The following is a 56,849-nucleotide window of genomic DNA, read 5'->3' as shown; positions in this document are numbered from 1 at the left end:
CCATGGCCGGCTTCGCTGTCGCCGCCCTGCTGCTGATCGGCCTGAAATGGTGGCGTCCGCTGTCGAAGATGCACAAGACCCCGGACCAGCGCCGCAAGCTCGACGACAAGAAGCACCCGCCGTTCTGGAACCGCCTGGTGCTGGTGATCTCGGCCATGGGCGTGAGCTTCGTGCACGGCTCCAACGATGGCCAGAAAGGCATCGGCTTGATCATGCTGGTACTGATCGGCATCGTCCCCGCCAAGTTCGTCCTCGACCTGAACAGCACCACCTACCAGATCGAGCGTACCCGTGACGCCACCCTGCACCTGAGCCAGTTCTACCAGCGCAATGCCGCCACCCTGGGCGAGTTCCTGGCGCTGGGCAAGGCGCAAGCGAGCGACCTGCCGGAGCAGTTCAGCTGCAATCCACAGCAGACCGAGCCAACCATCGCCGCGCTGCAATCGTCGCTGGCCGGCGTGACCGACTACCGCGCCCTGAGCGCCGAGAAGCGCGTCGAAGTACGTCGCTACCTGCTGTGCCTGGACGACACGGCGAAGAAGGTCGGCAAGCTGCCGGGCCTGCAGGCCCGTGAAAAGGCCGACCTGGAGAAACTGCGCAAGGACCTGACCGCCACCACCGAGTACGCACCGTTCTGGGTGATCGTCGCCGTCGCTCTGGCCCTGGGCCTGGGCACCATGGTCGGCTGGAAACGCGTGGTACTGACTGTCGGCGAGAAGATCGGCAAGCAGGGCATGACCTATGCCCAGGGCATGTCGGCCCAGATCACCGCGGCCTGCGCCATCGGCATGGCCAACGTGTTCAGCCTGCCGGTGTCCACCACCCACGTGCTGTCGTCGGGTGTCGCCGGTACCATGGTCGCCAACAAGAGCGGCCTGCAGGGCGGCACCGTCAAGACCATCCTGCTGGCCTGGGTGCTCACCCTGCCGGCAACGATGGGCCTGGCGGCTGGCCTGTTCTGGCTGGCCACCAAGGCGATTGGCTGAGTGCTGATGCAGTACTGAAAAAGGCGCCTTTGCAGGGCGCCTTTTTCATATCCGTCATTCGCGCCCTATCGCGGGGTAACGGGTTTAACGTTTCTTCCCGCCCAGCAACGATCCCATCAACCCACGCACCAACTGCCGCCCCAACTGATTGGCCGCCTGGCGCACCGCTGACTTGATGGCCTGCCCCGCCGCGCTCTGCAGAAACTCGCCGGCCTTGTCGGCGAAGCTGTCCTCGTCGGCCTTGGCCTGGGGCGCGGGCTCCACCGGCTCGCCCTTGCGCTGGGTCAGCATTTCATAGGCCGACTCACGGTCCACCGGCTTGTCATAGCGCCCTGCCAGCGGCGATGCCGCGATCAGTGCCTGCCGCTCTGCTGCGCTCAATGGCCCGATCCGCGACTGCGGTGGCGCGACCAGCACCCGCTGGACCATGGCCGGCGTACCCTTCTCCTCCAACGTCCCGACCAGCGCCTCACCAATGCCCAGCTCGGTCAACACCGCCAGGCTGTCGAACGCCGGATTGGGACGGAAACCATCGGCCACCGCGCGCAGCGACTTCTGCTCCTTGGCGGTAAATGCCCGCAGGCCATGCTGGATGCGCAGCCCCAACTGAGCCAGTACCGCATCCGGCAGGTCGCCCGGTGACTGGGTGACGAAATACACCCCCACGCCCTTGGAGCGGATCAACCGCACCACCTGCTCCAGGCGGTCCTGCAACGCCTTGGGGGTGCCGTTGAACAGCAGGTGCGCTTCGTCGAAGAACAGTACCAGCACCGGCTTGTCGGCATCGCCACGCTCCGGCAACTGCTCGAACAGCTCGGCCAGCAGCCACAACAGGAAGGTCGCGTAGACCTTGGGCGCGTCATGCACCAGGCGGCTGGCATCGAGCAGGTGAATACGCCCGCGACCATCGCCTTCGGGGCGCAGCAGGTCCTGCAGTTGCAGCGCCGGCTCGCCGAACAGCGCCTCGGCGCCCTGCTGTTCCAGGGTCGCCAGCCGGCGCAGCAAGGCCTGCGTGGAAGCGCCGGTCATCAAGGCGCTGTCCTCGCCCAGCAGCTGCGGGTTGTCCTTCAGGTGCGCGAGCAGGGCCTTGAGGTCTTTCAGGTCGAGCAGCAGCAGGCCTTCGCGATCGGCCACCTTGAACGCCGCATACAAGGCGGCCTGCTGGCTGTCGGTGAGCTCCAGCAGGTTGCCCAGCAACAACGGTCCCATTTCGCTCAAGGTAGTGCGCAATGGATGCCCCGATTGCCCCGCGATATCCCAAAGACTTACCGGATAAGCCTGGGGCGTGTGGTTCAGCCAGGGCATGCCGGCGATCCGCTCGGCCACCTTGCCCTGGGGCGCCCCCGCCGCGCCCAGGCCGCACAGGTCGCCCTTCACATCTGCGGCGAATACCGCGACCCCGGCATCGCTGAACAGTTCGGCCAGATGTTGCAGGGTGACCGTCTTGCCGGTGCCGGTGGCCCCGGCCACCAGGCCGTGCCGGTTGGCCAGGCGCATGGACTGGGACACCGGCTGACCATCGGGACCTGCTCCTACTACCATTCGTAAGAAATCCGACATCTTCTTTCATCCCCTGCTCAAGTTCTGACGCGTGACAGCCGATATTTCAAATTGATTCTTCCAGAAAGACAGTAACAACCCGAAAAGGACCCACGGGAATTGTTGCACTGTTTTCCAGCCGTGCTTTGTGCGAACGACCCGATAAAAAACCTTAGCGGACGCGATCACGTTATGAATAAAAGCCTTCGTTTCAGCCATAAGATTCTTCTGGCGGCATCACTGATCGTGATACTCGCCTTCAGCCTCTTCACCCTTTACAACGACTACCTCCAGCGTAACGCCATTCGCGAAGACCTGGAGAACTACCTGGCTGAGATGGGCGAGTCCACCTCCACCAATATCCGCAACCTGTTCGAAGGGCGCATCAAGCTGGTCGAGAACGTCGCCCAGAATATTGCCCAGTACCCACAGAACACCGGTACCCTGCTGGGCCAGAACGCCCTCACCTCGAGCTTCCAGACCATCTATCTGGGCCAGCCCGACGGCACCTTCACCGTGCGCCCGGACACCAAGATGCCCGACGGCTATGACCCGCGCGTGCGTCCTTGGTACAAGGACGGCCTGAACGCCAATGGCACGATCCTCACCGAACCCTATATCGACATGGCCACCAATGAGCTGGTCATTTCGATCATCAGCACCGCCTCGCGCTCGGTCGGCGTGGTCGGCGGCGACCTGGCCCTCGACGGCCTGGTGCAGATCATCAACTCGCTGAACTTCGGCGGCATGGGCTACGCGTTTCTGGTCAACGACCAGGGCAAGATCCTGGTACACCCGGACAAGAACCTGGTGATGAAGTCGCTGTCGGACCTGTTCCCGCAGAACACCCCCAGGCTGGCCAGCAACCTGACCGAAGTGACGCTCAACGGCGAAACCCGCCTGCTTACCTTCACCCCGGTCAAGGGCCTGCCGTCGGCCAACTGGTACATCGGCCTGTCGGTGGACAAGGACAAGGCCTTCTCGATGCTCAGCACCTTCCGCACTTCGGCGGTGATTGCCACCCTGGTGGCGGTGGTGATCATCATCGCCCTGCTCGGCCTGCTGATCCGCGTGCTGATGCAGCCACTGCACACCATGACTCGCGCCATGTCGAACATCGCCGAGGGTGAAGGCGACCTGACCCGCCGCCTGGAAATCCACAACCACGACGAGTTCGGCATCCTCGGTACCGCCTTCAACCGCTTCGTCGAGCGTATCCATGGTTCGATCCGCGAGGTGTCCTCGGCCACCGAGCAAGTCAACGAAGTGGCGCTGCGGGTCATCAGCGCCTCGAATTCGTCGATGAGCAACTCCGACGAGCAGTCCAACCGCACCAACAGCGTCGCCGCCGCCATCAACCAGCTCGGCGCCGCCGCCCAGGAAATCGCCGGCAACGCCGCCCAGGCCTCGCAGCATGCCAGCTCCGCGCGGCTGCTGGCCGAGGAAGGCCAGCAGGTGGTGCAACGCAACATCGATGCGATGAACCGCCTGTCGGACCTGATCGTCACCTCCAGCGAGCATATCGAGACGCTGAACAACAAGACCGTCAACATTGGCCAGATCCTCGAGGTGATCACCAGCATTTCCCAGCAGACCAACCTGCTCGCCCTCAACGCCGCCATCGAGGCTGCCCGCGCAGGCGAGGCAGGACGTGGTTTTGCCGTGGTCGCCGACGAGGTGCGCAACCTGGCGCACCGCACCCAGGAGTCGGCGCAACAGGTGCAGACCATGATCGAGGAGCTGCAGGTCGGCGCCCGCGAGTCGGTCGACACCATGGGCCAGAGCCAGCGTCATAGCCAGGACAGCATGGAGATCGCCAACCAGGCCGGCGAACGCCTGGGCAGCGTCACCCAGCGCATCGGCGAGATCGACGGCATGAACCAGTCGGTGGCTACCGCCACCGAAGAGCAGACCGCCGTGGTCGACTCGATCAACATGGATATCAACGAGATCAACATGCTCAACCAGGAAGGCGTCGAGAACCTGCAGGCCACCCTGCGCGCCTGCTCGGACCTAGAGCAACAGGCCGGCCGCCTCAAGCAACTGGTCGGCAGCTTCCGCATCTGACCTGCCGCCCGCTCCCGTCATGGGAGCGGGCTTGCCCCGCGACAGGGCGCCCCGCCAAATCCCGATCGAACAAACTATCCTTCAGACAGGTCAACCCTCAGGCGCGTCATCGCCGGTTCATTACCGCCGGATGACACACTCGAGGACGATCCCGGAGGGATGCTGATCGTGCACATCGCCGACATCACCATGTTCTACGCCCCGGCCAGCGGCGGCGTGCGAACCTATCTTGATGCCAAACACCGCCGCCTCGACGCCATGCCCGGCGTTCGCCACAGCCTGCTGATTCCCGGTGCCAATGCCAGCCATGTCGATGGTGTCTACCACGTACCGGCCCCGCCCCTGCCCTTCGGCAATGGCTACCGCTTCCCGGTGCGCCTGGCGCCCTGGTGCAAGGAGCTGCGCCGCCTGCAGCCCGACCTGATCGAGGTCGGTGACCCCTACCTCACCGCCTGGGCAGCCCTCGAGGCGCGGCGCAAGCTCGATGTGCCGGTGATCGGCTTCTATCATTCCGACCTGCCCTTGCTGGTGAGCAACCGCATGGGCAACTGGTTCACCCCCAATGTCGAGGCCTACGTCAGCAAGCTCTACGGGCATTTCGACCGAGTCCTGGCGCCCAGCCAGGTAATGGCCGACAAGTTGCGCCGGCTGGGCGTTGAGAATGTGCACGTGCAGCGCCTGGGTGTGGACTTGGCGCTGTTCAACCCCGACCGGCACGACCCCGGCCTGCGTGCAGAGATGGGCATCGCCGACGACCGTCGCCTGCTGGTGTTCGCTGGTCGCGGCTCACGGGAAAAGAACCTGCCGGTGCTGCTCGACTGCATGCAAGCGCTCGGCCAGCCCTACCACCTGCTGCTGGTGGGCTCGAACATGCCGGCCAACGTGCCGGGCAATGTCAGCGTGATCGACCACTTCTGCCCGCCCACGCAGATCGCACGACTGCTGGCCAGCGCCGACCTTCTGGTGCATGCCGGTGACCAGGAGACCTTCGGTCTGGTGATACTCGAGGCCATGGCCAGCGCGACGCCCGTGGTGGCCGTGCGTGCCGGCGCCTTTAGCGAGATCGTCGACGGGCACTGCGGCCGGCTGTGTCCACCCAACAATGGCCAAGCCATGGCCGAAGCTGTGCGCGAGGCGTTCGACAGCGGTGTGGACCAGCTGGGCCGTCAGGCGCGCCAGCATGTGGAGCGCCATTACAGTTGGGACACCGTGGTCAACGGTTTGCTCCAGCATTACCAGGCAGTGCTCGGCCACCCACTGACGGTGCGCGCCCATGGCTGAGGGCCAGACCGCCACGCGCAGCCTGATGCTGGTGCTGCACGATGTCGCGCCAGAAACCTGGCCGGACTACCAGCCCTTTGTCCAGGCCATCGACGCACTGGGCGGGGTGCCTATGACCTGGCTGGTGGTGCCGGATTTCCACCATCGCAATCCACTGACGCGTTCTCCTACCTTCTGCCGACTGCTCGAGCGGCGCCTGGCCCAAGGTGACGAGCTGGCCTTGCATGGCTACTACCACGCCGACGATGGCCCGCCGCCGCGCGGACCGGGCGAATACTTCATGCGCCGGATCTATACCCACGAAGGCGAGTTCCATGGGCTGAACCAGGCAGATGCCCTGCAGCGCCTGCAGGCGGGGCTGGCACTGTTCGAGAAACAGGGCTGGCCGGTGGCGGGTTTCGTCGCTCCCGCCTGGTTGATGAGCGAAGGCACGCGCCAGGCATTGCGGGCGTTGCCGCTGCGCTATACCAGTTCACCGCGCCATCTCTACCGACTGCCGGATTTCACCGCCTTCGATGCCCCGGGGCTGGTGTGGAGCGCACGCAGCGCTTGGCGCCGCGGTCTCTCGAGGGTGGTCAGCGACTGGCAGTGCCACCGCTGGCGCGAAGCCGACACCCTGCGCCTGGGCCTGCATCCGGTCGACATGCGCCACGCCAGCGCACGCAATTACTGGCTCGACACCCTGCACCGGTTGCTGGCCCAAGGCCGTGAGCCACTGACCAAGTCCGCCTGGCTGGGGCGCCAGGCCGCCCCATGAAGCGCCTGGGCTGGTTGGCCCTGGCACTGCTGCTGGCAATGCTGGTGCCCACCCTGCTCGGCGGCAGCGACCTGCTCCCGCGCCTGCGCGCGTTCGACGCCGGGCTGATGCTGTTGCTGCTGGCCATGATCCTGCTGTGCTGGATCCTCAACGCCGCCCGTCTGCGCCTGCTGCTGGGTGAGCAGAGCACACAGGTGGGACGCATGCACAGCCTGGGCGTGGTGATGGCCACCGAATTTGCCATCTGCACCACCCCCGGTGGGAGCGGTGGCCCGTTGACCCTGATGACACTGCTGGCCCGCGCGCGCATCGCGCCATCGCGCAGTGGCGCGGTGTTCGCCATGGACCAATTGAACGACCTGCTGTTCTTCTTCTGTGCGATGCTGGCGATTGCCGCCTATGCCCTGTTCCACCGCCTCGGTCATAGCCAGGCGCAGATGCTGCTGGGCAGCGCCCTGCTGCTGTGCGCCGCACTTGCGGGGATTTTCCTGCTGCTGCGCTATCGACGCGCGGTGATGCGCGGCAACGGTCGGTTGTTGCTTCGCCTGGGCATCGCGCCGGCACGCCGACGGCGCTGGGCGCGCAAGCTGCTGCGCTTTGTCCACGCACTGAGCGAAACCTGGGGCATGCCCAGGCGCACACTGGCGCTGGTGTTCACCCTCACCTGCGCGCACTGGTGCCTGCGCTATAGCGTGCTGTATCTGGCGTTGCGGGGATTGGGGGTGGACCTGGCGTGGATTGCCAGTTTCCTGGTGCAGATGCTCTCGCTCAGTGCCGGGCAGTTCAGCCTGTTGCCAGGCGGTGCCGGTGCGGCGGAGCTGACCTCGGCGACCTTGCTGTCACCGCTGGTGGGCAGTTCGACGGCAGCCGCGGCGATCCTGATCTGGCGCGCGGTTACCTATTACTTCTATCTGCTGGCGGGCGGGCCGGTGTTCCTGTTCCTGCTGGTGCGTCCACGGCAGGCGCAGCGTCACCAGACGGGTTGAGTCGTCTCCAGAGCTCGGCGGCACCGGGAAACTCGGTGCCGTCCTCGCCGCTCAACGCCTCGGGATCGAAGCGGGCCAGGCAGCCTTCGCCCAAGGTCGCTGGCGCCGAGGCGCCGGCCTTGTCACGCGGATCTGCCATGCCTGAGCCCTCGTCTCAGTTGAACACCACGGTCTTGTTGCCATGCACCAGCACGCGGTCTTCCAGGTGGTAGCGCAGGCCACGGGCCAGGACCATCTTTTCCACGTCACGGCCAAAGCGCACCATGTCCTCGATGCTGTCGGCGTGACTGACACGCACCACGTCCTGCTCGATGATCGGGCCGGCGTCCAACTCCTCGGTCACGTAGTGGCAGGTCGCGCCGATCAGCTTCACGCCGCGCAGCGCCGCCTGGTGGTACGGCTTGGCACCCACGAACGAGGGCAGGAAACTGTGGTGGATGTTGATGACCTTTTCGGCGTATTCCTGGCACAGCTGCGGCGGCAGGATCTGCATGTAGCGCGCCAGCACCACGGCATCGGCGCCGTATTCGGCGACCAGGCGCGAGACCTCGGCGAACGCCGGCTGCTTGTCCTTCGGATCGACCGGCACATGGTGGAACGGAATGCCGTGCCACTCGACCATGCTGCGCAGGTCATTGTGGTTGGAGATCACGCAGGGAATCTCGCAGTCCAGCTCGTCGGTGTGCCAGCGGTGCAGCAGGTCGGCCAGGCAGTGCGATTCGCGGCTGGCCATCAGCACCACGCGCTTCTTCTGCGCCGAATCGGTGATCCGCCAGGTCATGGAGAACTCTTCGGCGATTGGGGCGAACGCCTCACGGAAAGCCTCGATACCGAACGGCAGGGACTCGGCGCGGATCTCATGGCGCATGAAGAACCAACCGCTCTGCTCGTCGGAGTGGTGGCTGGCTTCATTGATCCAGCCATTGTAGAGGGCCAGGAAATTACTGACTTTTGCCACGATGCCGACACGGTCGGGGCAGGCAATCACCAGTCGATAGGTGCGCATGAGGGAGACTCCAGAACTTCGCAAAGGCGCATATTCTAGCGACCTGCCGGGAAAAACGCAGTAAGCATCTACGCCTCTGCGCCCTCAAGCTCAAGGACACCGTCGCACACGCCTATTCCCTTCATCCCAAGGGGAAATGGCCAGAGGCCCAGACAAATTGTAAATTTTTCTTAACCTAATGACTGCGCAGTCAGTGCCTACTATTAAATGAGTGATCAATATTAAATTGTTTACTTGAGAGTTTCGCCTGTCTATTATTGCCTCACTGTCTCTCTCTGAACATGCATTAAGGAACACACCATGTCCCTGATCAACGAATACCGCGCCACCGAAGAAGCCATCAAAGAACTTCAAGCCCGCCTGGCCAACCTGTCGCAAGACGGCAAGCTGCAAAAAGAGCTGGAGTTCGAAAAGAAACTGCGCGAGCTGATGGCCGAAAACGGCAAGTCGCTGCGTGACGTGATCGCCCTGCTCGATCCCGAAAGCAAACTGAGCAAAGCCCCGCGTGGCGCAGTCAAGACCACCGGCACCAAGCGTGCGCGCAAGGTCAAGCAATACAAGAACCCGCACAACGGCGAGGTTATTGAAACCAAGGGTGGCAATCACAAGACCCTGAAAGAGTGGAAAGCCAAGTGGGGCGGCGACGTCGTCGAAAGCTGGGCTACCCTGCTGGATTGATTCGCCTGATAGGCGCATTGGTTTCAACATTAAAAACGCCGGCACTTGCCGGCGTTTTTTGTTTATCTGCACATTTCAAAGCTGGTACTGCACTTTCAGTTGCCGGACATGAGCTTGCCAAGCCTCCAGCACCTGCCGTCCCGCTTCGCTGGCGTCGGCCCAACTGCCCTGGCATGCCAACTCGAAGTCCGCCAGGGTATTAGGCGCACCGTAAGTAGGATCAGTAAGCCGCTGCTGACAGAATCCATACCAACGGGCGTGCTCCTGTTCATCAAGGGTGTCGGAAAAGTTTCGCGCGCGATAGCGGAACAGCAGTTCCGGCAGCCGCGGATCATCGAACATCCAGTGCCCATGTGCCAATTGCGCCGGATCCACACGCCGCACTTGTTCACTCAGGCGCTTGTCGCGGTCACCGAGAAAACCGTCATACAACTGTTGCTCCGGATCTTCGCTGGGGGCAAAGCCTTCTTCCTGATAAATGATGTCCAGCTTGTCTCCCCAAATGGCCTGCTGATTGGCCAACTGCTCCGCCTTTACCTGCAATGCCGACAACTCGAGCCCCAGGCGTTGTTGGTCGTCCGGGCGCAGTACCGACAGAGGCGCCACTACCGGACAGCGGTTGATATGCACCAACTTCAGCGGCACCGGTAGTTCGCCCTGGGTCATCTCTTCGTGCCGCGTATACAGCCGCTGGCGCAAGGCCTCTGCACTTTCCTGGAGCAGCGGCGAAGCATCTTGTTGCAAGTCGCAGACAATCAGCGCGTTGCGGTTACGCGGATGCCAGGCCAATGGCAGCACCACGCCGATATAGTTGCGCTGGGCCGAGAAACGCCCGGAGACATGTACCAGGGGCTGTAACAGTCGAACCTGCTCCATGACCTTGTGTTTGCTGCGCAACTGGAACAACCAGTCATACAATCGCGGCTGTTTCTCACGAATCAAGCGAGCCAGGGCAATAGTCGCCCGCACGTCGGAAAGCGCCTCGTGGGCATGGCCATGGTCGATGCCATTGGCCTGGCTCAGCAGTTCCAGGCGCAGACTGGTGCGCCCATCCTGCTGTGGCCAGACAATCCCCTCGGGGCGCAGCGCATAGGCGGTACGGACCACGTCGATCAGGTCCCAGCGGCTGTTGCCGCCCTGCCATTCCCGGGCGTAGGGGTCGAAGAAGTTGCGATAGAGGCTGTAGCGCGTGACCTCATCATCAAAACGCAAGGTGTTGTAGCCCGCGCCGCAGGTACCGGGGCGAGCCAGCTGATCGTGCACCCGGGTCATGAACTCGGCTTCGCACAGGCCCTGGTCGGCCAGCTGCCGGGGAGTGATGCCGGTCACCAGGCAGGCCGCCGGGTGCGGCAGGATATCGTCTGAGGGACGGCAGTAGAGGCTGATCGGCGCCTCGATCTCGTTGAGGTCGAGGTCGGTACGCACGCCGGCCACCTGCAGCGGGCGGTCGCTGCGCGGATTGATGCCGGTGGTTTCGTAGTCGTGCCAGAAAATGCTGGAGCTCACGGGGTCTTCCTGTATCGAGGTCGACCAGAGTCTAACGGCACGTGGGAGGGCTGGGCCAGCCTCAGGCGGAGGCGTTCATGGGTCGGAAGCTGAAGAAGTCGCGCAGTGAGCGGACGAATTCATCGTATTCCTGCGGTGCCTGCAGCAGCATGAAACCGGCATCGAAATGCCCCGGCGTCTCATCTTCGCGGCACCACAGGCAACTGGCCGTCAGGTTGATGAACTGCAGGCCACCGCCGGCGAGGGGCACCCGCAGCTGCAACTCGAAGTCGGGCCCCACCAGCACCGGCAACTGGCTGATCAGCATCAGGCCATCTTCCGAAGCGTTGCCCAGATAACCGATCTGCTGGTCGGTGCAGCGGTTGAACACCTTGAGCACGCAAGGCAGTTGATGACGTTGTATGTGTCGCTCGATAAACATGATCGCAGTGAAGTCCTGTACCTGGAGCCAGGAAGACAAGGTACTGGCGATGATCGTTACAACTCTTTAACAGATTAGCCCAGTCCGACGGACGGACTACATGAAATCATCGACACCTTGGGATTAACGCCAAGGTGTAGTCTTCACCGGATTGGCCGCCGCCGCCTCGCTGCCACGCAGGTAGCCGAGCTTATCCAGCGTCTGCAGGCGGGCCTGGGCGCGGTAGGCGTACTCGTTGCGTGGGTACTGCTGGATCAGGTACTGATAGGTCTGCGCCGCATCGACGTAGAGTTTCTGCCGCTCCAGGCACTGGCCACGCAGCAGCGACACTTCCGGGTGGATGAACGGACGGGCGCGGCTGGTGCGGTCGACCTGTGACAGCTCCAGCATGACTTTCGCGCAATCGCCACGATCGTAGGCGCGATAGGCATTGTTCAAATGGTGGTCCATGGACCAACGGGTGCAGCCGACGACACTGGCCGCCATGGTCAAAACGATCAGGGTGCGCATGGGAATTCTCCTTTGATGGGCAGTGTATCGGCCTTTCACGACAAATCTTCACCGCCTTTTGCAAGCATACCCGCGCCGTTCAAACGCAACCCTGCTTCGTGTGCGGGTAGTGCAACGGAACAATGACTACAGCGCAATTGAGGAGTAGCCTTTCGCTGCGCTTCACTATAGGAGTCTGTGCATGACCATCCGCCGTACCAAAATCGTCGCCACCCTTGGCCCCGCCAGCAACTCGCCGGAAGTGATCGAACAGCTGATCCTCGCCGGCCTGGACGTGGCACGCCTGAACTTCTCCCACGGCACCCCGGACGAGCACAAGGCCCGCGCCCGCCTGATCCGTGACATCGCCGCCAAGAACGGCCGCCATGTCGCGCTGCTGGGCGACCTGCAGGGTCCGAAGATCCGCATCGCCAAGTTCGCCAACAAGCGCATCGAACTGAAAGTCGGTGACACGTTCACCTTCTCCACCGCCCACCCGCTGACCGAAGGCAACCAGGATATCGTCGGCATCGACTACCCCGACCTGGTCAAGGACTGCGGCGTCGGTGACGAACTGCTGCTCGACGACGGCCGTGTGGTCATGCGTGTCGAAACCGCCACCGCCGATGCCCTGCACTGCGTGGTCATCATCGGTGGCCCGCTGTCCGACCACAAAGGCATCAACCGCAAGGGTGGCGGCCTGACCGCGCCGGCCCTGACCGAAAAAGACAAGGCCGACATCAAGCTGGCCGCGGAAATGGACCTGGACTACCTGGCCGTGTCGTTCCCGCGTGACGCCAGCGACATGGAGTACGCGCGCAAGCTGCGTGACGAAGCCGGCGGCAGCGCCTGGCTGGTGGCCAAGATCGAACGCGCCGAAGCGGTCGCCGACGACGAGACCCTCGACCAGCTGATTCTCGCTTCCGACGCCGTCATGGTTGCCCGTGGCGACCTGGGCGTGGAAATCGGCGACGCCGAGCTGATCGCCATCCAGAAGAAGATCATCCAGCACGCCCGCCGCAACAACAAGGCGGTGATCGTGGCGACCCAGATGATGGAGTCGATGATCCAGAACCCGATGCCGACCCGCGCCGAAGTGTCCGACGTGGCCAACGCCGTGCTGGACAACACCGACGCGGTGATGCTGTCGGCCGAAAGCGCCGCCGGTGCCTACCCGATCGAAGCCGTGCAGGCCATGGCCCGTATCTGCTCGGGCGCCGAGAAGCACCCGACCAGCCAGAAGTCCAGCCACCGCCTGCACACCACGTTCGAGCGCTGCGACGAGTCCATCGCCCTGGCGGCGATGTACACCGCCAACCACTTCCCCGGCGTCAAGGCGATCATCGCCCTCACCGAAAGTGGCTATACCCCGCTGATCATGTCGCGCCTGCGTTCGCACGTGCCGATCTTCGCCCTGTCGCCGCACCGCGCCACCCAGGCCCGTGCCAACATGTTCCGCGGCGTCTACCCGATCGCCTTCGATCCGGCCTCGCTGCCGGCCGACAAGGTGAGCCAGGCGGCGGTCGACGAGCTGCTCAAGCGTGGACTGGTGGAGCAAGGTGACTGGGTGATCCTGACCAAGGGCGACAGCTACCACACCATCGGTGGCACCAACGGCATGAAGATTCTGCATGTCGGTGATCCGCTGGTCGGCTGATTCCTCGGCAGTCCCTATCGCGGGGCAAGCCCGCTCCCACGCCGGTGTCGGCATTGTGGGAGCGGGCTTGCCCCGCGATGCTTTTCAGCCCTCAAACATGCTCGGTAAATACGTCCGCAAAGATCTGATTACGCGGCACCCCGGCAATGAACAGCCGTCGGGCAAAGCGCTCCACGCTCCCGGGCGACCCGCACACCAGCGCCATGGTCTGACGCGACATCAGCTTCAATCCAGCCAGCGCTTCATCCAGCTGCGCCGCCAACACCCATTCGACCGTCACTCCGTCCAGCGCCTGTAACGACTGCGCCAGATAGTGTCCCTCAGCGGTGTGTGCCACGTGCAGCACCCGAATTTCCCCCTGATGCCCCTGTCGCAACGCCTCGCGCAGGATGCCCCACAACGGCGCCAGCCCGGTGCCCGCCGCCAGCAGCCAGAGCGGCCGCGCCTGCCATTCCGGGTCGTAGTGCAGCGCACCGCCTCGCAGTTCGCCAAGCCTCAGCACATCCCCCAGCAGAAGCTGCCTCGCCTGGTCGCAGAACGCCCCGGGACGGCGGCAATCCAGGTGAAATTCAAGAAAGTCGTCCTCGCCTGGCACGCTCGCCAGCGAGTAAGGCCGTGCAACGCCGCCGCGCCACAACACCAGGTGCTGCCCGGCCTGGTAGCGCAGCGCCCGCTCCGGTCGCAGCCTCAGGCGCAGCACATCAGCGAACCAGTCCAGGCCAATCACCGTGGCCGGCAGGCCATCGTTTCGGGGGTCGAACAACGCCACCCGCAAGTCGCCGGCGACCGAGCACTGGCAGGCCAGACGCCAGCCCTGCTCGCGCTTGTCCGCCGCCAGTGCCTCGGGTTTGGCGTCAATGAGGATACCGTCCAGACAGCGCACCAGGCAGGCGTGGCAGCTGCCAGCGCGGCAGCTGTAGGGCACGTTCAGGCCTGCCTCGTTGAGGGCATCCAGCAGGTTGCTGCCGCTAGGCACGGTCCACAGGTGCTCGCCCACGCAAAGTTCGGGCATGGTCAGGTTTCTCGTCTGATTCAAGATTGTCCTGGGAGCCGCTTTGCGCCCCAGTGCCACAGCATCGCATGCCATCAGCAAAAAGGATGCCCTTTCCCTGCCGACCTTGGTCCAGACCACGTGCAGGTGTTTCCGAAGGCGCGGCACGGTATACTGCCGCGCCTTTTTGTGCCGGCCCGACCAGCCGGCGCCTTGCCAGGCGTTCCTGACATACCGGTGTGCACTGTCGGAATGCCTTTTCGAATGTTCCCGTCTTTAAGAGGAGCGCGCTGCATGACCGTGATCAAGCAAGACGACCTGATTCAGAGCGTCGCCGACGCCCTGCAATTCATCTCGTACTACCACCCCGTCGACTTCATCCAGGCGATGCACGAAGCCTACCTGCGTGAAGAGTCGCCTGCTGCGCGTGACTCGATCGCCCAGATCCTGATCAACTCGCGCATGTGCGCCACCGGCCACCGCCCGATCTGCCAGGACACCGGTATCGTCACCGTGTTCATCCGCGTCGGCATGGACGTACGCTGGGACGGCGCCACCCTGAGCGTCGACGACATGATCAACGAAGGTGTGCGCCGCGCCTACAACCTGCCCGAGAACGTCCTGCGCGCCTCGATTCTGGCCGACCCGGCCGGTGCCCGCAAGAACACCAAGGACAACACCCCGGCCGTGATCCACTACTCCATCGTCCCCGGCGACAAGGTCGAGGTCGATGTCGCGGCCAAGGGCGGCGGCTCGGAGAACAAGTCCAAGATGGCCATGCTCAACCCGTCCGACTCGATCGTCGACTGGGTGCTCAAGACCGTCCCGACCATGGGCGCCGGCTGGTGCCCGCCTGGCATGCTCGGCATCGGCATCGGCGGCACCGCCGAGAAAGCCGCGGTCATGGCCAAGGAAGTGTTGATGGAGTCCATCGACATCCATGAGCTGAAGGCCCGTGGCCCGCAGAACCGTCTTGAGGAGATCCGCCTCGAGCTGTTCGACAAGGTCAACCAGCTGGGCATCGGCGCCCAGGGCCTGGGCGGCCTGACCACCGTGCTCGACGTCAAGATCATGGACTACCCGACCCACGCCGCCTCGCTGCCGGTGTGCATGATCCCCAACTGCGCCGCCACCCGTCACGCCCACTTCGTGCTGGATGGTTCCGGCCCTGCCGAGCTGGAAGCGCCGTCGCTGGACGCCTACCCGGAAATCGTCTGGGAAGCCGGTCCGAGCGCCCGTCGCGTCAACCTCGACGACATCACCCCGGAAGAGGTCGCCAGCTGGAAGCCGGGCGAGACCATCCTGCTCAATGGCAAGATGCTCACCGGTCGCGATGCCGCGCACAAGCGCATGGTCGAGATGCTCAACCGTGGCGAAGAGCTGCCGGTCGACCTCAAGGGCCGCTTCATCTACTACGTCGGCCCGGTCGACCCGGTCGGTGACGAAGTGGTGGGCCCGGCCGGTCCGACCACCGCTACCCGCATGGACAAGTTCACCCGCCAGATCCTCGAACAGACCGGCCTGCTGGGCATGATTGGCAAGTCCGAACGCGGCCCAACCGCCATCGAGGCGATCAAGGACAACAAGGCCGTGTACCTGATGGCCGTCGGCGGCGCCGCCTACCTGGTGGCCCAGGCCATCCGCAAGTCGAAGGTCCTGGCCTTCGCCGAGCTGGGCATGGAAGCGATCTACGAGTTCGAAGTGAAGGACATGCCGGTCACCGTCGCGGTGGACAGCAAGGGCGAGTCGGTGCACATCACCGGTCCCGCGCTGTGGCAGAGCAAGATCGCCGAGAGCCTGGCGGTGGAAGTGAAGTAAAGCACCGTTCGCAGTCAACGAAACGCCCGGCTTATGTCGGGCGTTTTCGTTGACGGCGCTCGCTTGGGTGACTCAGGCAAGATCACGCAGGCAGCGCCTTGAGCCAGAACGACATGATCTTGGCCGACTGCGCCTGCTCGTCGAGGTCTCGCCAACGATAGGCGGTACGCAGCGACGGTTCATGCAGAAAGCCGCGGTTGCGCCAGAACCCCTGCAATGGCTTGTAGTCCGCCGGACGCCGCGGGTGTCCAGACGGACGCTCCACCGCACAGAAGGTGCAGCAGTCGAACTCGGCCAGCTTGTGCGCGTAGGACTCGCGTTCGATAAAAAAGCGCACGCCAAGCCCCTGTCCACGGTAAGCCGGCAGCAGCACAGACTCGCCGAAGTAATAGACCGAGGCCGGATCACGGCCCTGGGCGAGGAACGGTTGCTGCAACTCGAGATCGACATCCACCAGCGGCAGGCCGGTGGCGGCGCCCACCAGCTGGTTGCCGTCCAACGCCAGCACCACCAGGCTGCGTCCGGACTCGGCGTAATTGGCCAGGTAATCGGCCTGGTGACTCAGGGAACTGTCCAGGAGATAGGGAAACTCGCGAAACAGCGCCAGGCGCAGGCGCGCGAGGTCATCGATGTAAGGCGCGATGGCGGCGCCATGGAGCAGACGTATTTCCATGCGGGCGGTCGTCCTGTCGATGGCTATGACTGAGGCCCACCCTAGCATCCCCCCAGCCCCGCGGCCTTTCCCCTGCGCGACAGGTATTTCTCCATGACCGCTACCTTTGCTCGATCCCTGTAGGAGCGGCCCTTTCGCGGCACAAGGCCGCTCCTAAAGTTCAGCGTGTCGGTCAGCAGATACGGGTTCCCAACACTTTCAGAAACGCCGCCAGCCACGCCGGATGCGCAGGCCAGGCAGGCGCCGTCACCAGATTCCCGTCGACATGGGCCTGGTCCACCGCGATATCGATGAACCGCCCACCCGCCAGCCGTACCTCGGGCGCACAAGCGGGATAGGCGCTGCACTCGCGCCCTTCCAGCACGCCTGCCGCCGCCAGCAACTGGGCCCCATGGCACACGGCCGCAATGGGCTTGCCGGCCTGGTCGAAGGCCTTGACCAGCTCCAGCACCCTGTCGTTCAGGCGCAGATACTCCGGGGCGCGGCCACCGGGGATCAGCAGCGCGTCGTAGCTTTCGGCGCGCACCTGGACGAAGTCGTAGTTCAGGGCGAAATTGTGCCCCGGCTTCTCGCTGTAGGTCTGCTCGCCCTCGAAATCGTGGATCGCCGTGCGCACCGTCTGCCCGGCAATCTTCTCCGGGCACACGGCATGGACGGTGTGGCCAACCATGGCCAGGGCCTGGAATGGCACCATGACCTCGTAGTCCTCGACGTAGTCGCCCACCAGCATGAGAATCTTCTTCGCCGTCATCGCATCCACTCCTTCGCTTGTCTGGGAACAATCCTGCAAGATAGTCCGGTTTGCCCGAGCGCGATATACACGACTAGTTGCGCCGGTCCAACAGGTTGGCCACCACCCGGTCAAGCCAGCCCCACAGGCGTTGCTGGATCCGCCGCCACAATGGCCGCGCGTGCCAGCGCGCCAGGCCAACCTCCAGGCTCTGGGCGAAATCGCGCTCGAAGCTGACGGCCACCGCGGCGGTCAGCGGAGGGTCGAGGGCCTCGACGTTGGCTTCGAGGTTAAAGCGCAGGTTCCAGTGATCGAAGTTGCACGACCCCACGCTGACCCAGTCATCCACCAGCACCATCTTCAGGTGCAGGAAGCACGGCTGGTACTCGAAGATGCGCACCCCTGCGCGCAGCAGCCGCGGGTAATAGCGGTGGCCAGCGTAGCGCACCGCAGGGTGGTCGGTGCGCGGCCCGGTCAGCAGCAGGCGTACATCGATGCCCTTCTGCGCGGCACGGCGCAGTGAGCGGCGCACGCTGAAGGTCGGCAGAAAATAGGGCGTGGCCAGCCAGATACGACGCTGGCCGCTGTTCAAAGCGCGGACCAGCGCATGCAGGATGTCCTTGTGCTGGCGGGCGTCGGCATAGGCCACCCGGCCCAGGCCCTGGCCCTTGGCCGGCACCTGGGGCAGGCGCGGCAGGCCGAAGCCCTCGGGTGGGCGCCACGCCGTGCGGCGCTGGTTAGCGTGCCACTGGCGATCAAACAACAGTTGCCAATCAGTGACGATCGGTCCCTGCATGCGCACCATCACCTCGTGCCATTCGCTGGCCTCCTCGCCCGGCGTCCAGAATTCATCGGTGACCCCGGTACCGCCGACCACCGCCAGCCGCTCATCCACCAGCAGCAGCTTGCGGTGATCGCGATAGAGGTTGCGCAGGCCCCGGCGCCAGCGCAGGCGATTGTACCAGCGCAGGTAGACCCCCGCCGCCAGCAGGCGCTCACGCAGCACCGTGGGGAAGGCCAGCGAGCCGTAGTCATCGAACAGGCAGCGCACCCGCACGCCGCGTCGCGCCGCTTGCTCCAGGGCCTCGACCACCGCCTCGGCGCAGGCGCCGCCCTCGACCAGGTACAGCTCCAGGTCGACCTGGAATTCGGCGCGCACGATCGCCAGCAGCATGCGCGGAAAGAATTCGGGGCCGTCGATCAGCAGTTCGAACTGGTTGCCATCCCGCCAGGGGAAGACCGGCCCCGGCATGTCAGCGGGCGGTGAAGATCAGCACCGCGCTCACCGGCACCGAGGGGTTGATCGACTTGAGCCCGGCCAGCTTGCGCAGGTTTTCCAGGCCCGGCAGCAGGCCGAAGTCCGAGGCGCGCAGGATCAGCGGCTCGAGAGTCACCACCTGGAATCGTCGCTCATCCAGGCGCGTGGCCAGCAGCAGGGTGTTGTAACTACGGGTCTGCCCATGCAGGGTGACACTGACCGGCAGGCGCAGCTCCAGTTGCGCGCCACTGGCCAGATCGTTGATCGGACGCAGGTCGATCTGCGCCTGCACCGTGGCCTCGGGGAACTGCTCAAAGACGAACAGGTTGTCGCGCATGCGCTCATCGCGCAGTGGGATACCGCTGCTGATCGAGTCCATTTCGATGCTCACTTCGGCGGCGCCCTTGCGGTCGACCTTGCCGTGCAGCACCAGGAATCGGTTGACCTCGGCGATATTGCCGTTCTTGCCGGTGACGAAGGACAGGCGCGAGGACTCGCCGTCCAGGTGCCAGTTGGCGTGAGCGGGCAGGCACAGGGCGAGCAGGAGGGCGGGCAGCAGGCGAGACGGCTTGAACATGTGAAATCCTGTAGATCAAGGCCGTCAACCTTACCCGCACGGTTTCACGGCAGCAAGCGGCAGCCCTCACGCGCGCCCTGCCAGGCGGCCTGGTTGCGCCGCCCCATGCCTTCGGCGGTGACCAGACGCCGGGCGCCGTCCTCCTCCAGCAGGCTCAAGGGCAGGTACTGCTGCACATAGCCACGGCAGTAGGTCTCAGCAAAGCCCATGACGAAGCGGCACGAGCAGTACTCTTTCGCCGAATAGGCCGAAAGAATGCCCGGGAAGTCCGCCAGCGCCTGGCGCTCATGCCAGGCCCAGGCCAACCCGGCCAGCAACACCACGAGCACGACCCGCTTCATGCGCCCTCCCCCGCCACGGCGGCCAGTACCCGCTTGAGCAGTTCGTTGTGGCTGAAGCTGGCGTCGCGGTCATCGGCGTAGCGCACGATCACCAGTTTGTGCGAAGGCAGCACATAGAGGGCTTGGCCCCAATGGCCGAGCGCGGCGAAGGTGTCCGCTGGCGCATCCGGCCACGGCGCCGGCTGCCCGGGCAGTGGCTGGTTGAGCCACCAATGGCCGCCGGGGTTGGCTTCGCCCGGCACCGGCTGGGCGGCGTTGAACAGGGTACGGTTGAACGCCACCCAATCGGTCGGCAGCAACCGGCCCTCGCGCCAGCATCCGTCGCGCTGCATCAGCAGGCCGATGCGCGCCAGGTCGCGGGCATTCAGATAAAGATAGGAAGAGCCAACATAGGTGCCCGCCCCATCCCGTTCCCAGACCGCGCTGTCGATCCCCAGCGGGATGAACAGGGACTGCCAGGGGTAGTCGGCATAGCCCGCGGGATCGAGCATGCCGCGCAGGCTGGCGGCGAGCAGGTTGCTGTCGCCGCTGGAATAGGCGAACTGCGTGCCGGGCGCATTGGCAGCGGGCATTGCCGCCGCGTAGGCCGGCATATCAGCACGGCCACGGGTATAGAGCATGGCCACCACCGACGACTTCAGGGGCGCGTATTCGTAGTCCTCCTGCCAGGCCAGGCCGCTGGCCCAGTGCAGCAGGTCGGCCAGGCGCAGCCCAGGATGTCGCTGTAGGGCCGGGTAGTAACGGGCGGCCGGGTCATCAAGCCTGAAACGCCCCTCGCCGTAGGCCACGCCCATGACCGTGGCCAGCACGCTTTTGCTCACCGACCAGGTCAGGTGCGGCGTGTCGGCTTGGGTTGGTTCGGTATAGCGCTCATGCAGAATACGACCATCGCGGATGATCAACAGCGCGTCGGTGCGAATGCCGCCGCGTTCGGCATCACGCGGCGCGAAGGCGTAGGTGTCGACCGCCTGCCAGTCGATGACGGCGTTATCGACCGGCCATTGCGCCGAGGGCCAGTATTCGGCCCAGGCAGGGTCAGCGGTCATGGCCAGGGCAAGCAATAGTGACTTCATCGGGAGCAGCCCAGGTTCAAAGGCTCCCCAGCCTCTCAGGCTTTCATGACAATCCGGCGGCGCTCCAGGCCTTGGCCAGGCGCTTGTCACGGGCCACGCCGGCCAGCGCCAGCAGGCCCTGGTCGCGCTGCCACAATTGCGCCCAGTGCCCGGGCCCGGCGGCCAACGCCTGGTCGATCTCGCCCCGCAAGCCCTGGAACTGGGCAAACAGGCCACCCAGCAGCAAGTGGCAGGCCACGCTGTCCGGGCATTGCCGGCTGCCCTCGGCACAACCGGCCAGCAGCCCGATCAGCCGCAGGCGCAGGTCCTGCGGCCAGGCGCACTCCTGGGCCACGCCATACAGCCAGGCCACCAGCGCGGCGAGCACATAAAGGTCTTCAAGGGAGCGGAACGGTTTGACGTAGGCGTCCCAACCATCGCCGGCCAGCAACTCGCACGCGGCTTCCTTGAGCTGCAGGCGGCCATGGCCGACTTCAGGCATCAACGGCAGGTTCGGCAACGCTTCGAGGCTTACCCCTGGCTCGCCCGGATAGACCACCGCCAGCTGCAAGCGCGGCGCCTCGCCCACGCCCTCGTGGCGCGCCGCCACCAACAGCCATTCAGCATCCAGCCCGGCGGTGACGAAGTCCTTGCTGCCGCTCAGGCGCAAGCCATCGAGACGGGTGTGCATGTCCGCAGGGCGCACGCTGCGCCGCTCGGTGGCGCACAACGCCCCCAGGCTGGCGGGCGCGCTGGGCCAAAGCACGCGCAGCGCCGCCTGGTAACCGAGCAGGAAGGCCAGGCCCGGCGTAGCCATGGCGCGCCCGCCCAGCACCGCCAGCTCGAACGGCGCGACGGCGCCCAGGCGCTCGAGTACCGCCGCGTAGGTTTCGCCCAGGGTCGCCGCCAGCGGGTGGCGCAAGGGGTCATTGAGTCGTTGCAACCAGGCCATCGCAAGCTCCTTGTGGGGTGTCACGCAAGCATCACCAAAGATTCACAGGGGTGACACCGGGCGTACCTAGGCTGACTTTGCACAACAAAGCCGACCGGCCGCAACCCTTTGGCTGGCTTATGGAGACTCGCAATGACTCGGATCGCTCGCTCTGGCGACAACAGCACTGAACGCCGTCTGCAAGCCGAACGCCTGGTCGGCGCCGCGGCCCTGCAGGAAGCACAGGCCCTGCGCTTCAAGGTGTTCAGCGCCGAATTCAAGGCCAAGCTCAAGGGCGCCGAACACGGCCTGGACATGGACGACTACGACATCCACTGCCGCCACATCGGCGTGCGCGACCTGGCCACCGGCCAGCTCGTCGCCACCACCCGCCTGCTCGACCACCAGGCCGCCAGCAGCCTGGGTCGCTTCTACAGCGAAGAAGAATTCAGCCTGCACGGCCTGTTGCAGCTACAAGGCCCGATCCTCGAACTGGGCCGTACCTGCGTCGACCCGGCCTACCGCAACGGCGGCACCATCGCCGTGCTCTGGAGCGAATTGGCCGAAGTGCTCAACGAAGGCCGCTACAGCTACCTGATGGGTTGCGCCAGCATCCCCATGCAGGACGGTGGCGTGCAGGCCCACGCGATCATGCAGCGCCTGCGCGAACGCTACCTGTGCACCGAGCACCTGCGCGCCGAACCGAAGAACCCACTGCCCAGTCTGCCGCTGCCGAACAACGTCATCGCCGAAATGCCACCGCTGCTCAAGGCCTACATGCGCCTGGGCGCGAAGATCTGCGGCGAGCCTTGCTGGGACGAGGACTTCCAGGTCGCCGACGTGTTCATCCTGCTCAAGCGCGACGACCTCTGCCCGCGCTACGCCCGTCACTTCAAGGCGGCGGTCTGATGCCGCGTCTGCGGGCCACTGCCCGCCTGCTGCGGCTGTTTCTGGTACTGGCACTGGGGCTGGCAATGGCCAGCATCATTGCCCTGGGCGAACGCCTGGGCCTGAAAGCCTCGATCGAACGTCGCCAGCGCTGGACACGCCTGTTCATGGGCCGCCTGGTCGCCGCCCTGCCCTTCGACGTCAAGGTCAAGGGTGAACTGCCGCAACGGCCGATGCTGTGGATCTGCAACCATGTGTCGTGGACCGACATCCCGCTGCTCGGCATGCTCACGCCGCTGTCGTTCCTGTCCAAGGCCGAGGTGCGGCACTGGCCGGTGGCCGGCTGGCTGGCCGAGAAGGCCGGGACCCTGTTCATCCGCCGTGGCGGTGGCGATGCCCAGCGCCTGCGCCAACAGATCAGCGAACAGCTGGGCGAGCAACGTCCCCTGCTGATCTTTCCGGAAGGCACCACCACTGACGGTCGCACCCTGCGCACCTTCCATGGACGTCTGCTGGCCGGGGCCATCGACCGTGGCACGCCGCTACAGCCGGTGGCGATCCAGTATCTTCGCGCGGGCCAACCCGATCCGATTGCGCCGTTCATAGGCGATGACGACCTGGTATCCCATCTGCTGCGGCTGTTCGGGCAAGACCGGGGCGAGGTGGTGATTCACCTGCTAGCGCCGATCGGCAGTGAAGGCCAGGAGCGCGCGGCGCTGGCATTCCAGGCACAGCAGGCAGTGCATCTTGCGTTGTTCGGCATCGAGGATGTCCAGCCGCGACGCCAGGCCAAGGCAGCCTGAATAGCTGACGTCAGTTGGAGGGGCGTCTTCGCGCTGCCGCAAACGCCTGCAGTTGCGGATAGAACTCGCGAAAATCCGCCAGCAGCGGCTCGTACAGCCGCTCCAGCTCTCCCATCATCCCGTCCATCCCCTCGGGCCGCGACAAGCGCCGGGCAATACCGCCAAACACCTGCTCCAGGGTGGCGAAGTCGCCATACGCCCCCAACCAGTCATCCGCTGCCATGAACGGCGCGATCCGCGCCAGCCGGCCCGGCAGCTGCGGCTCAGCCAGCAGCACTTTGTAGAAGTCGCCGGTGAACTGCGCCAGCGGCTGCTCCGCGTAGTCCCCCCAGCTCCTGGCCAGGCAATGATCGAAAAACACATCCAGCACGATTCCGGCGAAGCGTCGCCGCTCACGCCGGAAACGCGCCAGCGCCGCCAGCACCAGCGGATGGCTGTCGGTGTAGCTGTCGATATGCCGGTGCAGCCGGATCGAAGCCTCCAGCGCTGGCGGAAAACGCCCCTCCAGCGCGCCCTTGACGAAATCGCCATACAGGCTGCCGAGCAGTTGTTGCGGCGCCGGGCCGCCCAGATGGAGGTGCGCGAGGTAGTTCATGGCGCCAGTCTAGCACCGCCCCACAGCCAATCGTCATGAACCGATATAGCCAATGACGCTTGCCTCAGAACCCTTTCATATTTGTATATCGCGATGCAACGATTTATATTTCGCCCCATCGCGATATACCGCTACACACCACGAGCCAACCATGCCCCTCGATCTCGACGAAATCATAAAAGCACTGGCCCACCCGGTCCGGCGAGAGATCCTCAACTGGCTGAAAGACCCGGCCGCGCAGTTCCCCGACCAGCACCACAGCACCGAGCACGGTGTGTGTGCCGGGCAAATCGACCAACGCTGCGGTCTGTCGCAGTCGACCGTCTCCGCCCACCTGGCCACCCTGCAACGCGCCGGCCTGATCAGCAGCCAGAAGATCGGCCAGTGGCATTTCTTCAAACGCAACGAGGCGACCATCAAGGCGTTCCTCGAGCAAATGAGCCAAGCGCTCTGATCCAAGCGAGGCTTTGCACATGACTACGCTGTTCGACCCGATCACCCTGGGCGACCTGGAACTGCCCAACCGCATCATCATGGCCCCGCTGACCCGCTGCCGCGCCGACGAAGGCCGCGTGCCCAATGCGCTGATGGCCGAGTACTACGTGCAGCGCGCCAGCGCCGGCCTGATCCTCAGCGAAGCGACCTCGGTCACGCCGATGGGCGTTGGCTACCCGGATACACCGGGGATCTGGAACGACCAGCAGGTACGCGGCTGGCACAACGTGACCAAGGCCATCCACGCCGCCGGCGGGCGCATCTTCCTGCAGCTGTGGCATGTCGGGCGCATCTCCCACCCGTCGTACCTGAACGGCGAGCTGCCGGTGGCCCCCAGCGCGATCCAGCCCAAGGGCCATGTCAGTCTGGTGCGCCCACAGAGCGACTACCCGACGCCACGAGCCCTGGAAACCGAGGAGATCGCCGATATCGTCGAGGCCTACCGCAGCGGCGCCGAAAACGCCAAGGCCGCCGGTTTCGACGGCGTGGAGATCCACGGCGCCAACGGCTACCTGCTCGACCAGTTCCTGCAGAGCAGCACCAACCAGCGCACGGACCGCTATGGCGGTTCGCTGGAAAACCGCGCGCGGTTGCTGCTGGAAGTCGCCGACGCCGCCATCGAGGTGTGGGGTCCGGGCCGCGTCGGCGTGCACTTGGCACCACGGGCGGATGCCCACGACATGGGCGACGCCGACCGTGCCGAGACCTTCACCTACGTGGCACGAGAGCTGGGCAAGCGTGGCATCGCCTTCATTTGCTCGCGAGAGAAGGAAGCCGACGACAGCATCGGCCCGCAGATCAAGGCGGCGTTTGGCGGCCCCTACATTGTCAACGAACGCTTCGACAAGGCCAGCGCCAACGCGGCCCTGGCCAACGGCAAGGCCGATGCGGTGGCCTTCGGCATCCCGTTCATCGCCAACCCCGACCTGCCCGCGCGCCTGGCCGCCGATGCGCCGCTCAATGCGCCGCGTCCTGAGACCTTCTACGCCGGGGGGCCGGTGGGGTATATCGATTATCCGCGGATGTAGTCTGTTGCAGGACCTGCAGGAGCGGGTTTGCCAAGCGGTCAGAAGTTGTAGCGCAAGCCCAGGTTGACCCCATACGGCTGTTCGATGTGCTTGCCGTTGCTGTACTGGAACTCGCCGTGCAGCTGCAGCACCTCGGACACCTGTGCGGCCAACCCCACGGCAAACTCGCCCCGCGTGCCGGACAGGTCGTTGGTGAAGTGGTTGTCGTTGACCTTCACCTTGTTGCTCTTGATGAACTCGTGAGCCGCCGCGACTTTCAGGTACGGCTGCAGGACACTGCCGTTGTCCAGCGCCAGGCTGCGCCCGACCTGGGCACCAACCTTGCCAAGCACCGAGTTGGCACCATCGCTTTGGGCGCGCATGCCGTTGTCCAACGTGTAGCTGTCATCATCGACCCACAACGTGGACAACTGGGTGAACGGCTCGACATACCAACCATCGTCCAGCTTGAAGCGCCGCCCGACCTCCACCGAGGCCCCGAGGCCGTCATTGTGATATTCACCCTTGGTCTTGCGACCATCGTTCATTACCACGTCGTTGCTGTTACGAAAGCGGTTGTACTTGAGCATCGCGTCGACGTAGTAACCGCTGTCGGCCATCCAGGTGCTGTAGGCACCGACGTAGTAGCTCTTGACCTTGCCGGATGAACCGAGGCTGAAGTCCAGGTCGGACTCGCTGTAACCGCCCATGACCCCGAGCAACCAGCGCCCGTCGTGGCCCGGCACCGCGCCGTCGGCGCCGAAGCTCACGCCGTTCTGATCCTGCTGGTAGGCCACGGCGTTGCCGGCCGAGAGGTTGTAGCGGTTGCCGTAGCTGCGCATCCAGATGCCCTGGCCATGCCCCAGGCGCAATTCCCCCATGCGGCTGCGCAACGAGGACAGTTCGCCATACCAGACGGTGGGCGCGGCGCTGAACAGCCCCAGCACCGCACGGGCGCCCGGCGTCACGATCGGGCTGCCGCTGTCGTCGAACTTCTGCACCAGGTACCAGTTGTCCTCACCCTCGCCTTTTTCAAGGGTGTAGGTGTAGGTACCGAAATCGATATCGTGCAGCAGGCCGAAGGTCGCGTCGCCGCCACCGGTTTCGACGATACGGTGCGGCGCCTGCCCTTCGACCGGATCGGCACCGGTACTGGCGATGCTCAACTGGTGGCTGCCCTCGGCGGCCCCGGTAACCTTCAGCAGATCGCCGGTACCACTGGCCAGGTCGATGTCCATCACGAAGATGCCCGAGCCCTTGAGGTTGTCCACCGTCAGGGTCTTGAAGCCCGCCGTTGTGTCCCGGTCGGTGAAATCGACCGTGCCATTGTCGAGTGTCAGTTCGCCAATCTCGCCATCCTTGGTCAGGATCCAGCGGCCACCGCTGTTCAGCTCCAGGCTCTGCACATTGACCAGGTTTCCCCGCAGCGAGGCATTGTTCTGCAGCAGCAGGTTCGCGGTACTGCCGGCTGCCACCACCACATCGCCGCTCAGCTGGCTGTTGTCCGCGGTGAAGTCGGCGGTCATGCCACCGATGACCTCGAGGATCGTGCCATTGCCCCCGATAAGCTGGCTGCCATTGGCCACCAGAATGTGTGCGGTGCCGGTGGAGCTACCGGAACCGGCCCTGACGATGATGGCACTTTGGGTGTCGCCCCTGACCGTCGATCCATCCAGGATCACCCGGGAGCCGCCACCACCGTTGGCTGCCGACTCCTGACGCACATCCAGACCATTGGTCTTGCCACTGACGAGACTGCCACCCGTGGCTTGCAGACTGGAACCGACGACAAAGGCGCCGACACGCTCCAGCCCGGTGAGCGTGCTGCCTTCCAGAACAAGGCTGCTGCCTCGCACAAGGGAGGCACCAATGCCACCTGCAATCGTGCTGCCCTGGGCCCGGATGCTGGAGGCCAGGGCAGCAGAAACGCCAAACGAGGATGCCGTCGGGCCACCCGTCACGGTTGCGCCATTGAGTAGCGCCTGGGTGCCATCGAGCAATTTGATGCCGGCTTGCACGCCGGCGGCGGCTACCTGTCCACCATTGACAGTGACAGTCGACCCACTAGAGACCGTTATACCCTCTGTGCTGCCAGTGGCGGTGATCTCCAGGGTCGACCCATTTCTCAGCTCATAGGTATCCGCGACCGGGCCAGTGACCGTTTCACTCTGGTTGTCGAGCACTTTGGCCTCGGCCAAGTCCGCGCCTGACATGGCAGTTATCAGACCCACCGCGACACTCAAGGGTATGCTGGAACTTCTCATAGCGATCTCCCACTAAAACATCGTCAACCGAACGGCCAGTCGTCGTAGCACCTCGGCACTGTTGAAACGGCGAACAGTCTCGACAGAAATCCAAAAATCTTCTGTAGGATTTTTCCGCCAGGGCACGAGAAAACACTGACACCTGCCTCGCCATGGCGCATGGAATCTGGGATTGACACGGGGCGAACCGTTAACGCGGCGTGAAGACATGAAGAGGCGAAAACTGCCGTTTTTCCCCCACCTTCGGAACAACGGAATAGTTGGCGTACACCGTCTTCCTTACATCTGCGGCAACCCAGTTCGGGTCGATTGGCACAAGCCAATAGCTGGCGTCCTGATACACCGCCTCCGTTGCATGCCTGGACGGTTCCCCTTCAACCTGCCAGTGAATGTCGATCTGATCGCCGCTCTTGACCTCTTGATAGCGCACGATGAACTTCGGCTCCTGGCCGGCAAAGGACATGTATCTGGGAGCCTGCATCTCCAGCAGCTGTTCCTGAATGTTCAGCTCCAGCACAACCGAGGTTTCCTCCTTTTCATCACGCAGGATCTTGTAGCTGATCGGCACCGTATGCCCAATCCCGTTCATCACCACGCCAGCGGGTACCTCAAACACCAGATCGGCCGGCCCGACGACGTCTCTCCAGGGGGACTGGTAGTCACGGTCCGGCACTTCCAGCACTATCGCGACCTGGTCTCCGGCCATCCCGGCATATTGGCGCACGGTGACCTTCACATGGCTGGCCCCGACGAAGTCGCGGTTGAAGTCCAACTGGTCCTTGTTATCACCGAATGCCTTTTCCACTTCTGGGCGCGGGAATGCGACACGCCCTACCCGCAGATCGCAATTCGCGGAACCGGAGAGGGCCCCGCCCCCTGCAGCCAGCGTGTAGGACAAGGTGACCCGTCCCCCAACCAGAACCTCGACCTCGTCCTTCCCGACCCTTTGCTCAAGCTCACCCTCCTTTTGAACATCGAGCGGCCAGGAAAGATCATGAGGATCGCCAGTAGCGGACACACCATTCCACTCCAGCAGGATCTGATCGCCCTTGGCCATATGGGGGTAAGCCTTGATCCGTATCGTCGCGCCCTGCGGCGGAACATTCTCGGGATCGAGCCCACCGTCCGCTGCCTCATCCACCTCAGGAGCGTCAAGTTCGAGGGAGCCGATGATGGAGATCACCCCTGGATCGGAACCGAGTCCACTTTCATCAATGCGGTAGACAAGGCGTGCATCCCCCTGCAACACCGCGGCCGCATGGGCGTTCTCCAGAGGGATTTCAACGCCACCCGCCTTCAACTGGGCATGCTTGATCACAGGCGCCAGGAGGCTGCCATTGGCAGTCCTGCCCACCCAGACCAGCGTTACCGCCTGCCCAACTACCCAACGGTCGTCGGGGTCCAGAACGATGCGGACGTCGGCATCTCCCAGCAGGTTGAAATCAAGGTTGCCCGAGTCGTCGGCATCCAGCACGCGCGGTGCAGACAGGGGTTGTACGACCTGGAGTACCAGGCTGTCATGAACCAGGGAGAGGGCGGACTCGTTACCTGCCCGGTCCTGTATCTGATAGGTGAAAGCGATTGGAATCCCGCCAACCAATGTCTGCAACTTGGCCTGGGGCAATGCGATGGGCGTAGGCTCGCTCTCGCTGTCCACGATGAACGGCCCCGCGCTGACTCGTTCAATGCCATCGGTCATACTGACCGTGATCGTGTCACCCAGCGCCTGATGCAAGAAACCGCTGATCGTGACCCAGAGCACGCCCTCCTCGAAATCGGACTCAAGGATTACACCCCTGTCCTCCAATGCCTTGGGGAACACCATTTTTCCCAGTGCCCCCTCATCACCTCCGGGGGCCAGCCTGTCAATACGAACAAACCGGCTAGGACCATGCTCCCAGACCGTGCTCAGAGAGGGGCGAACAGCGTAGCCTAAGCTGAACCGCCGTTCTTTCCCCTCCCCTACTGAACGCCAAAAGGACGCGGGCAGCGTGAGTTCGAACTTATGATCGCGATCCTCCGCCTCAGACTGCTCGACATAGTGATAAGCGCCCTCTTCGGCCTCGAGAATCTCGTCGTCCCAGGTCAACGCGATTTGGTAATCAACCGCAATCTCGGGCCACCACGGGACGATCACCTGCAGATCGTCACTTAACCTGTCACCCGGTAACAATTCAGGGAGCTCATCGTAACCGTCATCCAATAGCGCACAGACTTCGAGTGCTTTGAATTCAAGCGTCCCCTTTACCCCTTCATTAAAGGTACTCATGCGTCATCCCCTGAAAGTCAAGGTGCCCACAGGCAACCATGGAAGATGAAGAAACAGTGCCCTGGCCAATCGCCAGGGCACTTTCACTTCAAGGCAGCGGGCACGTCGGCTGACTGGGTTCCCTTACCGAGACCGGCACACGTTTGTGACCGGCTTTCACCGGCCCATGGACATTCGTCGCCGTGTACTCGACGGTGGCCGAGCCGGTGCAGATTACGAACGCCCATCGACGCTCGATCTGGTAGGTGAGTTCGCCCTGGTCTTTGTGATGCTGTTCGATTCTGATGAGCGGGAGGTTTACTTCAGCATCCGGGATAGGGTTTCCAGGAGTAGGCTTCTGACTGTCGTCTGCACTGAGATGGATCACAATGGTGTCGCCCACCGCCACGTTGCCATAAAGCTCGATTTTCACCGGTAAATCTCGTTGCGCCTTCTCGATATCGATTGCGCCAAACCGATTGAGGTCAGTGAATTCAAGCTCCTTGAGCGCAGTGCCCCCTCCCGGCAGGTCTTCCCCGCGCAGTAGGTCCACAGGCTTGGATGGAGAATGCGCTGTGTTTTCCTCGCCACTCGCACCGAATACCCGGGTCACGGTATAGGCCATCTGCACCGTGCCACTGGGCTCGCTGGCCAGCACGGTCGGGGGAACTGGACGGTTGATGTCGACCTTGGCAGCTGCCTCGGCAGCGCTCACGGGAGCAAGCGCGTGGGAGGGCTGTGTGCCCCAGACCAGGTGGAGTTTATCGTCCTCCTCCAACAGATCAGTGCCGTCCACGGCGAGCCAGGGGATGGTCACTTGCGCACCTGCGGCGACATCCTCGGGCGTCAGCTCATCCACTTGCCCGGAGGCATCGCCGACAATGGTGGCCAATTCCAGATTGCCATGCTCTGGCAACTCCGGATCGGGATCGGGCCCACCCGGCAGCCGCAGGTCGACATTGACGCTCGCCGGGGGCGTCGCGTCGCCGATCTTGAAGCCGCCGCGCCACAATTCATAACTCACGGCCACGGCCCCTGTCTTCGGCCCTGCGCTGGTAAGCGGATACAGCAGGACCAGTTTCATCAATGGCTCTGGCGGCGGCGGCACCACGGTGACTTCATGTTCGTCCGAACGTTGGGCTCCCCAAAGCACGACGACCTTATCGCCGATACGAGCCCCGGTGACCCGGGGAACCACCAGGTTGATGCCTGCACGGGCATCTTTGTCGAGAATCAGCGGGTCGCCCGGCTGGTCAAATCCTGGCACTTCAGGCGTAGGGAGAACGACGGGGATATCCTGCAACAGCAACTGCAGGGTGTCATGAGGCACGGAAACGATCGAGAGATTCCCTGCCCGATCCTGCGACGTGTAGGTGAATGTGATCGGGGTATTGTCCTTGAGCTTCTGCACCTCGGCCAGCGGCAGTGCCACTGGCGTGGCGTCAATGCTGCTGGTGACGGTGAAGGGGCCGACCGTCACTGGAGTAGTGCCGTCGGTCATGGTCACCATGATCTGGTCACCCAGCTTCTGCTCCAGATAACCCCTGACATGGACCGTAAGCATGCCAGCGACAAAGTCCGTGATCAGGATGTGCTTCCTGGCCTCGATCTCCGAAGCAAACGATAGCCTCGCGAGTGTGCCGGGGTTGCCACCCGGCGCCAGTTTATCGATGCGGATGACTCGGTTGGGCCCTCTTTCGAATTCACCTGAAAACTCTGGTCGAACCGAGTAACCCACCTGGAAGGTACGATCCTGCCCATCCGCAATGTAATCCCAATACGAACTCGGCAGTTCCAGAGAGAACTCGTAATCAGGATCCGCCGCTTCCGCGGCCGTGATCGAATGCCAGGCCATGCCCACGCCTTCGAGTTCTTCGTCACCGTTTACATACAACGCGATGACCATACCTTCCTCGACTTCATCCCAGTTCGGCACCCTCACCCTCAACGGTTGGTCATGGCCCGCCACCGGCAAGAGTTCAGCAGGATCGTCGACGCCATCCTCAACCAGCCCCTCGACAATCAGTTCCTTGAAGTCCAACACTCCACCCTGTGGGAACAGCACTCTGGAGCGTTTACCCGCGGGCCGCAGCAACCGACCGCTGAGTTGTTTGGGTACAGGCTTGTTCATGGCCATTTTCCTAATCGGTTCTACAGGTACGCGGCCCCTGCACCCTCACGGATTCGGGGCAACGAGTTAGTCACGACACAAGGCACTAGCCAACCAGTGATGGGAACAGGAGCAAGGGAGGAAACGGCTGCCGTCGTCGTGCTAGTAGATGTAACAAACTCCCGCCCGTCCGACACCTGACAAAAATGCCAGGTTCAGACGGGTTCGGGGTCTGCCGAAAGGAACGCTGCAGGCGCGGGAAACAAACAAATTCAGAGGCAATGGCACCCGATCGAAGTCTCAGGTAACCACATTCATGCTCGGTTCAAGGGCGGGCATTGATCTGCTGTTGCAAGTTCTGGATTTGGCTCTGCAGGGTATTGATATTGCGGGTCGTCTGCCCACGGAAGGCATCGAACTCCTGCACCGAAGTGCCACCGCCCGCAGTGGCCGGGCGGTTATCTAACTGGCTCTTGAGCACCAGCACATCCTGCTCAAGGCTCTCGATGGCCGCGCTCGGATTGCCCTGCTTCTTCAGCGCCGCCACCTCATTGCTCAGGCTCTTGAGCTGACCATCCAGCTTGCCGCCATCCACCTGGCCCGACTTGAGCGCCGCCAGCTCGCCATTGACTGCCTTGAGCTGCGCCTGCAGTTGCCCTTGCAATTCGGTCACCGCCTTCTGCTGCTCGCGGGTATCGGCCAGCACCTGCTCCAAGCGCTTGCCCAGGTCACCCGCCTGTCCGGCGACGCCCTGCTGCTGCTTGCCCTGCTCGGCCAGCGAGGCCTGCAACTGACGGATCTGCAGCTTCAGCGCCTCGCTGCCGGAACTGCTGCTGGACTCGCTGGCATCGACCTTGCCGCTGATCGCCTGCAAACGCCCGGCCGCCTCCTCACTGATGCGGGCAAAGCTTTCCTGGGTCGCGACCAGTTGCTGCTCCATCAATGTGATCTGCTGGAAGCTCCACCAGCCAAGTCCGCCCAAGGCGATGAACGAGGCACCCAGCAAGGCCCACAGCGGGCCGTTGCTGTGCGGGCGCGCCGCCTTCTGGCGGCTGCGGGTGACGTGGGCAGGCAGCAATTCATCGTCATCAGGGGTGCCGGCACGCAGGGTGGGCACATCGTCAAAGTCGTCGTGGGCGTCGTTACGCATGGGTGCATTCAACCGCGGGTGGTAGCAAAGAGGCATGAGTATAAACCGCCTGGGCGGCGCACTGATGACCATCATCCCGCCCACAGGTTCAGCGTTGCCCCGTCTGCGCCTGCCACCAGGCACAGAATTCATCCAGCGCGGACCACACATCGGCCTGGGGTCGGTAGCCCAGGTACTGACGGGCACGGCTGATATCGAGGGTGAAATCTTTGCTCATCACCTGCACTGCCGTGCGGCTCAAGGTCGGCAGCGGGCGCCCGGGCCAAAGCATGCAAGCGGCCTCGTTGAGCGCCGCCAGGCCGTAGGCCAGGCTTGGGGAGCGGTAGCGGGTGACCTGCGGCAGTTGCATGCGGCGCATCACGTAGTTGACCACGTCCCATAGCGGCAACGGGTGGCCGTTGCTGATGTTGTAGGCCTGACCAAGGGCCTGTTCCTCGGCGAAAAGGGCACTGAGCAATGCCTCGTTGAGGTTGTGTACACTGGTGAAGTCGACCTTGTTCAGGCCATTGCCGACGATCGCCACGCGCCCCTTGGCCTGCATTCGCATCAGTCGTGGGAAAATGCTCGCATCGCCGGCACCGGTGACGAAACGCGGGCGCAGCGCCAGCACTTCCAAGCCGAACTCCTGGGCGCCGAACACTTTCTGCTCGGCCAGGTGCTTGGTCAGCGCGTAATGGTCATGGAAGCGGCGCGGTACCTGGTCCTCGCGGATGTCGAGGCGCGAACGTCCAGTGAAGTAGATCGACGGCGACGACAGGTGCACCAGGCGCCGCACATGCTCCTTGATGCACCCCTCGACCACGTTCTCGGTAAGTACCACGTTGCCCTGGTGAAAATCCTGATAGCGGCCCCAAGTGCCCACCGCGCCGGCGCAATGCACCACTGCGTCGACGCCCTGGCACAGGCGCCGGGCCAGCTCGGCATCGCCCAGGTCGCCCGGGATGAACTGCGCCCCGCGCTTGACCAGGTGCTCCACGCCCTCCGCCCGCCGGCCATTGATCCGCACCTCCAGGCCCTGCTCCAAGGCGAAGCGCGCAAAGCGCCCGCCGATGAAGCCGCTCGCGCCGGTGACCAGAATTCGCATGTAAGACTCCGCCTTGCCAGATTTCGGATGCAACTGACGCCTGATATGCCTACAAGGGCACCAGCCAATGCCGCGCCGAATGGCGCAGGTGGTCGGTCAGCTGGACGAGCAACTGCCCGCCGTTGCGCCAATGATGCCAGTACAGCGGTACGTCGATGGGGGTATTGGCGCAGATTTCCACCAGTTCGCCACGGGCCAGCTGTTCGGCTACCTGCCGCTCCGGCACCAGCCCCCAGCCCAGGCCAGCCTCGGTCATGCGCAGGAAACCTTCGGAGGACGGGCAAAGGTGGTGCAGGAATCCTTCCTGCACGCCCAACGACGCCAGATAGCGATGCTGGAGGAAATCGTCCGGCCCGAACACGATCGCCGGAGCACGGGCCAACCGCTCGACCGCAAAACCTTGGGGAAAGTAGCGCGCCATGAACGCGGGGCTGGCCAGCGCACGATAACGCATCGACCCCAGCGGCAGGCTGCGCGCGCCGGCAACGGGACGTTCGCTGCCACACAGGCAGGCCGCGACCTCGCCGGCGCGCATGCGCTTGAGGCCGACCTCCTGGTCTTCGACCACCAGGTCAAGCAGCACCTGCTGCTGCGCGCAGAAAGCCCCCACCGCACCGGCCCACCAGGTCGCCAGGCTGTCGGCGTTGAGGGCGATGCGCAGGCGCTCGGGCATGCCCTCCTCGTCCAACGCCGGCACCTGGCGCTGCAAGTCGCGCTCAAGCAGGCGCACCTGCTGCACATGGTTGAGCAACTGCCGGCCGACCTCGGTCGGGCTCGGTGGCGTGGCGCGCACCAGCACCGGCTGGCCGACCCGCGCCTCGAGCAGCTTGATGCGTTGCGAGATGGCCGACTGCGAAAGCCCCAGCACCTGGGCGGCGCGCTCGAAACCGCCTTGTTCGATCACCGCAGCAAGGGCGGCGAGCAACTTGTAGTCGAACATCGATTTCTCTAATGACTGATCAGCTCTATTTGTTTTTCTTATACCGCCGCAACCGCCACAATGGCCACATCTTTCTTGTTGATCCGCGCCGATGTCCGCATCGGTGGCCGTGGAGTGTCCCCGCTATGTGGCAAAGCTATCTCAACGGCATGCTGGTGGCCTTTGGCCTGATCATGGCCATCGGCGCCCAGAACGCCTTCGTCCTGGCGCAGAGCCTGCGCCGTGAGCATCACCTGCCGGTGGCGGTGCTGTGCGTGGTCTGTGACGCGCTGCTGGTCGCCGCCGGGGTGTTCGGACTGGCCACGGTACTGGCGCACAACCCTACTCTGCTGGCCGTGGCGCGCTGGGGCGGCGCGGTGTTCCTGATCTGGTACGGCACCAAGGCCCTGCGCAGCGCGTTTTCCAAACAGAGCCTGCAGCACCGGGAAGGCCAGGGCGTGCGCTCGCGCCGCGCGGTGCTGCTGAGCGCGCTGGCGGTGACCCTGCTCAATCCCCACGTATATCTGGACACCGTGCTGCTTATCGGCTCCCTCGGCGCCCAGCAGACCGTGCCCGGCGCCTACGTGGCCGGCGCCGCCAGTGCCTCGCTGGTGTGGTTCTCGACCCTGGCGATCGGCGCCGCCTGGCTGGCGCCGTGGCTGGCACGCCCTGCGACCTGGCGGATGCTCGACCTGATGGTGGCGGTGATGATGTTCGCGGTGGCGGCGCAGCTCATCTTCAACTGAACCGCTTACCTGTAATTGATGGACTCGCCCCGCAATCCCTGTCTGCTACCGATGTGTACGGACTTGAGACATCGCTGACACACGTGCGGGGACAAATCTGCTCATTATCTGGTCACTGCTGCAAAGTGATCAGGTGTACCAACGCAAACCGAAAAATCGTGCGGAGGCTGCCAGGAGCAGCTGATCAACCGAGCAATGCCAGCCGGGCGCTGAGCGCTCCTACCCCTGCTAGTGTGCTGTCTCGGCAATAAGCTGTTCAATTTTGGCGGCGTCTTGGGCGCCCGGCCGGCGTTGCCACGCCTCGCCATAGCCCTGCCATGACTCGTCGCAGCGCCTTGCCCGAACATCCAAGCCACTTGCCATATGTTCAAAAGCAGCTAGACATTGTGGGCCGCGAAAGGGCCGCGTAGCGGCCCCAGGATTTCAGCGGATAGGCAAAGATCGCCGGAGCCGCCTTGCGGCCCCGATTTCGCAGGCGCTTGTGTTACGCCACAGTCTCCTGCACCACACGGATCACCCGCTGCGGAAACGGAATGTCGATGCCTTCGGCCTTGAGACGGTCGCGGGCATGCTCGTTGAGCATGAACATCACGTCCCAGTAGTCGGCCGTCTTGGTCCAGATACGCAGCGACACGGTGATCGAGCTGTCACCCAGGGTCGAGATCACCGCCTGCGGCGCTGGATCCTGCAGCACGCGCGGATCCTGGGCCAGCTCCAGCAGTACATTGCGCGCCTTCTGCAGGTCGGCGTCGTAGTCCACGCCCACGTCGAACACCACCTTACGGGTCGGCTGGCGGTTGGTGTTGGTAATGATGCCGTTGGACAGGCTGCCGTTGGGCATGATCACGGTCTTGTTGTCGCCAGTGCGCAGCACGGTGTGGAAGATCTGGATGCTGTCCACGGTGCCCGCGACACCTTGCGCCTCGATCCAGTCACCGATGCGAAACGGGCGGAACATCAGGATCAGCACGCCGCCGGCGAAGTTCGCAAGGCTGCCCTGCAGGGCCAGACCGATGGCCAGGCCCGCGGCACCGATGGCGGCGACGAACGAGGTGGTCTCGATGCCGATCATCGAGGCCACGCTGACCATCAGCAGCACCTTCAGCACGATGTTGGCCAGGGTGCTGATGAAGCCTTGCAGCGCCGCGTCGGCGCGCAGGCCGACCAGCTTGCCCAGGCGGGCGCTGACCTTGTTGATGATCCACCAGCCGATGGCCAGGGTCAGCAGCGCCAGCAACAGGCGGCTGCCGTACTCCATGATCAAGGGGAGCCAGGTTTGCGATTGACGGACCAGCTGATCGACTTCAGCGTTCAAATCCATGTTTATCTCCTGATGCCGAACGGCAAGTACACGATGAGGCGGGCAACGCAAAGCAAGCGGCCCGGACCCCGATGGACATCACTGCGCCATCAAGGTTCCGGGCCGCCGCGGATCAGTCGCGGAAGTTGTTGAACTGCAGCGGCATGTCGAATTCCTTGGTGCGCAGCAGGGCGATGGCTTCCTGCAGGTCGTCACGCTTCTTGCCGGTCACGCGCACCTGCTCGCCCTGGATGGCAGCCTGGACCTTGAGCTTGCCGTCCTTGATGGTGGCGACGATCTTCTTGGCCAGGTCCTTGTCGATGCCTTCGCGGAACTTGGCTTCCTGCTTCTTTTCCTTACCGGATGCGTAGGGATCCTTGGTTTCCAGGCATTTGACGTCGATCTTGCGCTTGACCAGCGCCAGGCGCAGGATTTCCAGCATCGCCTCGAGCTGGAACTCCTCCTCGGCGGTCAGCAGCACGGTCTGTTCCTTGTCCTTGAACTCGAAGGTGCCCTTGCCCTTGAGGTCGTAACGGCGGTCGAGGTCCTTGATGGCGTTGTCGACGGCGTTCTGCACTTCGTGCTTGTCCAGTTCCGATACCACGTCGAACGAAGGCATGGATGATCTCCAGAAAAAAAGCGCGCTCGGCTTGAAGATGGAGCGCGTCGGGTTTGATGGTTAAAATGCGGGCTCATTATAACGGGTTGCGAAACGCAGATGAGCAGCACCTGGCATATTCTCGGCGCCGGTAGCCTCGGCAGCCTCTGGGCCTGTCGCCTGGCCCGCGCCGGCAAGGCGGTCCGCCTGATCCTGCGCGATAAGCAGCGCCTGTCCAGTTACCAGGGCGCAGGCAAGCTGACGCTGTTCGAACAGGACAAGACCCAGCACTACGCGATCCCCGCGGAAACCTTCGATGCCCAAGGGCCGATTCATCGCCTGTTGGTGGCCTGCAAGGCCTACGATGCCGCGCCAGCCGTGGCGCGCCTGGCCGCGAGACTGGCCAACGGCGCCGAACTGGTGCTGTTGCAGAACGGCCTGGGCAGCCAGGACGAAGTCGCCGACCAGGTGCCCCACGCCCGCTGCATCTTCGCCTCCAGCACCGAGGGCGCGTTCCGCGAGGCCGACTGGCAGGTGCGCTTCGCCGGCCACGGTTTCAACTGGCTGGGTGATCCGACCAACCCCAACGTCCCGTCCTGGTTCGCAGACCTGGATGACGCCGGCATCCCGGCCCAGTGGTCGCTCGACATCCCCACCCGCCTGTGGCGCAAACTGGCCCTCAACTGCGCGATCAACCCGCTCACCGTGCTGCACGACTGCCAGAACGGTGGCCTGCTCGGCCACCTGGCCGAAGTCGACCAGCTGTGTGACGAACTGGCCGACCTGCTGCGCCGTTGCGGCCAGCCCGAGGCCGCCCACGACCTGCATGAGGAAGTGCAGCGGGTGATTCTCGCCACCGCGGCCAACTACTCTTCCATGTACCAGGATGTCCGCCATGGCCGACGCACCGAGGTCCACTACCTGCTCGGCCACGCCTGCCGTACCGCCAACCGCCATGACCTGGCGGTACCGGCCCTGGAACGGCTGCAGCGGCGCCTGGTCGATAACTTGCAGGCGCGCGGACTGCGTAGCGACTGACGGCATTCATCCACAGGACAGGACACCTCCTCACCCATGACCCTGCGTCAACGCCTGGAAAACCTCCCGGTCGGGCAGAAATTGCTGGCGGCCCTGCTGGTGCTGCTGGTGACCATCCTGTTGGTGGCCAACCTCGCCTTCATCAGCGCCGCCTATTGGATCACCCAGGAAAGCATGGCGCCCCAGGCCCTGCAGACCATCGGCAAGCTGGTCTCCAACCCGCAGATGTCCGCGCGCGCCGGCGATTCGGCAGAGAACGCCACGGCGCTGCTCAAGGAGCTCGACAGCTATTCGCCGCTACGCGCCGCCGCGATCTATGGCGGTGACGGGCAGATGCTGGCCCAGCTGCAGCACGGCGACCCGCTAACCCTGCCCAAGCGCTACCGCAACATCGACGGCTGGCGCCTCATGGAGTTTCGCAGCACCCAGCTGATCCGCCTGCCGCGCAGCGCCGCCCCACCCGCGCATCTGCTGCTGGTGGCCAGCAGCGAGCTGCCCACCGCGTTCTACACCGGCACGCTATCGGCCAGCCTGGCCATCCTGGTGTTCAGCATACTGCTGTGGCTGGTCATCGCCCGGCAGATCAAGCGCCTGATCACCCTGCCGATCAATCGCCTCGAAGAGCTGACCCGCCAGGTTACCCGCGAGGAGAGCTACGCCCTGCGCGCCCAGCGCGGCAACGACGACGAGATCGGCAGCCTGGCGGAGGCGTTCAACACCATGCTCTCGCGCATCGAGGCCCGCGAGCAGCAGCTCAAGCGCACCCGCGACGAGTTCCAGGACGCCTACGACCAGGCCCAGGGTCTGGCCGAGGAAACCCGCCACACCAACCGCAAGCTGGAGCTGGAAGTCCAGGTGCGCAGCAAGATCGAGAAGAAGCTCACGGGCTTTCAGAACTACCTGAACAGCATCATCGACTCCATGCCCTCGGCACTGATCGCCCTCGACGAGCAGCTCTACGTCACCCAGTGGAACCACGAGGCCACGGTGCTCTCCGGCACGCCGCTGGACGAGGCGCTGAACCAGCCGGTGTTCCTCGCCTTCGAGCCGCTCAAGCCCTTCCTGCCGCAGCTCAAGGAGAGCGTGGAGAAGTACCGGGTGGCCAAGATCGAGCGGGTTACCTGGCCAAAGGGCGAGGACCTGCGCCACTACGCCCTGACCTTCTACCCACTGATGGGCGGCGCCGGACGCGGCGTGGTGATCCGCATCGACGACATCACCCAGCGCCTGTCCCTGGAAGAAATGATGGTGCAGTCGGAAAAGATGCTCTCGGTCGGCGGCCTGGCCGCAGGCATGGCCCACGAGATCAATAACCCACTGGGCGCGATCCTGCACAATGTGCAGAACATCCGCCGACGCCTGTCGCCAGACCTGCCGCGCAACCAGGAGCAGGCCGGCGAACTGGGCATCGACCTGACGGCCGTCAACCGTTACCTGGAGAGCCGCGAAGTGCCGCAACTGCTCGACGGCATCCAGCAGGCCGGCGCCCGGGCGGCCAAGATCGTCACCCACATGCTCAGCTTCAGCCGCCGCAGCAACCGCCAGCTGGCGCCTTGCGAGTTGCCGGCGCTGATCGACCAGGCCGTGGAGATCGCCGGCAACGACTTCGACTTGGCCATCGGATTCGACTTCAAGGGCCAGGCCATCGTCCGCCAGTTCGACCCGCAACTGGGCCCGGTGCCCTGCACCGCCAACGAACTGGAACAAGTGCTGCTCAACCTGCTGAAGAATGCCGCCCAGGCCATCCACCAGCGCCCACAGCCCAGCGAGCCGGGGCGTATCACCCTGCGCACGCGGCTCAACCCGCCGTGGGCGGAGATCCAGGTCGAAGACAATGGCATCGGCATGCCCGAGACGGTGCGCAAGCGCACCTTCGAGCCGTTCTTCACCACCAAGGAAATCGGCCAGGGCACCGGCCTGGGCCTGTCGGTGTCGTACTTCATCATCACCAACAACCACAAAGGGCAGATGGAGGTGCAGTCCACTCCCGGCCAGGGCACCTGCTTCACTCTGCGCCTACCTCTGAACCCGGCCCAGCCGACCACCACCAAGACGGAGACATGACATGGGCTACCGCCTGTCGAAGATCTACACCCGCACCGGCGACAAAGGCGAAACCGGCCTGGGCGACGGACGCCGGGTGCCCAAGGACCATCCGCGGATTGAGGCGATCGGCGAGGTAGACAGCCTCAACAGCCAGTTGGGCGTGCTGCTGGCCGGGCTGGCCGAGGCCGGTCTTGGCGAGCTGATCGAGGTACTGGCGCCTTGTCAGCACCGTTTGTTCGATCTGGGTGGGGAACTGGCAATGCCCAGCTACCAGGCGTTGAACATTGCCGAGGTGGAGCGCCTGGAGGCGGCCATCGACCGCTGGAACGAAGAGTTGGGGCCGCTGAAAAACTTCATCCTGCCTGGGGGCTCGATGCTGGTGGCCCAGGCCCATGTCTGCCGCAGTGCGGCGCGGGCGGCGGAACGGCGTTGCCAGCAACTGAATGCGCTGGAACCGCTGGAGGGGGTGGGGCTGGCCTATATCAACCGGGTATCGGACCTGTTGTTCGTCGCGGCCCGGATCATTGGGCGGCGACAGGGTGTGGAGGAGGTGTTGTGGCAGCCTGCGCCTAAACCTGGAGCCTGAGATTGCTGGGGCTGCACAGCAGCCCCAATTACTCAGACCTCAGGCCAAAACGCCCGGATCCCCGCCACACCCTGCGCCCCAACCTCCCTGGCCCGCTCCCGTTCACCCGGCCCGACCCCGCCCAGCAGAAACACCGGATGGCTGATCCCGCCGATCAGCCGCTGCGCCTCGTCCCACCCCAGCGGCACCGCCTCGGGATGGGTCTGGGTCGCCTGCACCGGCGACAAGGTGACAAAGTCCACCCCCATCTGCTCGGCCAGCGCCAGTTCCTCGGCACTGTGGCAGGACGCCGCCAGCCAGCGCTCCTTCGGGAAGGGGCGGCCCTTGGCGGCGTACTTGCGAAGCTGCGCGGCGGTCAGGTGCCAGCCGGCCGACGGGAAGTCGCCCAGCCACTCCAGCGGCCCCTTGAGCATCAATTGGGCCTTGCCCGCGCACAGGCCGACCGCATCCACCGCTACATCGCGGTACTTGGGGTCGTACATGTCCGGCGCGCGCAGCTGGATCAGCCTGATGCCGCTGGCCACGGCCTTCTGGATGCCCTTGAGCAGCTCTGGCACTTCCAGACCGTCAGGGGTGATCAGATACTGGTCGGGCAGGCGCGCCGCGGCGACGATCGGCTTGTTGGCCTCGGGGAACTCATACTGACCAAGGTCACGCGGCGCCACCCAGGCCAGGGGCTGGCCTTCGGCGCCGTGGGGCTCACCAGTAAAGGCGTGCACTTCACGCACATCCAGCAGCACCTGCTTGTCCGGATAGTCGTGGCTGACCTTGATCAACGGCCGCGAAGCCGCGACCTCGATCCCCAGCTCCTCGCGCAGCTCGCGGGCCAGCGCCGCCTCGACGCCCTCGCCCTCCTCCAGCTTGCCGCCGGGGAACTCCCACAGGCCGCCCTGGTGCTGGGTATCGGCGCGGCGGGCGATCAGGATCCGCCCGTCGGCACCACGAATGACCGCTGCGACTACATGAATCCGTTTCACCCTTCACGCTCCGCCAGGCCAGCTTTTTGCCAGGCTTGGAAGGCTGGCCATTGATAAATGGTCTCGATGTAGGCAGCCGCTTCGGCCGGCACCGCGACACGGTAGGTGCGCAAGCGCACGGCCACAGGGGCGAAGAAGGCGTCGGCCAAGCTCGGGCGGCCGAACAGGAACGGGCCGTTTTCCTTGGCCACCAAGCGGCATTCGCTCCACAGGGCGACGATGCGGTCGATATCGACCTGCACGTCCAACGGCATCTCGGCCAGTGCTTCGTCACGGGACAGGTCGAATGGCATGGCACCGCGCAGGGCGAAGAAGCCGCTGTGCATCTGCGCGCAGGCCGAACGGGCCTGGGCGCGGGCGGCAACGTCCTCGGGCCACAGGCGGGCCTCGGGGTGGCGTTCGTTGAGGTATTCGGCGATGGCCAGGGAGTCGGCGATGACGCCATGCTCGCTTTGCAGCAACGGCACCTTGGCGGTGGCCGAGAAGGCCAGCAGGCGCTGGCGGGTGTCAGGCTGGTTGAGCTTGACCAGGGTTTCTTCGTAGGGGACGCCGGCCAGCTCGAGGGCCAGGGCGCCGCGCAGCGACCAGGAGGAATACAGCTTGTCGCCGATGATCAGGTGATAGCTCATGGTTCGGCTCCATGTTGCGGACAGTATGCAGTAATCGCGGGGCAAGCCCGCTCCCACGACAGTCTGCGTGGGACCGGGCTTGCCCCGTGATGGATCAGGTGCGGTATTCGGCGTTGATCTTCACGTACTCGTGGGACAGGTCGGTGGTCCAGATTGTTTCGCTGCACTGGCCACGGCCCAGTTCGATGCGGATGGTGATTTCCTCCTGGGCCATCACCTTGGCGCCCTGGTCCTCGGTGTAGCTCGGGCTGCGCCCGCCCTGGCTGGCGATGCAGACGCTGTCCAGGTACACATCGATCAGGCTCACATCCAGCGCCGGCACGCCGGCACGACCGACCGCGGCGAGGATACGGCCCCAGTTGGGATCGGAGGCGAACAGCGCGGTCTTGATCAGCGGCGAGTGGGCCACGGCGTAGCCGACGTCCAGGCACTCCTGGTGATTGCCACCGCCGTTGACCTGCACGGTGACAAACTTGGTAGCGCCTTCGCCGTCGCGGACAATGGCCTGGGCCACCTCCATGCACACCTCGAACACCGCCTTCTTCAGCGCCTCGAACAGTGCGCCGCTGGCCTCGGTCACTTCCGGCACATCGGCCTTGCCGGTGGCGATCAGCATGCAGCAGTCATTGGTCGAGGTGTCGCCGTCGATGGTGATGCGGTTGAACGACTTGTTGGCACCGTCGAGTATCAGGTCCTTGAGCACCGCCGGGGCGACCTTGGCGTCGGTGGCGATGTAGCCGAGCATGGTGGCCATGTTAGGACGGATCATGCCCGCGCCCTTGCTGATGCCGGTGACGGTGATGGTCTTGCCGTCGTACTGGAACTGGCGGCTGGCGCCCTTGGGCAGGGTGTCGGTGGTCATGATGCCAGTGGCGGCTTCGGCCCAGTGGTTTTCCGACAGGTTGTCCAAGGCGGCCTGCAGCGCGCCTTCGATCTTCTCCACTGGCAGCGGCTCGCCGATCACGCCGGTGGAAAACGGCAGCACGGACTCAGCAGGAACACCGGCAAGCTCCGCCAGCTTGGCGCAGGTGCGCTCGGCGGCGGCCAGGCCCGGTGCGCCGGTGCCGGCGTTGGCGTTGCCGGTGTTGGTCAGCAGGTAACGCACGGTACCCTGCACACGCTGCTTGGAAAGGATCACCGGGGCCGCGCAAAAGGCGTTGAGGGTGAACACGCCGGCGACGCTGGAGCCTTCGGCGCAGCGCATCACCACCACATCCTTGCGCCCTGGGCGCTTGATGCCCGCCGAGGCGATACCGAGTTCGAAACCGGGAACCGGGTGCAGGGTGGGCAGGGGACCAAGACCAACAGCCATTAGAGCGCTCCTATGGAAAACAAGGGATGTGACGACGTCGGCCGATCTTAATGTCGGCCGGTTACCAGAGGGAAGAGCGGGGGCCGCTTCGCAGCCCATCGCGACACAAGGCCGCTCCTACAGAGACTGCGCTGCTCTTTAGCCGAGCGCAGTACCTGTGGGAGCGGCCTTGTGTCGCGAAAGGGCCGCAACGCGGCCCCTCGGATGTCACGCAGGATCGATTACTCGATCTGACCATGGCAATGCTTGAATTTCTTGCCCGAACCACACCAGCACGGCTCGTTGCGGCCCAGCTTCATGTCGTTGCGAACCGGCGCGGAGGCCACGGCGACTTCGGCGCCCTCCTCGGCCAGCTGCTCGCCTTCCAGGCCCGGCGCGGCGGCATGCTGGAACTGCATGCGGCTGGCCAGTTCCTCGGCCTCGCGGCGCAGGCGCGCCTCTTCCTCGGCCGGATCTTCGCGGCGTACCTGGACGTGCGAGAGCACGCGGATGGTGTCGCGCTTGATCGACTCCAGCAGCTCCTGGAACAAGGTGAACGACTCGCGCTTGTACTCCTGCTTCGGGTTCTTCTGCGCATAGCCGCGCAGGTGGATACCGTGGCGCAGGTGGTCCATGGTCGACAGGTGGTCTTTCCACAGGTCGTCCAGCACGCGCAGCAGGATCTGCTTCTCGAAGGTGCGCAGGGCGTCGATGCCGGCCTGGTCTTCCTTCTCGTTGTAGGCGTCGGTGATTTCCTTGATCAGCCGCTCGCGCAGGGTCTCCTCGTAGAGGTGATCGTCCTCGTCGAGCCACTGCTGGATCGGCAGCTTGATGGCGAAATCGCTGGCCAGCGAAGCTTCCAGGCCGGCCACGTCCCACTGCTCGGGCAGCGATTGCGGCGGAATATGCTGGCTGATGGTGGCATCGAGCACTTCCTGGCGGAACTCGGCGATAGTGTCACCGATGTTCTCGGCGGCCAGCAGGCTGTTGCGCATGTGGTAGATCACCTTGCGCTGCTCGTTGGCCACGTCGTCGTATTCGAGCAGCTGCTTGCGGATGTCGAAGTTGCGGCCTTCGACCTTGCGCTGCGCCTTCTCGATGGCGTTGGTCACCATGCGGTGCTCGATGGCCTCACCGGACTGCATGCCCAGCGCCTTCATGAAGTTCTTCACCCGGTCGGAGGCGAAGATGCGCATCAGGCTGTCTTCCAGCGACAGGTAGAAACGGCTGGAGCCGGCGTCGCCCTGACGGCCGGCACGGCCACGCAGCTGGTTGTCGATACGGCGCGACTCGTGGCGCTCAGAGGCGATCACGTGCAGGCCACCGGCTTCCAGCACCTGCTGGTGACGCTTCTGCCAGTCGGCCTTGATCTGGGCGATCTGTTCGGCGGTCGGGTTGTCCAGGGCGGCCACCTCGGCCTCCCAGTTGCCGCCCAACAGGATGTCGGTACCACGGCCGGCCATGTTGGTGGCGATGGTCAGTGCACCCGGAGCACCGGCTTGCGCGATGATCTCTGCTTCTTTTTCGTGGTACTTGGCGTTCAGGACCTTGTGGTCGATACCTTCCTTCTTGAGCAGGTTGGACATGTGCTCGGAGGTTTCGATGGTCGCGGTACCGACCAGGACCGGACGGCCGTGGGCCATGCTTTCCTTGATGTCGGCGATGATCGCGGCGTACTTCTCGTCGGCGGTCAGGTACACCAGGTCGTTGAAGTCCTTGCGGGCCAACGGCTTGTTCGGTGGGATGACCATCACGTTGAGGTTGTAGATCTGGGCGAACTCGAATGCCTCGGTGTCGGCGGTACCGGTCATGCCGGACAGCTTGGTGTAGAGGCGGAAGTAGTTCTGGAAGGTGGTCGAGGCCAGGGTCTGGCTCTCGGCCTGGATGTTCAGGTTTTCCTTGGCCTCGATGGCCTGGTGCAGGCCTTCGGACAGGCGGCGGCCCGGCATGGTGCGGCCGGTGTGCTCGTCGATCAGGAGGATCTGGCCTTCCTGGACGATGTACTCGACGTTGCGGTGGAACAGCTTATGCGCGCGCAGGCCGGCGTAGACGTGGGTCAGCAGGCTCAGGTTGTGCGCCGAGTACAGGCTCTCGCCCTCGGCCAGCAGGCCGGACTGGGTCAGCATGTCCTCGATGAACTGGTGGCCGGCCTCGTTCAGTTCGACCTGACGGCTCTTCTCGTCGATGGTGTAGTGGCCCTCTTGGGTCACCTGGCCTTCAACTTCCTCGATGTGCTGAGTCAGGCGCGGGATCAGGCGGTTGATCTCGATGTACAGCTTGGAGCTGTCCTCGGCCTGGCCGGAGATGATCAACGGGGTGCGCGCTTCGTCGATGAGGATCGAGTCAACTTCGTCGATCACGGCGAAGTTCAGCTCACGCTGGAACTTCTCGTCCTGGCTGAACGCCATGTTGTCGCGCAGGTAGTCGAAACCGAATTCGTTGTTGGTGCCGTAGGTGATGTCGGCGGCATAGGCGGCGCGCTTTTCTTCCGGCGGCTGGAAGGCCGAGACGATGCCGACGTTGAGGCCGAGGAATTCGTACAGCGGACGCATCCAGTTGGCGTCGCGGCGAGCCAGGTAGTCGTTGACGGTGACCACGTGCACGCCCTTGCCGGACAGCGCGTTGAGGTACACAGCCAGGGTACCGACCAAGGTCTTGCCTTCACCGGTGCGCATTTCTGCGATCATGCCTTCGTGCAAGGTCATGCCGCCGATCAGCTGGACATCGAAGTGACGCATGCCCATTACGCGCTTGCCGGCCTCGCGGGCCACGGCGAAGGCTTCGGGCAGCAACTGGTCGAGCGTCTCGCCTTTGGCCAGGCGTTCCTTGAACTCTGCGGTCTTGCCCCGCAGTTGCTCGTCGGAGAGGGCCACCATCTTCTCTTCGAAGGCATTGACGGTGCTCACCGTCTTGAGCATGCGTTTGATTTCACGCTCGTTCTTGCTTCCAAAAAGTTTTTTTAACAAAGGCGCAAACATATCGGCAGGATCTTCCACACGTAGGGATGGAGGGCGGCCCCGTGAGTCGCCCGTGCAGCCCTGAGGCCGCATGCGAACGAGCATTCTACCCGGAAACGATGGTGAGGAAAGTGGTGGATTTCCACGATGCTGGCACAGCGCTTTTAGGGGGCCTGACTAACATAGGGGCTTTTTGCGCAAGTTCAAGGTGCGTGAAGATGAAACGTATCGCGAATGACTTGCATCAAGATCCGGCGACCGCTCGCCACACGCTGGCGTGGGAGCGGGCTTTCCCCGCGATGAATGCCCAACTGGTAGACTGTTGATCCTGTATCCCTCTGCAGACCTCCATGGCCTACAAACCCACCCCTGCCCGCCCCCCCGCCGACCTGTTGCGCAAGGCCCGGCCCCTGCGCCTGCTGCTCAACCAAGCCGAACGCCTGGAGCACCTGCAGCGCCTGCTGGAAAGCCAGCTGCAACCGGCCGCCCGCGAGCACTGCCACGTGGCCTCCTGGAAGGAAGGGACATTGTTGCTGGTGGTGACCGACGGCCATTGGGCCACCCGTCTGCGCTACCAGCAAAAGCGCCTGCAACGCCAGCTGCAAGCCATGGAAGCGTTCGCCAACCTGAGCCGCATCCAGTTCAAGGTACAACCGCCGCTGGTGGTGGCAAAACATGAAGGTCACGGGCCTGAGCTTTCGGAATCTGCCGCAGACAGCATCCGCGGCTCGGCCGAAGGCATCAGCGACCCGAAGCTGCGCGCGGCGCTGGAGCGTCTGGCGGCACACGCGCAGGACAAAGCCTGATACACGTCCCCGCGATAGCGTGAGCGGACGTATCGAGAGTCATGCCCGCTTCTGGGCTCCATCTTTGACACCCCAATAAAAAAGGCCACCCGAAGGTGGCCTTAATCACTAGAGAGAGTGTTCGAACTTACACGGCCGCAACAGGGCGCATGTACGAGATCGGTGCCGTGCTGGCATCTTCGAAGGTGACCACTTCCCAAGCGTCGGTTTCAGCGATCAGCTTGCGCAACAGCTGGTTGTTCAGCGCGTGCCCGGACTTGTAGCCCTTGAACTCGCCGATCAGGCTGTTGCCCAGCAGATAAAGGTCGCCGATGGCGTCGAGGATCTTGTGCTTGACGAATTCGTCATCGGAACGAAGGCCGTCTTCGTTAAGCACGCCGGTCTCGTCGACCACGATGGCGTTCTCCACACTGCCACCCAGCGCAAGGTTGTGTTTGCGCAGGTACTCGATGTCACGCATGAAGCCGAACGTGCGGGCACGGCTGACTTCCTTGACGAACGAGGTGCTGGAGAAGTCGACGACCGCGCTCTGGGTCTGGCCCTTGAGGACCGGGTGATCGAAGTCGATCTCGAAGCTCACCTTGAACCCGTCGAAAGGCAGGAAAGTGGCGCGCTTGTCGCCCTCCTCCACTGTCACTTCGCGCAGGATGCGGATGAACTTCTTGGCTGCGTCCTGTTCTTCCAGGCCGGCCGATTGGATCAGGAATACGAAGGGTCCGGCGCTGCCATCCATGATCGGCACTTCCGAGGCGGAGAGCTCGACGTAGGCGTTATCGATGCCCAGGCCCGCCATGGCGGAGAGCAGATGCTCGACCGTATCGACTTTGACGTCACCGTTGACCAGCGTCGTCGACATGGTGGTCTCGCCGACGTTGGCCGCGCGCGCCGGGATTTCGACCACAGGGTCGAGGTCGGCGCGACGGAAGACGATGCCGGTGTCGACAGGCGCAGGCTTGAGGGTCAGGTAGACCTTCTCCCCGGAGTGCAGGCCGACACCTGTGGCACGGATGGTATTCTTCAGGGTGCGTTGTCTAATCATGGCATTGGCCGCTTCAGCGCAAATTGCGAACAGGTATCAACAAAGGCTGGGGATGATAACAGACCCGGCCTTTGCTGAACACCAATCACCCTAATACCCCTGATAAATTCCATCAATCGGCCTGACGACGCAGGAACGCCGGGATATCCAGGTAGTCCAGATCATCCTGTGGGTTGAGTTTAGCGGCCGCCGCGGCACCCGCGTGGGCCTGGTTGCGCATCACGGTCGGACGCTCCAGGTCACGGTAGTTGACCGCCGACTGCTCCTGGCGAACCGGGGCCGGATTGGAGGCCTCGTACGCCTGCTGGGCGGTCTGCAGGGTGTTGTCGACCACCTTGACCGGCTTCTCGATGCGCGCGCCCAGGCCGGTGGCCACCACGGTCACGTGCAGTTCGTCGCGCATATCCGGGTCGATCACGGTGCCGACCTTGACCATCGCGTGGTCGGAGGCGAAGGCCTCGATGATGCTACCCACGTCGGAGTACTCGCCCAGCGACAGGTCGGGACCGGCGGTGATGTTCACCAGAATGCCGCGGGCGCCCTGCAGGTTGACGTCCTCGAGCAGCGGGTTGCGAATCGCCGCCTCGGTGGCTTCGCGCGCACGGTTCGGGCCGCTGGCGCAACCGGTACCCATCATCGCCATGCCCATCTCGCCCATCACGGTGCGCACGTCGGCGAAGTCGACGTTGATCATGCCCGGACGCTTGATGATGTCGGAAATACCGCGAACGGCACCGGCCAGCACGTCGTCGGCCTTGGCGAAGGCGGACAAGAGGCTTGCATCCTTGCCCAGGATGGTCAGCAGCTTCTCGTTGGGGATGGTGATCAGCGAGTCGACGCTCTCAGCCAGCATGCGGATGCCTTCGTCGGCGATCTGCATGCGCTTGCGGCCCTCGAACGGGAACGGACGGGTCACCACCGCAACGGTGAGGATGCCCATTTCCTTGGCCACTTCGGCGATGATCGGCGCCGCGCCGGTACCGGTACCACCCCCCATGCCGGTGGTGATGAACACCATGTTGGTGCCTTGCAGCACTTCGGCGATGCGCTCACGGTCTTCCAGCGCGGCCTGACGGCCGACCTCCGGATTGGCGCCGGCACCCAGGCCCTTGGTCACACCCGTGCCCAGTTGCAGGATGGTGCGCGCGCCGATGTTCTTCAGCGCTTGGGCATCGGTGTTGGCGCAGATGAACTCGACGCCTTCGATGTTGCTTTTGACCATGTGGTTGACGGCGTTGCCGCCACCACCGCCAACGCCGATCACCTTGATGACCGGACTTTGCGGGACGTTGTCTACGAGCTCGAACATTTTCCCTCTCCTTACAGTTCTCTAGTTGTCGCGCCTACCACTACTGCTTTGAAACTTAGAAGTTGCTCTGGACCCAACGCTTGAGTCGTTCAAGCACAGGGCCCTTCGGTTCATCGCCATAGCTGTTGTTGCTGCTGTTGCTGTTGCTGATACCGGTCAGGGACGGGTCCTCGGACTGCTTCTGCAGGCCATAGGTGAGCAGGCCCACGCCGGTGGAATAGATCGGGTTGCGCACCACGTCGCTCAGGCCCCGAACGCTGTGCGGCACGCCCAGGCGTACCGGCATGTGGAAGATTTCCTCGGCCAGTTCCACGGCGCCTTCCATCTTCGCGGTGCCGCCGGTGAGGACGATGCCGGCTGGCACCAGGTCCTCGAAGCCGCTGCGACGCAGTTCGGCCTGGATCAGGGTGAACAGCTCGTCGTAACGCGGCTCCACCACTTCGGCCAGGGCCTGGCGCGACAGCTCGCGCGGCGGGCGGTCGCCGACGCTCGGCACCTTGATGGTCTCGCCAGCGCCGGCCAGCTTGGCCAGGGCGCAGGCGTAGCGGATCTTGATTTCCTCGGCGTACTGCGTGGGGGTGCGCAGGGCCATGGCGATGTCGTTGGTGACCTGGTCGCCCGCGATCGGGATCACCGCGGTGTGACGGATCGCGCCTTCAGTGAAGATGGCGATGTCGGTGGTGCCGCCGCCGATATCCACCAGGCACACGCCCAGTTCTTTTTCGTCGTCGGTCAGCACCGAGTAGGCCGAGGCCAACTGCTCGAGGATGATGTCGTCGATTTCCAGCCCGCAGCGGCGCACGCACTTCTCGATGTTCTGCGCCGCGTTGACCGCGCAGGTGACCACATGGACCTTGGCTTCCAGGCGCACGCCCGACATGCCCAGGGGCTCGCGCACGCCTTCCTGGTTGTCGATCACATAGTCCTGCGGCAGGGTGTGCAGCACCCGCTGGTCGGCCGGAATGGCCACGGCCTGGGCGGCGTCGAGCACGCGCTCGAGGTCGGCGGTGCTGACTTCGCGGTCGCGGATGGCGACGATGCCGTGGGAGTTCAGGCTGCGGATGTGGTTGCCGGCCACGCCGACGAACGCCGAGTGGATGCGGCAGCCGGCCATCAGCTGGGCCTCTTCGACGGCGCGCTGGATCGACTGCACGGTCGATTCGATGTTCACCACCACGCCCTTCTTCAGACCGCGGGACGGATGGGTGCCGATCCCGACGATCTCCAGGGTGCCGTCCTCGCCGACCTCACCCACCAGCGCCACCACCTTGGAAGTGCCGATGTCCAGCCCGACGATCATTTTGCCGCTATGCGCGTTTGCCATGGTCCTGCCTCTCTCTAATTCTTCGCAACGGCGGGTTGGGCCGTCGTCGGTGCATTCGGTTCCCGCCAACCAACGGCAAGTCCGTTGGAATAACGCAGATCGATGCGGGCGATATTGGTGATCTGGTCTTTAAGCGATTTGTCGTAAATGGCAATGAAACGGCGCATCTTCTCCACCAGATGGTCGCGCCCCAGCAGCAGCTCGACGCCCGCGCCGGCGCTGCCCGCACCGGTGGTCAGGAACCAGCTGCCTCGCTCGCGCAGCTCCAGGCGAGCGATGGAAAAGCCCATGGGGCGCAGCATCTGGCTCAATACCTGATACTGCTGCATGACTTGTTGCTGAGCGCGCTGCGGCCCGAACAGCTGCGGCAGGTGCTCGTAGTTGGCCAGCTCGCGCGGTGTGAAGGCCTGGCCCTGGTTGTTGAGCAAGGCCTCGTCGCCCCAGCGCGCCACCGGCAGCTGTTCTTCCAGGCGGATCACCACCTCGTCCGGCCACACCCGGCGCACTTCGGCGTGGGCGATCCAGGGCATCTGCTCCAGTTCGACGCGCATCGCCGCCAGGTCGACGGTGAAGAAACTCGCCGCCACATAGGGGGCGATCCGCTGCTGCACCGACTGCTGGCTGATGTAGCTGAGGTCGCCCTGCACGTCGATCTTGGTGATCGGCCGGTCGGCGTAAGGCATCAGGCGGATGGCGCCCTCGTAGGCGCCAAAGCCCGCGGCCACCAGCAGCACCGGCCACAGCAGGCGCTTGAGACCGCCGAAGCTCGGCCGTGGCAGGCGCGCCGATACGGGCTCGTCGGCCACCAGTCGGCTGGCACCACGCGGCACCGGCTTGCTACGGCCGGTCACGGGGGGCTGCTGACGTATCATCGCGCCTTGCATGTCTATTAACCTCTCGTCGCTACGCTGTCGGCCAGGATCGCCAGCACCAGTTGCTGGAAGTCCAGGCCGGCGGCACGGGCCGCCATGGGCACCAGGCTATGGTCGGTCATGCCCGGTGCGGTGTTGACTTCGAGCAGCCAGAACCGGCCCTGCTCGTCCTGCATCACGTCCAGACGGCCCCAGCCCTCGATGCCAACGGCATCACAGGCGCGCGCGGTCAGGTCGATCAGCTCCTGCTCCTTGACGCTGTCCAGGCCGCAAGGGATGCGGTACTGGGTGTCGTTGGCGATGTACTTGGCGTCGTAGTCGTAGAACACGTGCGGGGTGCCCAGCGCGATCGGCGGCAGCACCTGGCCGCGCAATACGGCGATGGTGAACTCCGGACCGTGGATCCACTGCTCGACCAGCACTTGCGAGTCGTACTTGGCGGCGTCTTTCCAGGCGGCGACCAGCTCTTGCTCGCTGTTAACCTTGGCCATGCCGATGCTCGAACCTTCATGGGCGGGTTTGACGATCAACGGGAAGCCCAGTTCCGCACTGGCGGCCACGCAATCCTGCTCGCTGGCCAGCACGGCGTGACGCGGCGTGGGGATGCCCAGGCTCTGCCACACCTGCTTGGTGCGCAGCTTGTCCATGGCCAGCGCCGAGGCGAGGATGCCGCTGCCGGTGTAGGGAATCCCCAGGCACTCGAGCAGGCCCTGCATGCTGCCGTCCTCACCGCCACGGCCGTGGAGGATGATGAAGGCGCGGTCGATCTTCTCGCTCTGCAGGCGGGTCAGCAGGTCGTCGCCGACGTCGATGGCGACGACGTCGACACCAGCGTTGGTCAGCGCCTCGATCACTGCCTTGCCCGATTTCAGGGAAACCTCACGCTCGGCACTCTTGCCACCGTACAGCACAGCGACGCGGCCAAAGGCCTTGACGTCCAGGGTCGAGTGCAACTTGTCGTAGGCGCTGGTCATTTCGACTTCTCCTGCTTGGCGCCTGCGAACAGCGGGCTTTTCATCAATTGCGGGGCCAGGCCACCGACATCACCGGCACCCTGGCAGATCAGGATGTCGCCGGCGCGCAGCAGCGGCTTGACCAGCGGCGCGAGCTCGGCGCCACGTTCGATGTAGATCGGATCGAGCTTGCCGCGCTGGCGGATGCTGTGGCACAGCTGGCGGCTGTCGGCGCCGGGGATCGGCTCTTCGCCGGCCGGGTAGACCTCCATCAGCAACAGCACGTTGGCATCGCCCAGCACCTGGACGAAATCGTCGTACAGGTCGCGGGTACGGCTGTAGCGGTGCGGCTGGTAGACGATCACCAGGCGGCGGCTCGGCCAACCGCCACGCACGGCCTTGATCACCGCGGCGACCTCGGTCGGGTGGTGACCGTAGTCGTCGACCAGCATCACGCTGCCACCGTCGACCGGCAGCTCACCGTAGACCTGGAAGCGTCGACCGACGCCCTGGAAGCCCGACAGGCCCTGGACGATGGCTTCGTCGCTGATGCCTTCGTCGGTGGCGATGGCGATGGTGGCCAGGGCGTTGAGCACGTTGTGGTTGCCCGGCATGTTCACCGACACCTCGAGCGGCTCGCAGTCACGGCGCAGCACGGTGAAGTGAGTCTGCATGCCCTGCTGACGCACGTTGATGGCACGGATGTCAGCCTCTTCGCTGAAGCCGTAGGTGACGGTCGGGCGCTTGACCTGCGGCAGGATCTCGCGCACCACCGGGTCGTCCAGGCACATCACCGCCAGCCCGTAGAACGGCAGGTTGTGCAGGAACTCGACGAAGGTCTTCTTCAGCTTGTTGAAGTCGCCTTCGTAAGTGGCCATGTGATCGGCGTCGATATTGGTGACCACGGCGACCATCGGCTGCAGGTGCAGGAAGCTGGCGTCGCTCTCGTCGGCCTCGGCGATCAGGTAGCGGCTGGTGCCCAGTTGCGCGTTGGTGCCGGCCGCGGTCAGGCGACCGCCGATGACGAAGGTCGGGTCCAGGCCGCCGGCGGCGAACACCGAGGCCAGCAGGCTGGTGGTGGTGGTCTTGCCGTGGGTGCCGGCAACGGCCACGCCGTGGCGATAGCGCATCAGCTCGGCAAGCATCTCGGCACGCGGCACCACGGGAATCCGCCGCTCCAGGGCGGTGGCGACTTCCGGGTTGGCCGGGTTGATCGCGCTGGACACCACCAGCACATCGGCGTTGGCGGCATTCTCGGCGCGATGGCCGACGAAGATCTGCGCGCCGAACGACTGCAGGCGCTCGGTCACTGGCGACTCTTTCAGGTCGGAACCGGATACTTCGTAGCCCAGGTTCAGCAGCACTTCGGCGATGCCGCACATGCCCACGCCGCCGATGCCGACGAAATGGATGCGACGGATACGGCCCATCTTTGGCTGGGGCATGGCTTTCTGGCTCTCAACCATGGGCCACCTCCAGGCAGATATCGACCACGGTGCTGGTTGCGCCAGGTTTGGCCAGGCGGCGGGCGGTGCCGGCCATGGCGTTGAGTTTCTCGGGTTGCATCAGCACCTCGTTCAGGCGTTCAGCGAGCTGCGCTGCGCCAGTAGTCGCTTGTGGCATCAGGAAGGCGGCGCCTTCGCGAGCCAGGTATTGGGCGTTGTGGGTCTGGTGGTCGTCGATGGCATGGGGCAAGGGCACCAGCATCGAGGGCAGGCCCGCCGCCGCGAGTTCGCTGACGGTCAGGGCGCCGGCCCGGCACACCACCATATCGGCCCAGCCATAGGCATGGGCCATGTCCTTGATGAACGGTTCGACCTGGGCCTCGACACCTGCCTCGTGATAACGCTCGGCGGTGACCGGGGCGTGGTTTTTCCCGGCCTGGTGGAACACCTCGGGGCGCAGGTTCTCCGGCACTTCGGACAGGGCCTTAGGCAACAATTTGTTCAATGGTTCCGCACCCAGGCTGCCACCCATGACCAGCAGGCGCGCACGGCGCTCGGCCAGGGGCGCGCGCGCCGCGTCCATGAACAGCTCCGGACGCACCGGATTGCCGGTGGTACGCAGCTTGTCGCTGGCGGCGAAGGTGTCCGGGAAGGCTTCGCAGACACGCGCGGCCAACGGCAGCAGCAGGCGATTGGTGGTGCCGGCGCGGGCATTCTGCTCGTGGATCACCAGCGGCACCCCGCACAACCGGGCGGCAACACCGCCGGGCCCGGTCACATAGCCGCCGAAGCCGACCACGCAGACCGGCTTGAGCTGACGCACGATCCGCCGCGCCTGCAGCACGGCCTTGACCAGGGTGAACGGCGCCTTGAGCAGCGACAGCTTGCCCTTGCCACGCAGGCCGGTGACCTGGATCAGGTGCAACGGCAGGCCGGCCTGAGGCACCAGCTCGTTCTCGATGCCACGCGGGGTGCCCAGCCAGTGAACGCTGTAGCCACGGGCCTGGAACTCGCGGGCGCAGGCCAGGGCCGGGAACACGTGCCCCCCGGTACCGCCCGCCATGATCAGGATGTTCTTGCCGTCAGCGGCCATGGCTGGTCTCCTCGGCAAAATCGCTCTCCTTGAATTCGTGCTCCTCGCTGCCCAGGTGCGTGCGGCTCTCCCACTCGATCCGCAGCAAAAGCCCCACGCAGGCGCAGCAGATCACCAGTGAGCTGCCGCCGTAGCTGAGGAACGGCAGGGTCAGGCCCTTGGTCGGCAGCAGGCCGACGTTCACGCCGATGTTGATCAGGAACTGGCCGATCCACAGGAACGACAGGCCAAAGGCCATGTAGGCGGCGAAGAACTGCTTGGCCTTCTCGGCCCACAGGCCGATGTACAGCGCGCGCACAGTGATGAAGACGAACAGCGCGATGGTCAGCAGCGAACCGACCACGCCGAGCTCTTCAGCCAGCACCGAGAACACGAAGTCGGTGTGCGCCTCGGGCAGGTAGAACTGCTTCTGCACGCTGTTGCCAAGGCCCACGCCCAGCCACTCGCCGCGACCGAAGGCGATCAGCGCCTGGGTCAGCTGATAGCCGGAGCCGAACTGGTCGGACCAGGGGTCGGTGAAGGTGATCAGTCGC

Annotated in this window: 51 protein-coding genes and 1 pseudogene (2 of these 52 running past the window's edge); 18 read left to right on the top strand and 34 right to left on the bottom strand. The window is 64.3% G+C overall.

Going from position 1 to position 56,849, the window contains the following annotated elements:
* Positions 1-986 carry the 3' portion of an inorganic phosphate transporter gene (locus AC25M7_RS09500; protein WP_028690222.1) on the top strand. Its footprint begins 487 nt before the window's first position, so 986 of the gene's 1,473 nt are visible here — the last part of the coding sequence; its start codon lies beyond the left edge, outside the window; the stop codon is at positions 984-986.
* 84 nt (positions 987-1,070) lie between these two features.
* Here the strand turns inward: AC25M7_RS09500 and AC25M7_RS09495 are convergent, their stop codons facing one another.
* Entirely contained in the window at positions 1,071-2,546 is a 1,476-nt protein-coding gene (locus AC25M7_RS09495; protein ID WP_486970970.1) for a helicase HerA-like domain-containing protein, read from the bottom strand.
* A gap of 171 nt (positions 2,547-2,717) precedes the next feature.
* On the opposite strand from AC25M7_RS09495, the pseudogene AC25M7_RS09490 reads away from it, so the two are divergent.
* From AC25M7_RS09490 to gpgF, 5 genes and pseudogenes are all read left to right on the top strand, one after another.
* A pseudogene (locus AC25M7_RS09490) lies at positions 2,718-3,734 on the top strand (HAMP domain-containing protein); the annotation flags it as partial.
* Between the two features lie 93 nt (positions 3,735-3,827).
* Complete coding sequence (locus AC25M7_RS09485) at positions 3,828-4,592, top strand: methyl-accepting chemotaxis protein (protein ID WP_371349843.1); 765 nt, start codon at positions 3,828-3,830, stop codon at positions 4,590-4,592.
* Positions 4,593-4,751: 159 nt separating this feature from the next.
* Positions 4,752-5,873, top strand: coding sequence for an N-acetylglucosaminyl phosphatidylglycerol synthase (gene gpgS / locus AC25M7_RS09480; RefSeq protein WP_028690225.1), 1,122 nt, complete (start codon positions 4,752-4,754; stop codon positions 5,871-5,873).
* Positions 5,866-6,630 carry an N-acetylglucosaminyl phosphatidylglycerol deacetylase gene (gene gpgD / locus AC25M7_RS09475; protein ID WP_486970969.1) on the top strand — a complete coding sequence of 255 codons (765 nt, stop codon included), beginning with the start codon at positions 5,866-5,868 and terminating at the stop codon, positions 6,628-6,630. The genes gpgS and gpgD overlap by 8 nt, the downstream gene beginning before the upstream one ends.
* Entirely contained in the window at positions 6,627-7,616 is a 990-nt protein-coding gene (gpgF, locus tag AC25M7_RS09470; protein ID WP_486970968.1) for a glucosaminyl phosphatidylglycerol flippase, read from the top strand. The genes gpgD and gpgF overlap by 4 nt, the downstream gene beginning before the upstream one ends.
* A 154-nt stretch (positions 7,617-7,770) precedes the next feature.
* Here the strand turns inward: gpgF and purU are convergent, their stop codons facing one another.
* The gene (gene purU, locus AC25M7_RS09465) at positions 7,771-8,622 is read right to left on the bottom strand and encodes a formyltetrahydrofolate deformylase (RefSeq protein WP_028690228.1); all 852 of its coding nucleotides are present in this window, start codon (positions 8,620-8,622) and stop codon (positions 7,771-7,773) included.
* Between the two features lie 300 nt (positions 8,623-8,922).
* Between purU and mvaT the strand changes: the two genes are divergently transcribed.
* Positions 8,923-9,300: a histone-like nucleoid-structuring protein MvaT gene (mvaT, locus tag AC25M7_RS09460; protein WP_028690229.1), complete on the top strand. Its 378-nt coding sequence runs from the start codon at positions 8,923-8,925 to the stop codon at positions 9,298-9,300.
* A gap of 75 nt (positions 9,301-9,375) precedes the next feature.
* Here the strand turns inward: mvaT and sbcB are convergent, their stop codons facing one another.
* The 3 genes from sbcB to AC25M7_RS09445 all read right to left on the bottom strand — a co-directional run bounded on the left by sbcB (position 9,376) and on the right by AC25M7_RS09445 (position 11,737).
* Positions 9,376-10,806 carry an exodeoxyribonuclease I gene (sbcB, locus tag AC25M7_RS09455; RefSeq protein WP_197866275.1) on the bottom strand — a complete coding sequence of 477 codons (1,431 nt, stop codon included), beginning with the start codon at positions 10,804-10,806 and terminating at the stop codon, positions 9,376-9,378.
* Positions 10,807-10,867: 61 nt separating this feature from the next.
* Positions 10,868-11,227 carry a PilZ domain-containing protein gene (locus tag AC25M7_RS09450; protein WP_023631126.1) on the bottom strand — a complete coding sequence of 120 codons (360 nt, stop codon included), beginning with the start codon at positions 11,225-11,227 and terminating at the stop codon, positions 10,868-10,870.
* 123 nt (positions 11,228-11,350) lie between these two features.
* A complete protein-coding gene (locus AC25M7_RS09445; RefSeq protein ID WP_207851291.1) occupies positions 11,351-11,737 on the bottom strand; it encodes a tol-pal system YbgF family protein in 387 nt (128 codons plus the stop codon).
* A 181-nt stretch (positions 11,738-11,918) separates the two neighbouring features.
* Between AC25M7_RS09445 and pyk the strand changes: the two genes are divergently transcribed.
* Positions 11,919-13,373 (top strand): pyruvate kinase, encoded by a 1,455-nt coding sequence (gene pyk, locus AC25M7_RS09440; RefSeq protein ID WP_028690233.1) that lies wholly within the window; start codon positions 11,919-11,921, stop codon positions 13,371-13,373.
* A 91-nt stretch (positions 13,374-13,464) separates the two neighbouring features.
* Here the strand turns inward: pyk and AC25M7_RS09435 are convergent, their stop codons facing one another.
* Positions 13,465-14,385: an iron-sulfur-binding ferredoxin reductase gene (locus AC25M7_RS09435; protein WP_062364099.1), complete on the bottom strand. Its 921-nt coding sequence runs from the start codon at positions 14,383-14,385 to the stop codon at positions 13,465-13,467.
* A gap of 273 nt (positions 14,386-14,658) precedes the next feature.
* Between AC25M7_RS09435 and AC25M7_RS09430 the strand changes: the two genes are divergently transcribed.
* Positions 14,659-16,182 carry a fumarate hydratase gene (locus AC25M7_RS09430; RefSeq protein WP_011532463.1) on the top strand — a complete coding sequence of 508 codons (1,524 nt, stop codon included), beginning with the start codon at positions 14,659-14,661 and terminating at the stop codon, positions 16,180-16,182.
* Between the two features lie 82 nt (positions 16,183-16,264).
* Here AC25M7_RS09430 and AC25M7_RS09425 read toward each other — a convergent pair whose 3' ends face one another.
* The 7 genes from AC25M7_RS09425 to AC25M7_RS09395 form a co-directional block, all read right to left on the bottom strand.
* A complete protein-coding gene (locus AC25M7_RS09425; protein ID WP_186594297.1) occupies positions 16,265-16,855 on the bottom strand; it encodes a GNAT family N-acetyltransferase in 591 nt (196 codons plus the stop codon).
* A gap of 172 nt (positions 16,856-17,027) precedes the next feature.
* Positions 17,028-17,606, bottom strand: a complete 579-nt coding sequence (locus AC25M7_RS09420; protein ID WP_062364095.1) for a DJ-1/PfpI family protein — start codon at positions 17,604-17,606, stop codon at positions 17,028-17,030.
* 73 nt (positions 17,607-17,679) lie between these two features.
* Positions 17,680-18,837, bottom strand: coding sequence for a phospholipase D-like domain-containing protein (locus AC25M7_RS09415; RefSeq protein ID WP_486970967.1), 1,158 nt, complete (start codon positions 18,835-18,837; stop codon positions 17,680-17,682).
* 1 nt (position 18,838) lies between these two features.
* A complete protein-coding gene (locus tag AC25M7_RS09410; protein WP_028689708.1) occupies positions 18,839-19,420 on the bottom strand; it encodes a YceI family protein in 582 nt (193 codons plus the stop codon).
* Between the two features lie 44 nt (positions 19,421-19,464).
* Positions 19,465-19,761 (bottom strand): amidase, encoded by a 297-nt coding sequence (locus AC25M7_RS09405; protein WP_028689709.1) that lies wholly within the window; start codon positions 19,759-19,761, stop codon positions 19,465-19,467.
* Positions 19,758-20,834 carry a serine hydrolase domain-containing protein gene (locus AC25M7_RS09400; protein WP_486970966.1) on the bottom strand — a complete coding sequence of 359 codons (1,077 nt, stop codon included), beginning with the start codon at positions 20,832-20,834 and terminating at the stop codon, positions 19,758-19,760. The genes AC25M7_RS09405 and AC25M7_RS09400 overlap by 4 nt, the downstream gene beginning before the upstream one ends.
* A 43-nt stretch (positions 20,835-20,877) precedes the next feature.
* Positions 20,878-21,765 carry an acyl-CoA dehydrogenase middle domain-containing protein gene (locus tag AC25M7_RS09395; RefSeq protein WP_486970965.1) on the bottom strand — a complete coding sequence of 296 codons (888 nt, stop codon included), beginning with the start codon at positions 21,763-21,765 and terminating at the stop codon, positions 20,878-20,880.
* 132 nt (positions 21,766-21,897) lie between these two features.
* Here AC25M7_RS09395 and olsB point away from each other — a divergent pair, with 132 nt between their 5' ends.
* Positions 21,898-22,653: an L-ornithine N(alpha)-acyltransferase gene (gene olsB, locus AC25M7_RS09390; protein ID WP_028689712.1), complete on the top strand. Its 756-nt coding sequence runs from the start codon at positions 21,898-21,900 to the stop codon at positions 22,651-22,653.
* On the top strand, positions 22,653-23,435 hold the full coding sequence (locus AC25M7_RS09385; protein WP_207851292.1) for a lysophospholipid acyltransferase family protein: 783 nt from the start codon (positions 22,653-22,655) through the stop codon (positions 23,433-23,435). The genes olsB and AC25M7_RS09385 overlap by 1 nt, the downstream gene beginning before the upstream one ends.
* A 10-nt stretch (positions 23,436-23,445) precedes the next feature.
* Here the strand turns inward: AC25M7_RS09385 and AC25M7_RS09380 are convergent, their stop codons facing one another.
* Positions 23,446-24,030, bottom strand: a complete 585-nt coding sequence (locus AC25M7_RS09380) for an acyl carrier protein phosphodiesterase (protein ID WP_028689714.1) — start codon at positions 24,028-24,030, stop codon at positions 23,446-23,448.
* Positions 24,031-24,181: 151 nt separating this feature from the next.
* Between AC25M7_RS09380 and AC25M7_RS09375 the strand changes: the two genes are divergently transcribed.
* Together AC25M7_RS09375 and AC25M7_RS09370 are read left to right on the top strand one after the other, a co-directional pair.
* Complete coding sequence (locus tag AC25M7_RS09375; protein ID WP_486970964.1) at positions 24,182-24,484, top strand: ArsR/SmtB family transcription factor; 303 nt, start codon at positions 24,182-24,184, stop codon at positions 24,482-24,484.
* 19 nt (positions 24,485-24,503) lie between these two features.
* Positions 24,504-25,553 carry an alkene reductase gene (locus tag AC25M7_RS09370; RefSeq protein WP_062364086.1) on the top strand — a complete coding sequence of 350 codons (1,050 nt, stop codon included), beginning with the start codon at positions 24,504-24,506 and terminating at the stop codon, positions 25,551-25,553.
* Positions 25,554-25,591: 38 nt separating this feature from the next.
* On the opposite strand, the gene AC25M7_RS09365 is transcribed toward AC25M7_RS09370, so the two are convergent.
* The 6 genes from AC25M7_RS09365 to AC25M7_RS09340 form a co-directional block, all read right to left on the bottom strand.
* A complete protein-coding gene (locus AC25M7_RS09365) occupies positions 25,592-27,730 on the bottom strand; it encodes an autotransporter outer membrane beta-barrel domain-containing protein (RefSeq protein ID WP_207851294.1) in 2,139 nt (712 codons plus the stop codon).
* A 256-nt stretch (positions 27,731-27,986) separates the two neighbouring features.
* Positions 27,987-30,065, bottom strand: coding sequence for a hypothetical protein (locus AC25M7_RS09360; RefSeq protein ID WP_186594291.1), 2,079 nt, complete (start codon positions 30,063-30,065; stop codon positions 27,987-27,989).
* Between the two features lie 88 nt (positions 30,066-30,153).
* On the bottom strand, positions 30,154-32,175 hold the full coding sequence (locus tag AC25M7_RS09355) for a hypothetical protein (RefSeq protein WP_486970963.1): 2,022 nt from the start codon (positions 32,173-32,175) through the stop codon (positions 30,154-30,156).
* A 304-nt stretch (positions 32,176-32,479) separates the two neighbouring features.
* Entirely contained in the window at positions 32,480-33,304 is an 825-nt protein-coding gene (locus tag AC25M7_RS09350; RefSeq protein WP_062364078.1) for a hypothetical protein, read from the bottom strand.
* Positions 33,305-33,392: 88 nt separating this feature from the next.
* Positions 33,393-34,388, bottom strand: a complete 996-nt coding sequence (locus tag AC25M7_RS09345) for an NAD-dependent epimerase/dehydratase family protein (protein WP_028689721.1) — start codon at positions 34,386-34,388, stop codon at positions 33,393-33,395.
* A 49-nt stretch (positions 34,389-34,437) separates the two neighbouring features.
* Complete coding sequence (locus AC25M7_RS09340; protein ID WP_028689722.1) at positions 34,438-35,328, bottom strand: LysR family transcriptional regulator ArgP; 891 nt, start codon at positions 35,326-35,328, stop codon at positions 34,438-34,440.
* 125 nt (positions 35,329-35,453) lie between these two features.
* Here AC25M7_RS09340 and AC25M7_RS09335 point away from each other — a divergent pair, with 125 nt between their 5' ends.
* Positions 35,454-36,053, top strand: coding sequence for a LysE/ArgO family amino acid transporter (locus tag AC25M7_RS09335; protein ID WP_028689723.1), 600 nt, complete (start codon positions 35,454-35,456; stop codon positions 36,051-36,053).
* Between the two features lie 484 nt (positions 36,054-36,537).
* On the opposite strand, the gene AC25M7_RS09330 is transcribed toward AC25M7_RS09335, so the two are convergent.
* Both AC25M7_RS09330 and AC25M7_RS09325 read right to left on the bottom strand, forming a co-directional pair.
* Positions 36,538-37,374: a mechanosensitive ion channel family protein gene (locus tag AC25M7_RS09330; RefSeq protein WP_028689724.1), complete on the bottom strand. Its 837-nt coding sequence runs from the start codon at positions 37,372-37,374 to the stop codon at positions 36,538-36,540.
* A 112-nt stretch (positions 37,375-37,486) separates the two neighbouring features.
* Positions 37,487-37,972, bottom strand: coding sequence for a YajQ family cyclic di-GMP-binding protein (locus AC25M7_RS09325; RefSeq protein ID WP_011535522.1), 486 nt, complete (start codon positions 37,970-37,972; stop codon positions 37,487-37,489).
* Between the two features lie 99 nt (positions 37,973-38,071).
* Between AC25M7_RS09325 and AC25M7_RS09320 the strand changes: the two genes are divergently transcribed.
* The 3 genes from AC25M7_RS09320 to AC25M7_RS09310 are packed head-to-tail and all read left to right on the top strand — an operon-like array spanning position 38,072 to position 41,621.
* On the top strand, positions 38,072-38,989 hold the full coding sequence (locus tag AC25M7_RS09320; RefSeq protein WP_236247934.1) for a putative 2-dehydropantoate 2-reductase: 918 nt from the start codon (positions 38,072-38,074) through the stop codon (positions 38,987-38,989).
* Positions 38,990-39,025: 36 nt separating this feature from the next.
* Positions 39,026-41,053, top strand: a complete 2,028-nt coding sequence (locus AC25M7_RS09315) for a sensor histidine kinase (RefSeq protein WP_028689726.1) — start codon at positions 39,026-39,028, stop codon at positions 41,051-41,053.
* Between the two features lies 1 nt (position 41,054).
* Positions 41,055-41,621 carry a cob(I)yrinic acid a,c-diamide adenosyltransferase gene (locus tag AC25M7_RS09310; RefSeq protein ID WP_182322108.1) on the top strand — a complete coding sequence of 189 codons (567 nt, stop codon included), beginning with the start codon at positions 41,055-41,057 and terminating at the stop codon, positions 41,619-41,621.
* Between the two features lie 32 nt (positions 41,622-41,653).
* On the opposite strand, the gene AC25M7_RS09305 is transcribed toward AC25M7_RS09310, so the two are convergent.
* The 4 genes from AC25M7_RS09305 to secA all read right to left on the bottom strand — a co-directional run bounded on the left by AC25M7_RS09305 (position 41,654) and on the right by secA (position 47,496).
* Entirely contained in the window at positions 41,654-42,598 is a 945-nt protein-coding gene (locus tag AC25M7_RS09305; protein ID WP_088851481.1) for a Nudix family hydrolase, read from the bottom strand.
* Positions 42,595-43,227, bottom strand: coding sequence for a glutathione S-transferase family protein (locus AC25M7_RS09300; RefSeq protein WP_028689729.1), 633 nt, complete (start codon positions 43,225-43,227; stop codon positions 42,595-42,597). Before AC25M7_RS09300 ends, AC25M7_RS09305 begins: the two co-directional genes overlap by 4 nt.
* A gap of 94 nt (positions 43,228-43,321) precedes the next feature.
* On the bottom strand, positions 43,322-44,539 hold the full coding sequence (gene argJ / locus AC25M7_RS09295) for a bifunctional glutamate N-acetyltransferase/amino-acid acetyltransferase ArgJ (RefSeq protein WP_028689730.1): 1,218 nt from the start codon (positions 44,537-44,539) through the stop codon (positions 43,322-43,324).
* A 221-nt stretch (positions 44,540-44,760) separates the two neighbouring features.
* Positions 44,761-47,496 carry a preprotein translocase subunit SecA gene (secA, locus tag AC25M7_RS09290; RefSeq protein WP_028689731.1) on the bottom strand — a complete coding sequence of 912 codons (2,736 nt, stop codon included), beginning with the start codon at positions 47,494-47,496 and terminating at the stop codon, positions 44,761-44,763.
* A gap of 329 nt (positions 47,497-47,825) precedes the next feature.
* Here secA and AC25M7_RS09285 point away from each other — a divergent pair, with 329 nt between their 5' ends.
* Positions 47,826-48,281 carry a DUF721 domain-containing protein gene (locus tag AC25M7_RS09285; protein ID WP_247284074.1) on the top strand — a complete coding sequence of 152 codons (456 nt, stop codon included), beginning with the start codon at positions 47,826-47,828 and terminating at the stop codon, positions 48,279-48,281.
* A gap of 127 nt (positions 48,282-48,408) precedes the next feature.
* On the opposite strand, the gene lpxC is transcribed toward AC25M7_RS09285, so the two are convergent.
* The 8 genes from lpxC to ftsW all read right to left on the bottom strand — a co-directional run.
* Positions 48,409-49,320, bottom strand: a complete 912-nt coding sequence (lpxC, locus tag AC25M7_RS09280; RefSeq protein WP_028689733.1) for a UDP-3-O-acyl-N-acetylglucosamine deacetylase — start codon at positions 49,318-49,320, stop codon at positions 48,409-48,411.
* Between the two features lie 112 nt (positions 49,321-49,432).
* Positions 49,433-50,629, bottom strand: a complete 1,197-nt coding sequence (gene ftsZ, locus AC25M7_RS09275) for a cell division protein FtsZ (RefSeq protein WP_028689734.1) — start codon at positions 50,627-50,629, stop codon at positions 49,433-49,435.
* A gap of 55 nt (positions 50,630-50,684) precedes the next feature.
* On the bottom strand, positions 50,685-51,953 hold the full coding sequence (gene ftsA / locus AC25M7_RS09270) for a cell division protein FtsA (RefSeq protein WP_028689735.1): 1,269 nt from the start codon (positions 51,951-51,953) through the stop codon (positions 50,685-50,687).
* 14 nt (positions 51,954-51,967) lie between these two features.
* Complete coding sequence (locus AC25M7_RS09265; protein ID WP_062364074.1) at positions 51,968-52,837, bottom strand: cell division protein FtsQ/DivIB; 870 nt, start codon at positions 52,835-52,837, stop codon at positions 51,968-51,970.
* Positions 52,838-52,842: 5 nt separating this feature from the next.
* On the bottom strand, positions 52,843-53,799 hold the full coding sequence (locus AC25M7_RS09260) for a D-alanine--D-alanine ligase (RefSeq protein ID WP_028689737.1): 957 nt from the start codon (positions 53,797-53,799) through the stop codon (positions 52,843-52,845).
* Positions 53,796-55,244: a UDP-N-acetylmuramate--L-alanine ligase gene (gene murC / locus AC25M7_RS09255; protein ID WP_028689738.1), complete on the bottom strand. Its 1,449-nt coding sequence runs from the start codon at positions 55,242-55,244 to the stop codon at positions 53,796-53,798. The genes AC25M7_RS09260 and murC overlap by 4 nt, the downstream gene beginning before the upstream one ends.
* Entirely contained in the window at positions 55,237-56,316 is a 1,080-nt protein-coding gene (murG, locus tag AC25M7_RS09250) for an undecaprenyldiphospho-muramoylpentapeptide beta-N-acetylglucosaminyltransferase (RefSeq protein ID WP_062364072.1), read from the bottom strand. The genes murC and murG overlap by 8 nt, the downstream gene beginning before the upstream one ends.
* Positions 56,306-56,849, bottom strand: the 3' portion of a protein-coding gene (gene ftsW, locus AC25M7_RS09245) for a putative lipid II flippase FtsW (RefSeq protein ID WP_028689740.1). The gene runs 671 nt beyond the window's last position; only the last 544 of its 1,215 coding nucleotides appear in the window; its start codon lies off the right edge, out of view — the gene reads right to left on this strand; its stop codon occupies positions 56,306-56,308. Before ftsW ends, murG begins: the two co-directional genes overlap by 11 nt.

It is taken from the genome of Pseudomonas sp. P106(2024) (assembly GCF_057480815.1).
This window is presented reverse-complemented; position numbering and strand designations above follow the sequence as displayed.

Coding starts and splice junctions, on each gene's coding strand:
- AC25M7_RS09495 (WP_486970970.1), bottom strand. CDS start 2,546: ATGTCGGATTTCTTACGAATGGTAGTAGGAGCAGGTCCCGATGGTCAG.
- AC25M7_RS09485 (WP_371349843.1), top strand. CDS start 3,828: ATGAGCAACTCCGACGAGCAGTCCAACCGCACCAACAGCGTCGCCGCC.
- gpgS (WP_028690225.1), top strand. CDS start 4,752: ATGCTGATCGTGCACATCGCCGACATCACCATGTTCTACGCCCCGGCC.
- gpgD (WP_486970969.1), top strand. CDS start 5,866: ATGGCTGAGGGCCAGACCGCCACGCGCAGCCTGATGCTGGTGCTGCAC.
- gpgF (WP_486970968.1), top strand. CDS start 6,627: ATGAAGCGCCTGGGCTGGTTGGCCCTGGCACTGCTGCTGGCAATGCTG.
- purU (WP_028690228.1), bottom strand. CDS start 8,622: ATGCGCACCTATCGACTGGTGATTGCCTGCCCCGACCGTGTCGGCATC.
- mvaT (WP_028690229.1), top strand. CDS start 8,923: ATGTCCCTGATCAACGAATACCGCGCCACCGAAGAAGCCATCAAAGAA.
- AC25M7_RS09450 (WP_023631126.1), bottom strand. CDS start 11,227: ATGTTTATCGAGCGACACATACAACGTCATCAACTGCCTTGCGTGCTC.
- AC25M7_RS09445 (WP_207851291.1), bottom strand. CDS start 11,737: ATGCGCACCCTGATCGTTTTGACCATGGCGGCCAGTGTCGTCGGCTGC.
- pyk (WP_028690233.1), top strand. CDS start 11,919: ATGACCATCCGCCGTACCAAAATCGTCGCCACCCTTGGCCCCGCCAGC.
- AC25M7_RS09435 (WP_062364099.1), bottom strand. CDS start 14,385: ATGCCCGAACTTTGCGTGGGCGAGCACCTGTGGACCGTGCCTAGCGGC.
- AC25M7_RS09430 (WP_011532463.1), top strand. CDS start 14,659: ATGACCGTGATCAAGCAAGACGACCTGATTCAGAGCGTCGCCGACGCC.
- AC25M7_RS09425 (WP_186594297.1), bottom strand. CDS start 16,855: ATGGAAATACGTCTGCTCCATGGCGCCGCCATCGCGCCTTACATCGAT.
- AC25M7_RS09420 (WP_062364095.1), bottom strand. CDS start 17,606: ATGACGGCGAAGAAGATTCTCATGCTGGTGGGCGACTACGTCGAGGAC.
- AC25M7_RS09415 (WP_486970967.1), bottom strand. CDS start 18,837: ATGCCGGGGCCGGTCTTCCCCTGGCGGGATGGCAACCAGTTCGAACTG.
- AC25M7_RS09410 (WP_028689708.1), bottom strand. CDS start 19,420: ATGTTCAAGCCGTCTCGCCTGCTGCCCGCCCTCCTGCTCGCCCTGTGC.
- AC25M7_RS09405 (WP_028689709.1), bottom strand. CDS start 19,761: ATGAAGCGGGTCGTGCTCGTGGTGTTGCTGGCCGGGTTGGCCTGGGCC.
- AC25M7_RS09400 (WP_486970966.1), bottom strand. CDS start 20,834: ATGAAGTCACTATTGCTTGCCCTGGCCATGACCGCTGACCCTGCCTGG.
- AC25M7_RS09395 (WP_486970965.1), bottom strand. CDS start 21,765: ATGGCCTGGTTGCAACGACTCAATGACCCCTTGCGCCACCCGCTGGCG.
- olsB (WP_028689712.1), top strand. CDS start 21,898: ATGACTCGGATCGCTCGCTCTGGCGACAACAGCACTGAACGCCGTCTG.
- AC25M7_RS09385 (WP_207851292.1), top strand. CDS start 22,653: ATGCCGCGTCTGCGGGCCACTGCCCGCCTGCTGCGGCTGTTTCTGGTA.
- AC25M7_RS09380 (WP_028689714.1), bottom strand. CDS start 24,030: ATGAACTACCTCGCGCACCTCCATCTGGGCGGCCCGGCGCCGCAACAA.
- AC25M7_RS09375 (WP_486970964.1), top strand. CDS start 24,182: ATGCCCCTCGATCTCGACGAAATCATAAAAGCACTGGCCCACCCGGTC.
- AC25M7_RS09370 (WP_062364086.1), top strand. CDS start 24,504: ATGACTACGCTGTTCGACCCGATCACCCTGGGCGACCTGGAACTGCCC.
- AC25M7_RS09360 (WP_186594291.1), bottom strand. CDS start 30,065: ATGAGTACCTTTAATGAAGGGGTAAAGGGGACGCTTGAATTCAAAGCA.
- AC25M7_RS09355 (WP_486970963.1), bottom strand. CDS start 32,175: ATGAACAAGCCTGTACCCAAACAACTCAGCGGTCGGTTGCTGCGGCCC.
- AC25M7_RS09350 (WP_062364078.1), bottom strand. CDS start 33,304: ATGCGTAACGACGCCCACGACGACTTTGACGATGTGCCCACCCTGCGT.
- AC25M7_RS09345 (WP_028689721.1), bottom strand. CDS start 34,388: ATGCGAATTCTGGTCACCGGCGCGAGCGGCTTCATCGGCGGGCGCTTT.
- AC25M7_RS09340 (WP_028689722.1), bottom strand. CDS start 35,328: ATGTTCGACTACAAGTTGCTCGCCGCCCTTGCTGCGGTGATCGAACAA.
- AC25M7_RS09335 (WP_028689723.1), top strand. CDS start 35,454: ATGTGGCAAAGCTATCTCAACGGCATGCTGGTGGCCTTTGGCCTGATC.
- AC25M7_RS09330 (WP_028689724.1), bottom strand. CDS start 37,374: ATGGATTTGAACGCTGAAGTCGATCAGCTGGTCCGTCAATCGCAAACC.
- AC25M7_RS09325 (WP_011535522.1), bottom strand. CDS start 37,972: ATGCCTTCGTTCGACGTGGTATCGGAACTGGACAAGCACGAAGTGCAG.
- AC25M7_RS09320 (WP_236247934.1), top strand. CDS start 38,072: ATGAGCAGCACCTGGCATATTCTCGGCGCCGGTAGCCTCGGCAGCCTC.
- AC25M7_RS09315 (WP_028689726.1), top strand. CDS start 39,026: ATGACCCTGCGTCAACGCCTGGAAAACCTCCCGGTCGGGCAGAAATTG.
- AC25M7_RS09310 (WP_182322108.1), top strand. CDS start 41,055: ATGGGCTACCGCCTGTCGAAGATCTACACCCGCACCGGCGACAAAGGC.
- AC25M7_RS09300 (WP_028689729.1), bottom strand. CDS start 43,227: ATGAGCTATCACCTGATCATCGGCGACAAGCTGTATTCCTCCTGGTCG.
- argJ (WP_028689730.1), bottom strand. CDS start 44,539: ATGGCTGTTGGTCTTGGTCCCCTGCCCACCCTGCACCCGGTTCCCGGT.
- secA (WP_028689731.1), bottom strand. CDS start 47,496: ATGTTTGCGCCTTTGTTAAAAAAACTTTTTGGAAGCAAGAACGAGCGT.
- AC25M7_RS09285 (WP_247284074.1), top strand. CDS start 47,826: ATGGCCTACAAACCCACCCCTGCCCGCCCCCCCGCCGACCTGTTGCGC.
- lpxC (WP_028689733.1), bottom strand. CDS start 49,320: ATGATTAGACAACGCACCCTGAAGAATACCATCCGTGCCACAGGTGTC.
- ftsZ (WP_028689734.1), bottom strand. CDS start 50,629: ATGTTCGAGCTCGTAGACAACGTCCCGCAAAGTCCGGTCATCAAGGTG.
- ftsA (WP_028689735.1), bottom strand. CDS start 51,953: ATGGCAAACGCGCATAGCGGCAAAATGATCGTCGGGCTGGACATCGGC.
- AC25M7_RS09265 (WP_062364074.1), bottom strand. CDS start 52,837: ATGCAAGGCGCGATGATACGTCAGCAGCCCCCCGTGACCGGCCGTAGC.
- AC25M7_RS09260 (WP_028689737.1), bottom strand. CDS start 53,799: ATGACCAGCGCCTACGACAAGTTGCACTCGACCCTGGACGTCAAGGCC.
- murC (WP_028689738.1), bottom strand. CDS start 55,244: ATGGTTGAGAGCCAGAAAGCCATGCCCCAGCCAAAGATGGGCCGTATC.
- murG (WP_062364072.1), bottom strand. CDS start 56,316: ATGGCCGCTGACGGCAAGAACATCCTGATCATGGCGGGCGGTACCGGG.